Genomic DNA, 57671 nt, shown 5'->3' on the forward strand with positions numbered 1-57671 from the left:
GCTCTAGAACGCACATAAGAATCTTCATCTTCTAGGAGTTTAATTAACTGTGGAATTGCCGCTTCTGATTTGATTTGTCCTAGGGCATCTGCCGCTCTAGAACGCACATGAGAGTCTTGATGTTCTGTCGCTTTTTGAAGAAAAGGAATTGCTTTTTCACTTTTGCTGATTTCAAAAAGTTTAACTTTAGGTAATTGAGGAAGTTTTAAATCAGCAATTAAATCAACTGTTTTTTCCTGCAATTCTTGTTTTACCGCTCCTGCCAACCTCGCCCCTAGTTGCCAATCCACTTCTAAACCTAGTTTCACCACTCGCACTGCCTGCGCCTCATTATCCAGTAACTCCACCATCAGTGCTAGGGGTTCTGTCCATTTGAGATAATTGAGATACTCTCGTTTCAGGCTGTCATCGCTTAAGTTGCTTAACCGCGTTAGCAGATATTCTGCGGTGTAGTATTCCTGAATCAGTTGGTGGCGAAATTCAATTTTATTGTCTGCGCTTAGTTGAATGAGGTGATGGTTGAGTAAATCTTGCAGCCACTTTAAAGCACAATTCTCTGAATGAGCCACCTTATCTCGTAAAAATTCCGTTAGCACAGCTTCAGCTTGCTGTCTGGGAATGGCGACTTGCAAATCTGTCAACGCTTCCCCTTGAGTCATCACCCAAGCTAAATGTTGCAACAGCTTGTGACACCAACGGCGAAAATCTCCAGTGGTTGGGATATCTTGTTTGAGTTTTTGATCATAAGTCTGGGTAAACAGACGAAACACGGAACCCAGATTTGACGGGACTCTGTTCTGGTTTTGAACAAAAACAGAACACAGCATCCACAACAGCAGTGGCGTTTGCCCAAATTCCTTCAACCGATCGCCCAACTGTCTCAGCATCTCCTCACCCTGTTCTGGGAGATAGGCGCGGACAAACTGCTGCATCTGTTCTTCTGTCAGGGGTTGCATTTCCAGTTTTTTGGCAATATCCAAGTCACCACCTACCCCTAAATCTCGTGTGGTGAATATCATTGGTGTTTGGGGGTGGTTCTGGCGGAATGCTTTTAAGTCTCGCCTTGCGTCTTCTGATGGTAATTCGTTGACACCATCGACTAGCAGAAAGAATTGCCCATCAAACAGCAACTTTTCAATTTCGGTAATCTCTAAGAACAATTTATGCCGTTTGAAAAAATTCTGGATCAACTCCAGTACTGATTTCTGGTAATACCTCAACTCTACCAGTACGGGAATAGGAGACGCGCCATTTATAGACGCGCCATTTATAGACACGCCATTTATAGACACGCCATTTATAGACGCGCCATGGCGCGTCTCTACATTATTATTTGATTGTTCTAGCAATAACCGCGCTAATGCTGTGGATTTTCCTGATCCTGGTCGTCCTACTAATAGCACATGGTCTGGTGCATATTTCCGCAAACCTTCCAAAACACTGAAGCGCTCAATTTTCTCCTGCTTCTCACGTTGCTGTTCATGCTCAAGTGTTTGTACCATCAAACCCAAGTCCAACAGGGGAATGTGCGATCGCGGTTCTGCTTTCTTGCGTCCAAGGACATCTGTGAAGGTGTAGACTTGCCACCATTGGGCGTAAGCTTGGCAAACTGAGTTGAGATAGCCACTCCAATCGACCATGTTGAGCTTGAGGTAAGGGGGGTGTTATTTTAGCTGTGAGAGACTTTTCTCTATCTTAATCTCGCTAATTTGCTCGTGGGTGAGAATTGACAACTCGGCGTCGAGTGTTTGTATGTCGTTGGCGAGTGTTTCAGACTCAGCGTCGAGTGTTTATATGTCGTTGGCGAGTATTAAAAGCTCATCGTTAAGTATCACAACATTGTCAGCGAGTTGTATTCACGCGTATCACCTCACCCCGCCCTTACGGGCACCCCTCTCCTTGCTAAGGAGAGGGGAAGGGGGTGAGGTTTTTTTCTGTAGTGTGGGCATTGCCTACTATAGTGGTTCTCAATTGGAAAGAACATAGTTCTTGATTCTTGTGGGATGGGCATCTTGCCCGTCCTATATCCGGGGGGACTAGAAGTCATTGGTGTCAACAATCACGTTGAAACGTTTATCCCACGTTGATTTACCCTACCCTTTAATCCCCTCCCCAAGGCATCGGGGAGGGGAGGTTTTGGCGCTCTTACAAACCGGGGTGGGGTTTTCCAGGATTTGTTGGTAATTGAGCGGACATGATATCAAACCTTTATCCCACGTTGATTTACCCCACCCCTTACCCCTCCCCGCAAGCGGGGAGGGGAGGTTTTGGCGCTCTTACAAACCGGGGTGGGGTGAAGCGACAATCGCGGGTAAATATAAGGGCATGAGGCAACAACAAACGCAGCAATGCACCAATCAATGCGATGCGTTACGGCAAGTTCTCACTTTCTCAAAGTTTCCAATCCTTACATAGCCGTAACACATCCTACTTATTCCTTAACAAATGCACCAATCAATGCGATGCGTTACGGCAAGTTCTCACTTTCTCAAAGTTTCCAATCCTTACGTAGCCGTAACACATCCTACTTATACAATCATCCCCTGAGCTGACTCTGCTGCACTTGCTGCAACAACTTATCCAAACTTTCTGCTGGTGCAAGACACTTCAACCCTTGGCAAACTAAGCCAACACTTCCCTCTGGTAATTTAGCTACCGCAACCAAGGCAGTACTCGGTAAATACTTCGGGATCAGAGAATGTACCTGGTCTGTGGTGGTGCGGATTAAGGTACAGTTACGATACCAATCCAAGGCTATAAACAAACTAGGACAAGCTTGGGGAGCGCGGCTCATCACACTTCTAAATGCTTTTAACCCTTGCTCGGCTAAATCCAAATAATGCAGATTGTCGGTGAGGAGAGCGAGACGGACAAGATTGGCGATCGCTACTCCATTAGCCGAAGGTGTGGCATTATCTGCATAGCTCCGCTCTCGCACAATTAAATCTTGACTTGCGTCACTCGATGTGTTGTAGTACCCACCTAGTTCAACGCTCCAAAGATATTCGTGGAATTCCTCTTGGATGGCGATCGCTCTTTCCAGCCACAAGGAAGATGAGTTGTGAGTCAGTGAAACTTGGTGTAAATCGAGTAGCGCTTTGATAAAAAAGGCGTAATCTTCAGACTGAGCGAGTACCGTAGCTTCACCTTCGTAATTCAATCGATGGAAACGCCCATCCACAAACTGATGATCCAAGATAAAGTTCGCTGCTGTTGCTGCTAGTTCGAGATACTCTGGTTGTTGAAAGACTCCATACGCCCTTGCTAAACCGGAAATCATCAAGCTATTCCAGGCGACAATCATCTTTGTGTCTGTCACCGCGGGAATGCGTCCTTTCCAGTTTTCGGTTTTCGCTTCTTGATTGTTGCGGGCGGGGGGGAAAGTCTCTACTGACTCAGGTGTTGCACCATAGCGAATTGCAAACAGCTTGGCGAGTACTGTTTCCAGCGTTTCACTCAGCTTAAGCGCATTCCGTCTTTGCAACACATTCTTACCCTCAAAGTTACCATTAGGCGTAACTGTAAACTGCTGTTGCAATTCTGTTAGTTCTTCAGGAGTCAGCAGTTGCTGCAATTCGCTGTAACTCCAGACGTAAAACGCGCCTTCCTCTGGTTCTGCTTCTGTGGGAGTGGTGAAACTATCTGCATCTTGGGCTGCATAAAAGTAGCCAGTTGGCGCAGTCATTTCTCGCTTCAGCCATTCGACTGTTTTGGCGATCGCCCGTTCAAAAGCTGGCTCTTGGACTCCTGCGTTCCACAAATTAGCGAGATACTCTACAATCTGACCGTTGTCGTAGAGCATCTTTTCAAAGTGCGGCACTGTCCAGGTATGGTCTACAGTGTAGCGGTGAAAGCCACCTGCTACATGATCATAAATCCCGCCCAGTGCGAGGTCTAGTCCCCGCTGGGTACAAACTTGCTTGCCATCATACCGCGATTCAAAATCAAACCTGGTTCCCCTTAATGCAAGTTCTGCGTAAGGAATCATCGGGAAGCTGTTACCGGTTTGATTGGGTGTGATGATACCTGTAGAAGTTTCCCAACCTTTGTGCAATAATTCTCTATCTTGAGATTCTGTGACTCCATCGGCTTGCAACACTGCGGAGGTGAGGAGTGACTCAAGAATGACTGCTTTGCGATCGCGTAAATCTTCTTTTTCTGTATCGTAGTAGTGACGAATTGCTTGCAGGACTTGCAAAAAGCCAGGACGACCGTAGCGCGGTTCAACTGGGAAGTAGGTACCAGCGTAGAATGGTACTAAATCATCTGGGGTGAGAAAAACGTTCAAAGGCCAACCCCCTTGACCGCTCATCATTTGCAAAGCTTGCATATAAATGCTATCAAGGTCTGGTCTTTCTTCCCTATCTACTTTTATAGGAAGAAAGTTGCCGTTCATGTACTGGGCAATAGCCGCATCGGAAAAAGCTTCACCTTCCATAACAGTACACCAGTGGCAACTGGAGTAGCCAATGGAAAGAAATATTGGTTTATTCTGTGCCTTTGCCGTTGCAAGTGCTTCATCACACCAAGACCACCAATCAATAGGGTTTTCGGCGTGTTTGCGGAGGTAGAGACTTTGAGCTTGAGCCAGACGATTAGTCATGATAAGATGCCTGTGGACAGACTTCTTTGCTTAGTCTAGCTCGTTACAGAGATATTGATTCAAACGCCTTTCACAACTTTATCGTTGGGCGAATTACATAAGCAGGCTGATGATTTCCAAACCCTATCGCTTTGGTAAGGTAATTTTATCACCCTACGCGATAGGCGCAAAACTCCTTATCTTTGAGATAGGAGATGTAGCCCCAACGGCAATTTTAATTGCCGTCAACATGATTAAGATACCTGTAGTGGAAGGGTAATCAACCACTTAAAAAACCCAATTGCTGCCTAATATGCAGACGCGCTCACCTTGACAATTGAAGATATGCAGTTCTATTCCATAGTTCTAGTTCTTACCCAGGAATAGGTAAAATCTACCCTTCGGGAAGCCGCTTCGCGTCTACATGGGAACTAGACGAACAGCATTAAACTCAAACAAATTTTGGGGCAATCCAACTACCGCTCTTGCCTCCGAAAGTTAACGCTTGGGGAGAGAACCACCTCTGGGGCGCGATACCGCAAGGAGTTTAATCTAAGTGGACTCGTGGAACCAAGAATCTCCCGACTTTTTACCGAAATGAGCAAGCGCGATATTTCGGTAGTAGGGATGTCAATCAACTGAGTTAAGCACTGCTCTTGCAATTGGAGCTGACATCGTACCTGAAGTTGGTGTTGCCTCTGTGTTAATTGTCGTTGGGCTAAGACCTGCTATCAGGTGGAGTAAGAAGGTGATGATGGCGGCTTGCACAAGTTTTTCGATCATGGCAACTTCCTCTAACTTTAGGTGGGTGACATTTTGAGTACAATTTGTTATATCGATTGCTCCCTGTATTATTTATCTACCCAACAAAGCATTTCTATTCCGGAAAAGACCTAGTAAAAATGCTGACAAATTTACACAAACGTAACAAGACGAAAGCTTTGTGACAAAAGTAGTCAACTCCCGTAGAAATAACTAGTACCGCTTTGGCGAATTCAGGCATTCAAAAACCCATGTGTTTTATGGCTTTTGACATTTTGTTAAATGGTATGTTTGTTTCCGGCATAACCTACTACACAGGTATGAAAAAACTTTACTAAAAATCTAGTCTAATATAGCCTTATATTTACAAAAAAATGCTACTCTAATACTGAGCATTCAATCTTGAGCTACCTCAAAAAAGATTAAGCAGACCTTAATCTAAAACTAAAAGTAATCCCAAATTAACTAACTAGTTCTAGAGGGATAGGGGATGTCTGGTAGTACATCCAAGGCGAAAAACAACTATGTTCTGCCGTGCCAACGGTAAAATAGTTGTTGCTTAAACCCGTGTGTAGTAGTCTGCCTATATTTGACTACGTAAAGCGGAACTATAAACAGACAAAAAAGTAAATTTTCTGAGATCTTGCACCTGTTGCAACAGTGAGTAGTCAGAGGCTCCAAACCCTCGTTACCAGGTTCAACCTGGTAACGAAATATTAGAGCCTCTGGCTCTTGTTGGGTGCAAGATCTGAGTTTTCTAAGCATTAAAGCCTTCAGTTCGCGGTGACTTCAGATACTGCTAGTGGTTTGTTTGATTAGTTTTGATATGTCCTAGGGGTGAGATCCCCGACTTCTTAAAGAAATCGGGGATCTTGTAACCCATCAGAATTAGTGCGATGAACCACTACTGCTTCTTGCACGAATTTTTTTTCAAAATTAGGTTCGGGGTTCAGGAAAACAATCAGCCGTTGCAATCGATAAAATGTATGTAAATTAGTTACAAACAATCTGCATGATTCCTATCGTTATTGAACAATCAGGTCGTGGCGAACGCGCCTTTGATATTTACTCACGGCTGTTGCGTGAGCGCATCCTTTTTTTGGGACAGCCGATTGATAACAACGTAGCTAACTTGATTGTTGCCCAACTGCTGTTCTTGGATGCAGAAGACTCGGAGAAAGACATTTATATGTATATAAACTCTCCTGGTGGTTCGGTAACGGCAGGTATGGGGATATTCGACACTATGAGGCACATCCGCCCAAACATCTGTACAATATGTACCGGTTTGGCAGCGAGTATGGGTGCTTTTCTCCTCACTGCTGGTACCAAGGGTAAGCGGATGAGTTTACCCCATTCTCGGATTATGATTCACCAACCTTTGGGTGGCGCTCAAGGACAAGCGACTGATATCGAAATTCAGGCACGCGAAATCCTTTACCATAAGCAGCAGCTCAATCAATATTTAGCCGAGAACACTGGTCAGCCATATGAAAAAATTGCTGAGGATACAGAAAGAGACTTCTTTATGTCGCCAGAGGAAGCAAAGGATTATGGCTTAATTGATCTTGTAATTGACCGTCACGCTGCTGGTAGCCGTCCAATGGCTGTGGTGTAGTCAGTTATCAGTTATCAGTTATTAGTGAACAGTTATCAGTTATCAATTATTCATTGTTGACTGATGACTGTTCACTGTTTCAAAATCCTGCTAATGGATCTAGGGGCGTAGGTTGAGATTCTAAGTATCTGAGGAAATCGTGCAATTCGTCGTCACTCAGTAAATGACGCGATCGCTTGCCATAAGTTTTAATCAGATAATCTCGCCCCTGGTCTGTTGTCCAACCTAGGCGCTGCATTTCCACACCGATTTTAGCGATATCATCCGACTGATCAACAGGTTCGCTCTTCTTCTTTTTCTTCGCTGTTGCTGTTTGGGTTCCAAGATCTTCTGACAAACTGCTGTAACTGCGTGACCCAAAGGGTGTCACATTACTTGGAGAAATCTCAGGTATCGTGTTATTTTCTTGGTTACCAGAGATCATTCCCAAGTTTTCCAATGGGGTGTCGAATTGAGTTTCCTGCTTGTCATCAGTAGGAAAGCGTTCAATGAACTCTTGGTTTTTAGTATCGTTTTTCCCGATGACAGATGAAACTGCTGGGGGGGTTGGAGTTCCTTCTGTTTTAGGAAAACTGTTGACAGATGAAACTGCTGGGGGGGTTGGAGTTACTTCTGTTTGAGGAAAACTGTTGACAGGGGAATATGTATCGTTGACTTGGTTTATTGTAAAAGTTGGGGTTGGCTTTACCTGGTTAGCAGGTTCTGCTGAAACAACTACTGACTCCTGTGGCGAACTGGTGATTCCTAAAACTACCAGCGCCCGATTTCTAGCTTGGTCTTCTGCTTCTTCGAGTGTTTCTGCTGCAGCCATTCCAGTGGCGCGGGTAACACCATCAATTTGTACACTTGCCCGAACAATATATTTACCGTGATAAATTTGCACTAATTCAGAAATCAGATTGCCTTCGGGATATTTGCTCCGAAATTGAGCCAACATAATACTGCCACCAATCGAAAGTCTGTTGAATAAAGGGTTTGCTGCTAAAAGCTGTGTCCAAGCTTGGACTCGTTGTTGGGTTATGTACAACATAGTCTCACTTGATGAGTGCCAACGAAGAACGCTTGAACAATTAGCAGTTACCAATGACCAGTTATCAGTTTCATCCGCCTGTTCACTGATAATTGATGACTGATCACTGATGACTGATGACTGATTTAATCCGTGTCCTGATTGTAGCACGAGGTTTTTCGAGCAAATTTTTGGCTACTGCTTGTTGACCAAAGGTGATTTCGTTGTCCTTGCTATACTAATTACCTAATTAGTAATGTAGAAGTATTTTCTGTAAGTGCGCTCTGTATCTACAATAATGAAGGAATGGTTCTTCCTCACAGCTTGTTTGCTGCTGATCTAATTGTTTCCGATCCTACATATGGGTCAATTGGATTTGTCGGCAGTTTCTCCTAGTTAAAAATCAGAGTCACATGGCGTAAAAGTACCTTCAAACCAGACAATCCAACACCTGCGATTTCCCTAAAGAGTGCTTTTGGGCAGCGTGGAGACTTCTCCAACGTACGTAACTCAAACACCCGTTGCGTAATTACCGAGGGGGCAAAATCTCAAACGGGCGTACTTTGAAAGATTGTCTAAGAGAAGGAACTTGAACGTATTGACGCTCTGAGATGTTCGTGCAGTGCCCAAAGATTGTTGGGCAATTCGTTTCCCGAAGAGTGTCTGTAGTCGTGAGGGTACACAGCACAGAACCAGATTCAAAAAAAAATGATGTTTTGACCAAAGGCCGGTTCACTGCATGGAATTTTCAATCGCTACACTTCTGGCAAATTTCACTGATGATAAATTAGTGGCTCGTAAACTTTTGGAAAAGAAACTTGGTTGCGAAGATGAAGCTAGTTTACAAAAACTTCATATTGCTTTGGAAATACTGGAAAGAATCGGGGTTTTAGTCAAAGAACGTGGCAAGTATCGTCGAGTCACAGAAGAAGGGCTGATTGAAGCAAAACTCCGTTGTTCCAGTAAAGGCTTTTGCTTTGCAATTCAAGATGTGGAAGGAGCCGAAGATATTTATATCCGGGAAAGCCATCTGAGTAATGCTTGGAATGGCGATCGCGTTTTGGTTAGAGTTCTTAAAGAAGGTAGTCGTCGTCGCTCCCCAGAAGGAGAAGTCAAGTTAATCTTAGAACGCTCAAATCACACCTTACTAGCGCGGATTAAGCAGGTAGAAAGTGGATATCGTGCCGTTCCCTTAGACGATAGGCTCCTGTTTGAACTTAAAGTGCAAGCAGAAGGCATTAAGTTGGAACAAGCAATTGACCACCTCGCTCATGTGGAAATTTTGCGTTACCCATTAGCACAATATCCACCATTGGGTCGGGTTGTGCAAATCCTTGGGAGCGATGCAGAAGCGGCGGCGGATATAGATTTAGTCACCTGCAAGCACGACCTTTCGCGGACTTTTCCAGAAGCCGTACAAGAAGCAGCCTCAAAATTGCCCAAAAAGCTGCTCAAGGCAGATTTGAAAAATCGGCTGGATTTGCGGCACTCATTAACCTTGGCAATTATTGGCAACAGCAATGACTCGAAGGTGATAGAAAATGCTTTCACCTTAGAGAAAACAAGCGCGGGAAATTGGCGGTTGGGTTTTCATATTGCTGATATTTGTCACCTGATTCAACCAGACGAAGCCCTTGATCGAGAAGCACTCAAGCGCGGGCGCTCAGTGTATCTGGGAGAATTGGTGTTGTCGATGTTGCCAGAAGTGGTTGCGGAACGCTGTGGTTTATTGCCCGGAAGCGATCGCTTGGCTCTATCTTTTTTAATAACAGTTGATTCAAAATCGGGAGTTGTGCTGGAGTGGGAAATTCAACCCAGCGTTGTCAAAGTAGACGTCGCATTGAGCGAACAACAAACAGAGGCAATTCTGAGTAATCAATCTGCCGACCACTCAGCGCAAATCCTAGAGATAATTCAACAACTCGGTAGTTTACAGCAGTTATTAAAACAGGTACGCTTGGGTCGTGGCTGCTTGCAGTTAAATCTGCCACCAAACCAAAATCCATACTATGATGAGGGCGCTTTGGGGTGTGTGGTGACCAATGATTTACCTGTACACTCGCTATTAACTGAGTTTGTGCTACTGGTTAACCAACTTACGGCGACCCATTTGAATGCCCTGGGTATCCCTGCCATTTGGCGAATCCAAGGCGCACCCGATAGCGAAGATGTCCAAGAGATGCTGAAATTAGCAATCAATCTCGGCATTGAACTGACTTTAGAGCCGGAAATAGATATTCAACCTCTAGATTATCAACAGTTGACCAGAGTTTTTGCAGAATCAGCATCCGAGCAAGTACTAACGTATTTGTTGCAAGATACACTAAAGCCAGCTACGTACGGTATAAACAAAGGACCTCACTTTGGCTTGGCATTACCAGAATATACCCATTTCACCGCCCCCTTGCGGCGTTACCCAGATTTGCTGATGCAAAGGGTATTTTATACGTTACTTGAACACGGACGCGATCGCCGCAACACCCGTGTCAAAGAACGTGTCAACCTGCGCCACTCCTCCAGCCACGGTGAAATAAACTGGAACGTCCTGCCGCCAGAATTGCAACAAGAACTTCAAAGCGATTTAATGAGGGTGATTGTCCAGCTCAATGATAGAGAAAAAGAAGTTCAAGAAGCAGAAGCGGACTTGGCAGGATTGCAAAGAGCCTCACTGATGAAACAGCGTATCGGCGAGGTTTTCACTGGTGTGATCACAGGAGTCCAATCCTACGGGTTCTTTGTAGAAATCGAAGTTCCACCAGCCGAGTCAAACACAGTTGGCAATCCTCGCGTACCACTGCGGGTGGAAGGACTGGTACACGTCAGTTCTCTCAAAGACGATTGGTATGAGTATCGCGCCAGACAACAAGCATTGTTTGGTCGCAAAAATCGCGCTTCCTACAGACTAGGCGATCGCGTCGCTGTGCAGGTTAAGAGTGTTGATTATTACCGCCAGCAAATCGATTTAGTCACTGTTGGTAGCGATGGCGCTGTTTTTGGCAAGGATGTCAGCATTTCCAATCGCAATGACTCAGACTTGTACTTAGCACACGAGGATATGGAACCGGATGACTTAGAACAGTATGGTGAGGATGAATAAAGCAATGAAAAACTGGGGATTGAGCAAAGAGGATACACCAGACACCCCAGACGCGCTTATGCGGGGAAATCTTTTCTCTCCGCATAAGCGCATCTCCCCACCCTAGTCCCCACGCTTGAGGAAGCAGCTTCTGTCCCTTGTCTTCCTCGCAATTTTTCATCTCCAATTCCTGGTAATTTCCACATTTAACAGCGTGTCCGATAACACAAAACCGCTCATTTTAGGCGTATCAGGTGCCTCTGGTCTGATTTACGCCGTTCGCGCTCTCAAATTTCTGCTAGAAGCCAACTATGAAATTGAATTGGTTGCTTCCAAGTCAACTTACATGGTTTGGCAATCTGAGCAGAATATCCGTATGCCAGTAGAACCTACTCAACAAGAGCAATTTTGGCGACAGCAAGCAGTCGTTGAAGAAGCGGGTAAGCTACGCTGTCATCCTTGGAGTGATGTCGGGGCAAATATTGCCAGTGGTTCCTTTCGCACCCTAGGGATGATTGTTATTCCATGCAGTATGAGTACTGTAGCCAAGTTAGCAGCTGGTTTAAGTTCCGACTTACTCGAACGCGCAGCGGATGTCCAACTTAAAGAAGGGCGAAAGCTGGTTGTGGTTCCCCGTGAAACTCCCTTTAGCTTGATTCACCTTCGCAACTTAACCACCCTAGCCGAAGCCGGAGTCAGAGTTGTTCCCGCCATTACCGCTTGGTATCACAATCCCAAAACCATTGAGGACTTAGTTGATTTTGTGGTTGCCCGTGCGTTGGATCAACTCGATATTGATTGTATACCAATTCAAAGATGGCAAGGTCGTCGAGATTAGTCACAATAGGGGTGATGGGGATGAGGGAGTGAGGGAGTGAGGGAGTGAGGGAGTGAGGGAGATGAGGGGGATGAGTGAGGTGAGGGGGATGAGGGAGATGAGGGAGATGAGGGAGAAGCAATGACCAATGACCAATGACTAATGACTAATGACTAATGACTAATGACCAATGACCAATGACTAATGACCAATGACTAATGACTAATTGACTAATGACTAATGACTAATTGACTAATGACTAATTGACTAATGACTAACAACTATGGCTGTATTTCGCTTAATTTTGTTAGTGGCAGTGCTGGGAGGACTAACGCTTTTACTAGTGCAGAACTGGTCCCCTGTCCTCTCGCTGGTATTTTTGGGGATGAAATCCAAACCAATTCCAGTGGCGATTTGGATTTTGTTCAGTACTGCTGCTGGTGGTTTGACAACTGTATTCGTCACAAGCTTATTCAATTTGTCTAATTATTTTGCCGTACAACGTCGAACCCCGCCTAGGGAGCGTCCAAGTACAAGGCGTACAAGCCAAAGCCAAACTCGTAGGGAAGAACCAACCCCCCCTCCTTCTGGCTCACCGTCAGGTAGCAAAACTGAGTCAACGCGAAGCAGTGATACTTCTGATGATGATTGGGAAACAGATAACAGCACAGATGATTGGGACTTTGAAGAAAAAAAAGAAGCGCCCATACCACCTAATGCTCAAAATACAGAAGTCAGAGACTCTAACATTTACGAACGTCAACAACAACCCAAAAGCAGCTCTAAATCAGATTCAGTTTACTCCTACAGCTACCGCGAACCGAAAAATTCTGGAGTGGGGAAAACTGAATCAGTTTACGACGCTGATTATCGAGTGATTATCCCCCCTTATCAACCACCGACGACTCATCAATCCGAAACCAATCAAGCTGAAAATGATGATTGGGGGTTTCTCGATGACGATTTTGAGGATGAGGATAAACGCCCTCGCCGTTGAGTCTTTTCTACTAAATTCCACAACGTTCACGCGACTCCTGCTTGACTTTTCCAGTCATGGCAGCTTCCTGCAAGTTCATGAAAGCATTTAAGTCCTCCATATCATACCGGGTTGTCAGCAACACTCGCAGTTGATTTTCTGCTTCAACAGTTAAATAGCCAGTTGCTAAAGCTTTTTGCACAACATCTCGAATCCGAGTCATGGTTGAAACCTCAAACGACCACACTTAGAGCACACTTATATTTATTTAATCGGGCTTTTTTAGATAAAATATGCATTGGCTTTGTGCCTCAACCGCTTAGTTGGCAAAGCTTTTTTGCACCTTTCCTGATAACGAGTCATCTTTTACACCTTGAACGAAAACACTGACTTGTTGACTACAGCTTACTGGAACTCATTACTGGGGCACCAACATAGTGCTGGTAGAAACACAGTGTTGTCTAATAAATAGAATTGCCCCAGCAAATAGTAAGTTACGCTTGTTTATGTTGACCGATATCGTCAGGATAAAGTTTCAATCAACTTTTATTAAGTTTCTGTTAAGCCTAAAGATACCTAACCCAGAACAGATAAGTCACCTAACAAATGTTATGAAATTCGTTAGAAATTCATAGTGTATTTAATTTGACTTTATATAAAAATAGGTATGATATTGCCTTGGGTTATTCTAAATAAATAATGGTAATGACGGCATCTGATTCAAATAAGGTAGAAGAGGAATTTACAGAAGCTAAAAATAATTGGGAGCTAGAAAAATTATACGTTGATTTAAGTTCTACAAAAGGAAAAGGTCTTACACCTGTTGAAAAAAAATTCCTGCGAGGTTTACTTTGCGGGTTTAGTCCAGCGGAAATCGCCAATCTAGTCTATCAAAGTCGTAGTAGCAGTACGGTCAGAGTTTATCTTTCTAATGGGTTGTATAAATATATAGAAGAAATGTTGAGTAACCAAGCAGGATACTCAATTAAAGTGAAAAATTGGAGTCGGGTGACTCATTTACTAGAAAAAGCAGGTTATAAAAAAGTTTTGCTCCAAATAGAGCCAACCAGCAACCAAATCAACCAAATAAAGACAAATAATATCAAAGAGACCGATTTTACTGCTATGAAATCAGTCCAAACACAAGATTGGGGTGAAGCCGTTGATGTTAGTATTTTTCACGGAAGGACGACAGAATTAGCTCAGATAACAGAATGGATTGTCCAAGAACACTGTCGGCTTGTTGTCCTTTTGGGTATGGGAGGAATTGGAAAAACCGCTTTATCAGTCAAGCTAGCAGAACAAATTAAGGATAAGTTTGAGTATGTGATTTGGCGTTCGCTATACTTTGCTCCTCCTCCAGATCTCTTCTTGAATCAACTCATAAAAATTTTGTCACCTACACAACAGACAAAAGATTTAGAAGTTGTAGATGGTAGTATTTCGCAACTCATTGATTGTTTACGTTCTTCACGTTGTCTCATCGTATTAGATAATTTTGATGCGATTTTAAGCAGCGAGTATACTAGCGAGTCAGACATATATCCTCTCTCTAGTGCCTCTCACTCAAACATGAACAATTGTTCTGTATTCTATCTCCCTCAAATTCGTTATCGTCCAGGATATGAAGGTTATGGAGAATTGATGAGACGAGTGGGCGACTCTCAACATCAAAGCTGCTTAGTTTTAACGAGTCGAGAAAAACCTCCAGGAATCTCTGCTTTTCAAGGAGAAAAGCTACCTGTTCGTTGTTTAAAATTAACTGGGTTAAGCAATGCCGAAAGCATGGAAATTTTGAAAATTAAAGGATTTCCTTATTTCAAAGAAGAGGAATGCAAATTATTAATTGATTGGTATGCAGGTAATCCCTTATTTATGAAATTAATTGCTACCGCTATTCAAGAATTATTTGGAGGCAATATTTATGAATTTTTAGAGCAAGGTACTAGGGTTTTTGGCGACATTCGAGCGATTTTAGACCAACAGTTTAATCGATTGTCTAGCTTAGAAAAGCTTATTATGTACTGGCTGTCTCTAAATCAAGATTTGGGTTCAATGCGTAAATTACAGACGGAGATTATACCACGAGTGCCGCAAAGATTAATATTAGAAGCAATAGAGTTATTGCACAGGCGCTCTCTAATTGAGCGACAAGGATCTCGCTTTTCCCAAACCCCTGTCTTGATAGAGTACGTTGCGGAACGATTGATTGAGGATAATTTTAAATTAATGCAAGAAAAACCAAGCTCATTACTGATGAGCTATTCAATTTTTGAAGCACAAATGAAAAATTACATCAGAGATTTGCGTCTGGGTACCGAAATTTGAAGTAAATTGGTTATTGGTTCGTAGTGGTGCTTAAACCTGACTACAAGCTTAATGACCAATAACTAATGACAAATGACTAATGACTTGTTGAAAGGAGTCAACCTGTACTTAATTGGCATGATGGGCGTTGGCAAGACGACTGTAGGGCGCTTGTTAGCAGAACATTTGGGCTACGGGTTTGTTGATACTGATACCGTAATTGAGAAAGCTGCGGGTGATAAACCGATAACCCAACTCTTTAGCGAACAAGGGGAAGCAGCGTTTCGCCAGTTGGAAAGTCAGGTACTGTCACAAGTGTGTGCTTTCACTAAACTTGTCATTGCAACCGGTGGGGGTATTGTCGTACGGCGAGAAAACTGGAGTTACCTGCACCACGGCTTGATTGTCTGGCTGGATGTACCCGTGGAAATACTTTGCGCCCGATTAGCAGAGGATACAACAAGACCACTGCTGCAAGATACTGATCTCGAAGCCAAGCTGCGATCGCTCCTCGATGTGCGACAACCTCTTTATGCACAAGCGGATCTGCGAATCACCATCAGTGAAGGAGAAACACCAGAACAAGTTGCCACACGGATTATTGAGGAGATTCCCAGCGTCCTCAAACCAAAAGTTTCTCATCCTGAACTTTCTTAACAAAAGATTAACAATCGAGAGTAAAAACTAAAAATTTCCAGTTTGTACGTGGAAGAGATTTGGACTGCCTTTGAAGATTTTATGAGTTTTTAGTTCCTTAAAAGGATTATTAATATAGATATCCACTTTTTTGCCCTAAGGTTAAGTCCTTCTAGGCACTTGTTACATAATACACTTTTTCTTTTCCGTAATTGTCATTGATCCAGACGAAAACTCAAGATATCTATCAATAGCTCCTCATGATGGTCAGCGAAACTGAGTACATAAGGCAAGATGCCGCCAGCCGCGTACAAGTGCTAAGCGAAGCACTACCGTACATTCAACAATTCACTGGTCGAACCATTGTTGTCAAATACGGTGGTGCGGCAATGAAAGATAGCAATCTCAAAGATAAAGTCATCCGCGATATCGTATTCTTATCATGCGTCGGCTTACGACCAATTGTGGTACATGGCGGTGGACCGGAAATTAATAGTTGGTTGGATAAACTGGGAATTGAACCGCAATTTAAAAATGGTTTACGAGTGACTGATGCCCCCACAATGGATGTGGTAGAAATGGTGTTAGTTGGTCGAGTGAATAAAGAAATAGTCGCCTTGATTAACCAAGCTGGTGGTTCAGCAGTGGGACTGTGCGGCATAGATGGTAACTTAATCACAGCTCGTCCTCAAGGTGAAGAAGGCATCGGCTTTGTGGGGGAAGTTAGCGGTGTTGATATCAAAATTTTGGAGACACTCGTCAACAATGGCTATATTCCCGTAGTTTCGAGCGTTGCAGCAGACGAGTCAGGACAATCGTACAACATTAACGCCGACACCGTAGCTGGAGAAATAGCAGCAGCAATCGGAGCAGAAAAATTGATTTTGCTGACTGACACCAGGGGAATTCTCAAAGATTATAAAGACCCTTCTACCCTGATTCCCAGAGTAGACATTCAACAAGCCCGCGAATTGATTACGACAGGTATCGTCAGTGGTGGGATGATCCCCAAAGTCAATTGTTGCGTGCGATCGCTTGCTCAAGGAGTTCGTGCAGCTCATATCGTCGATGGTCGCATCCCGCATGCACTGCTGTTGGAAATCTTTACTGACATTGGTATCGGTACAATGCTCGTTGGCTCCCAGTTTATAGCCTAGTGGCTAACCGTATTAGTTTTGATAAATTCGTAGTGAGCGCAAAGAGCGCTTACTACAAAACAGCTAAAGTAAAGGATTCCAAAAATATTGCTACCTTTGGTAGCTACTGTTGGCAAAATGAAGACAGTGCCGATTTTTGTGCAAAACGTGAGTACAGAAAGTCTAGAAATTGCCAAAGCTAAATACCAAAGTGGGAAAGTTGCTTTTGAAAACGGGCAGTACCGAGAAGCTGTTGAAGAACTGGAAAAGGCAAGCGCCCTCTTGGCTCGTAATTCTCGCCTTGGTGGGGAGGTACAAATTTGGTTGGTGACAGCTTATGAAGCAGCAGGGCGCACAGAAGATGCTCTTGCCCTGTGTGAACAACTTAAGCGCCATCCCCATCTAGAAGTTAGTAAGCAAGCAAGGGAGGTGCATTACATCCTCAAAGCACCCAGGTTGAACCGACCAAAGGAATGGATGACCGAAATTCCTGATTTAGGCGCAGTACCTGACAATGAAGCTAAAATTCGTTTGAGTGCAAATAATACCAAATCTTCCCAACAGCAGATGCGTCCTGATCCGGAATTTGTTGACCTCAACCAGGTAAATACCAGAGATAATCGCTTTATCTGGTTGGCGTTGATTGTCATTGGTTTAACGGTCGCTAGCTTGATTTGGTTTAGTTTTTAAACCGCAGAGGCGCTGAGGACGCAGAGAAGGAGAAAGCACAGATAAGTTGACTTTTTGGGGGTTTTGTTGTCATGAATTTGTATGCTTTAGGAAAGAGTTTTGTACTTGGGAAATTTAACCGCGTTTTTCCAATCCGAAATCCTATTTTGTGGGTTGTGCTGTTAACGTCTCTGCTGCTATCTGGTTGTGTCAACTATAATGTGGGCGTTAATTTTGGCAGTGGCAATGGCGGCGAGTTTGTGCAGCACATTAAGTTGGAAGAAAAACTAACCAGTTTTAGTGGCGATTCTGTGTATGAATGGTTGAATAGTATAGAACGTCGCGCCCGTAAATTGGAAGGTAAAACACGACGGCTTTCTCAACAAGAAGTTATTGTTTCGATTCCCTTCAGTAGCGGTCGAGAATTACAAACGAAGTTTAACGAATTTTTCCACCCTAATGGTACTCAAACATCTAAATCCGTTAAGAGTGAATCTAACTCAGAACTGCCGAGAATTGACTCTAACTTACTGGTGTTTCAGAATAATTTCTTACTTTTAGTGCGGAATCGATTGATTTATGACTTAGATTTGCGATCGCTTGCTCTAATTTCCAGCAATGGAAATGTTTTGGCTAATCCTGGTTCAATTCTCGATTTAGACTTTAGCTTGAACACTGCTTGGGGCGCACGGAGTGTGGAAAATACCGAAAATGCCATCCTTCCAGAAAAGAATGGACATCAGTTGATATGGAAGCTCAAGCCGGGAGAGTTAAACCATATAGAAGTGGTTTTCTGGCTTCCTAGTCCCCTCGGTATCGGTACTTTGTTGATTATTCTGTTTGTCTGGGCTGGGTTTTACCTGAGATACACTTTTATGCCTGATCCCAGGGTTCAGTTTGCTCCACAACCAGCAGTCATTGAGAATCAGTAGACTCTTCAGCTTGCCAGCGTTTGATTGCGTCTTTGAGCCGTTAGGGTAGATCCGTTATGGGCGGTATTGGCTGTGTTTGGTTGAATTCTTCTGCTTGTGCTTGCTGCTGCTGTAATGAGGGTACGTTCCACTGACTTCGTTCAGTATCAGTTGTTGTTGGATCAACATCCCATAGCCGATACCTGTTGCCATCTGAGACAAACTGAGTGCCATACTTTTGCGGTTTCCCTTGATACATGAGCCATCGGTCTAACGCAGCAGTCAGCAGTCCTGAAGAAAACAAGATAATCCTGGCGTTCTTTGTGATCGGCTGCAAACAGGGAAAGCAGTTCAAGATTCATGGTAATTTGTTGTCCTTTATCGCACCCGTACATTAAGCTGTTGATCCCAACGCAGTGGTTTATTTGCTTTTTGCAAAGGAGATTCCGGGATTTGACCCACCGACACACCATATTTCCAGTCGGGCGGGCAAATAGCGATATAGCGTGCATAACCTCCTAAGCCACCTTTGAATTTAGGATAACCAATTGCCACCAGTGCGCCTGTCTCTGGTACTTGATCTAAATTCGCGACACCTTCTGCTTGGGCATATCCGTTGTTCAAGAGCCAAGCTTCTCCTTCCAAAGTTGGGGTGCTATCTGTATCAAGGGGTTCGTGTCCGTGGAACAGAATCTGGCGCTGCAAGTGCAAAAACTGGAGGGCTTGCAGCGACACCCCAGGAAACTTCTTCCTTTTAGCGAGTTCGGGGTTGGGCCATTCCTTAGACCAGTCCGAGCGCACAAACACAACTGAGCCTTGAGGAATTCTACCATGCTGACTTTCCCAATCCTGGATATCTTGAACACTAAGGTGATAGTTGGGATCACGAGCGACTTTGTCTTGGATCGGAATGACTACCAAGGGACGAACAGCAAAGGTTGCAGGTAACTCATCAATTGCTGGATAATCAGGGTTCCAGTGAGCAGGTGGATCTAACTGAGTTCCAAACTGATCAGTAGACAGGTCGTAATGAGTCGCTTCAAAGCCATCCTTTTGGTAGGTGTATGGCTTCCCCGTTTTTGGGTTGACGGTAGGTTCAAACTTGGACGGACCAAACCCTGACCAGACAGGGATTGAAGGAGTGATGGTATGCGTGAGGTCAACGTATTTAGCTTTTTTGAGTGACTGCTGATAAACTTCCCACAGGGGAGGGACAGGGCGCGGCTGTGCTGCATTTATCGACAGGCAAACAACAACGCTCAAGAAGGTGACTAAACACAAAAGCCCAAATTTTTTCATTTCCTATTTACTAAGGGGACAAACGCACAATTTTCCAACTACCGTCATCTAAGCGAGTGTAAAGCAAGCGATCGTGCAGGCGGTTAGAACGCCCTTGCCAAAATTCGATTTCTGTCGGGATCACGCGTAAACCGCCCCAGTGTGGCGGTCGCTGAACATCTTGGTTTTGATATTTAATTTGGAGTTCCTGCATCCGTTGCTCAAGCACTTCTCGGCTTTCGATCACCTCGCTTTGGTTAGAAGCCCATGCACCCAGGCGACTGTTTAGAGGACGGCTATAAAAATACTCATCAGACTCGCTTTCGGAAGCTTTTTCTGTTCGCCCACAAATGCGGACTTGGCGTTCTAGTTCCGCCCACCAAAAAACCAGGGACGCTTGGGGATTTTGTGCTAACTCTTGTCCTTTGTGACTGTTATAGTTGGTGTAGAATACAAAGCCCCGCTCGTCGAAACCTTTGAGCAGCACCATTCTTGCCCTTGGCTTACCATCTGGTGTGACCGTGGCAATAGTCATGGCATTCGGTTCAGGAAGTTGGGCGGATAATGCCTGGTCGAACCATTGTTTAAACTGTATAAAAGGATTGGGGTTAACATCCGAGACGCTAAGACCCTGCAAGGTGTAGTCTTTGCGAAGGTCGGCTATAGTTTTGTCCATTGTCGTTTGCTTCCTTGTTATCAAGTACATCTATGGGTGTCTTTGTTAAAAATATTTATTTATTATGGTGTCATCAGCCCCAACCAAGTTGTACTTCATGCGTCAAGGCGCTTCTAAAAGAGATAACATAAGATGCACCGTTCAGCGTCAGTTCAACGTCTGTTAATATACGGTCTGGGCGGTCCGATTATCGCTCTCAATCTCTGGTTGCTGTATCTGCTTTTTCGCTTATTCCTGCACCCAATCACTATTGTGAGCATTGCAGCAATTCTGGCTTTTTTACTCAACTACCCAGTGAAGTTCTTTGAACGTGTTACCTTGACGCGTCCTCGGGCAGTTATCATCGTTTTGTTAGTGACTCTGACGCTTTTGGTCATTCTTGGCGTGACGCTAGTGCCAATAGTGATTGACCAAACGATACAACTTTTGAATAAAATTCCGGATTGGCTAGCCACCAGTCAAGCAAATTTGGAACATATTGAAGCTTTAGCTCAGAAGCGGCGTTTACCCTTAGATTTGAGGGTGGTGAGCAATCAAATCAATGCCAACATTCAAAGTTTGGTGCAACAGCTGGCTTCTGCTGCTGTGGGATTTGCAGGGACGGTGCTGTCAGGCGTACTTGATGTGATATTAGTGGTTGTGCTGGCATTTTATATGCTTTTGTATGGCGATCGCGTATGGTCTGGCATATTTAACCTCCTCCCACCTCATATTCGATTCCCTTTGAGCACCTCTTTGCGGCTCAATTTCCATTACTTTTTCCTCAGCCAGATTTTGCTGGCGTTGTTCATGGTGGTCAGCCTCACCCCTGTTTTCTTAATTCTTAAGGTGCCTTTTGCCCTGTTATTTGCCATACTCATAGGCATATCCCAACTTATTCCCTTCATCGGGGCAACTCTAGGTATTGGTTTGGTGACTTTTTTGATTTTGCTGCAAAATTGGTGGTTGGCAACTCAAGTAGCTGTTGCTGCCATTATCATCCAGCAAATCAAAGATAACCTTTTAGGTCCCAAGTTACTTGGCGATTTTATTGGCGTTAATCCCATCTGGATTTTTGTGGCTATTCTCATGGGATTCGAGATTGCTGGTTTGTTAGGAACACTGGTTGCTGTCCCAATTGCAGGTACTATAAAGGGTACCTTTGATGCTATCAAAAGCGGTAAGGAGGCAAACAATGTCACTTAGTAGGAGTATGCTTGAATGATTGAGCAAAAATTCAATACATAAACATTATTTATTTAGCTAATTTTGATATTATAAGTGTATCAAATATTATTTAGCACTGTACAAAATACATTTATTTTTATACCATTTTATTCTAGATGTGTAACTTGATTGTTTTCAAAATTCCTGAAATCAAAAGTTGCATAATCCCGAAATACCATTCACAATGGTATGAGTTATGATTTTCAGGGAAGCATTGGGCAAAAACAATTACGTAGTATTTGGTTTCCAATGAGACAAATCAACTTTGTAATAATTTTTATCTTTTCTTTAGCACTAGCTTTATTTACCCTTGAGAACACCCAACCGGGAACAATAAATGTTGTTCCAGACGTGCAGGTGCAAGCACCAATTGCAGTTGAGTTGGTTTTGGCAAGCGGTATAGGAGCGGTTTTTGCTTGGTTATATAGCATTTGGACACATTGGCAGAGACTACTCGTTTCTGGTCAACAAGTGCGACAGAAAAATGTCAAGATTAAGGAACTAGAAAGCAAGGTTGAACAGTACCAAGCAGAAGTTCAATCATTAAAACTTGCTCTTCCACCAGCAAATGATTCTTTAGCAAAAGAAGCACAAGCAATTACCCAATAAAGGAATTGGTTAGTGGTTAATTGGTAGTCGTTAGTGAACAACTAACAATCAACAACTAACCAATAACAACGCTCCAAATGTACAGACGCGCTCTCATGAAAGCGTCTCTAACAATTCCCAATCCAAAATCCAAAGAATTAATGGATGCTTCCGAGCTATTAGAAAAAATTACACTCCTTATTCATCAGGCGGAACTGGGGGAAATAGACCCTTGGGATGTGAAGGTGATTGAGGTGATTGACCGTTATTTAGAACTAATGGCACCGGAGGCAACCACGAGGGGCTATGAAGCCGATTTATCTCAATCAGGGCAGGCTTTTTTGTCGGCATCCAAGCTTGTGTTATTTAAAGCAAACACTTTGATGCAATTGCAATTATCAGCAGAACAAGAAGCGGTCGTTGATGATGCATTGCCAGAGAGTGAAGACGGGGTGATCTCTCATGCTCAACGCTTACCATTAGAGCGGCACTTGCGTCGTCGTCTAGCAGCAATGCCACCACCAAAGCGTCGCGTGACTCTGCAAGAGCTGATTGAGCAATTGCAAGTCATGGCGCAACAATTGAAACTGGTAGAAAAAGTCAATAAACCTGCCCGTCCTAGACGCCAACCTAGTTTGCAAAGTATGCGTGCTGCATTAGAGTTGGCTCACCAGGAAAATCTTACAGAGGTGGCAATTGAGCTGGAGCAGGTGTTGCAAAGTGTAGCAACAGATCTGAGTTTACAGAAAAATTGGCTGAATCTGGAACAGCTAGTGGAGTTGTGGACTCAAACAAAGCAACCAGAACATAATGGTACACACACATCAAGGCACAGCCATCTAGTTGTTAGCGTTTTCTGGGCGCTCCTACTGCTTTGTGCTCAATCAAAGGTAGAGCTATTTCAAGAGGAGTTTTACCAAGACATCAAAATTAGGTTACTTACAGATTCAGCCAACAACAACAAATCCATAGATAGTCCTGTGAATCAAGAGTGTACAACATAGGAATATTCATGATTTTCAGACTTTGGCTTCAGTAAACTCCAAAATCCGATTAAATTGAGAACATAACCAATCAAAAAATCTAGATGCGCTCTGGGCGGTGAGACAGCGCTATGCAGGAGGGTTAGCTCGAACTCACAGCGACTGCGTGCCTCTTACAGAGGAGCTACGCTAACGCCGAAGCCGTGTCGAAGACATACCCCGTTCGCGCAGCGTCTCCGACAGGAGAAGGGCTTCCCATTTCCCATAGGGTTAGGGGCGCACCCGTTGGGTACGGTAGGATAAAGGATGATGCAAAGCATAAAGTATCAAAGCTAAAGTACCAAAATTTCATACTTTACGCTTCCTATTTTATACTTTCTTCATAATTTGTCCTTCACATTTTACACTGGCTATGCCTATGGTTGCACCAAGTCCTCTTAATTTCTGTTATCCGTGCTTTTAGGGATGACTTACAGCGGAAATAAACTGATGATGAAGTACCAATTGATAACAGTAAACTGGCTTGTGGTTGAGGAATAAAGACATATGAAGGCGATGATTCTCGCGGCTGGTAAAGGTACTCGCGTACGTCCGATTACCTACACAACGCCCAAACCGATGATGCCCATCCTGCAAAAGCCAGTAATGGAATTTTTACTAGAGCTTTTACGCCAGCATGGGTTTGACCAAATTATGGTCAATGTTAGCCATTTAGCAGAGGAAATTGAAAGTTATTTCCGTGATGGTCAACGGTTTGGTGTGCAGATTGCCTATTCTTTTGAAGGTCGCATTGTTGATGGTACCCTCGTGGGAGAAGCCGTTGGCTCTGCGGGAGGAATGCGGAAAATCCAAGACTTTTATCCGTTCTTTGACGATACCTTTGTGGTGTTGTGCGGTGATGCCTTGATTGACCTAGATTTGACAGCAGCTGTGAAGTGGCATAAATCTAAGGGATCTATTGCCACTATTATCATGAAATCTGTTCCCTTAGAAGAAGTCTCGAGCTATGGTGTAGTCGTTACTGATGAAAACGGTCGTGTTAAGGCTTTCCAAGAAAAACCCAAGGTAGAGGAAGCGCTCAGCACCAATATCAACACAGGTATTTATATTTTTGAACCAGAAGTTTTTAATTACATCCCCTCTGGGGTAGAGTATGACATTGGTAGTCAGCTGTTCCCCAAACTGGTGGAAATTGGTGCGCCCTTTTACGCTATCCCAATGGACTTTGAATGGGTGGATATTGGTAAAGTCCCAGACTACTGGCGGGCAATTCGCGGTGTCCTTTCAGGGGAAATAAAAAATGTGCAAATCCCAGGTCAACAAGTCGCGCCTGGTATTTACACTGGCATGAACGTTGCCGTCAATTGGGACAAAGTCGATATCACAGGTCCAGTTTACATCGGTGGCATGACCAAGATTGAAGACGGAGCCAAAATCGTTGGTCCCACGATGATAGGTCCAAATTGTTGGGTATGCAGTGGCGCAACTGTAGAAAACAGCGTGATTTTTGAATGGTCACGACTGGGTCCGGGAGTACGACTCGTTGACAAGTTAGTATTTGGTCGTCACTGCGTAGACAAGACAGGAGCAACAATAGATGTCCAAGCCGCTGCTTTAGACTGGCTGATTACTGATGCTCGTCAAGATCCACCCTCTCATACGCCAGTTGAACGACAAGCCATTGCCGAATTGCTGGGAACAAACGCGAGTTAGTCAAAAGTCATTAGTCATGAGTCATTAGTCATTAGTTATTAATTAATGACTAATGACTTTTAACTATTCTTTTAACTATTTAGATAAGTGTAGCGCCGCAAACTCTGTTCGTAGGTTTGCATCAGTCTTTGAGATTCCGCTAACGTAATGCGATTTTCTGCTAAAGCATGTTCGCAGCGCTGGCGGATGCTTTCCACCATGTCCTCAGAGTCATACTGCACATAGCTCACCACTTCGCTCATGGTGTCGCCTTTGACGACATGTTCGATTTGGTAACCTTTTGGTGTCAATTGGATGTGAACCGCGTTAGTGTCGCCAAAAAGGTTGTGCAAATTGCCCATGATTTCTTGGTAAGCCCCATTCAGGAACATCCCTAGATAATAGGGTTCTCCTGGTTTTAAGGTGTGCAGTTCCAAAACTGACTTCACATCCCGCAGGTCGATAAATCGATCAATTTTACCATCACTATCACACGTTAAGTCTGCTAAAATCCCTCGCCGTGTTGGTTCTTCTCCCAAACGGTGGATTGGCATAATGGGGAAGAGTTGGTCAATAGCCCAACAATCAGGTGCGGATTGAAACACAGAAAGATTGACGTAGTAGATGGAAGCCATGATTTTTTCTAGGTCTTCCAGTTCGTCGGGTACGTATTCCTGCTTTCTGGTGATCTCAACAATTTTTTGACAACAAGCCCAGTAAAGCCTTTCCGCTTTAGCGCGTTCTGTGAGACTTAAAATCCCTAAGTTAAAGCGACTGATGGCTTCTTCTTTAAATTGAGTCGCGTCGTGGTAGAACTCTTGGTAATTCTCTTGGTTAATACATTGGTAAGTTTCCCACAGATAAGTAATAATTGGGGATTCTCCCTCTTGTGGCAGATCTGGTGGGTCAAGAGGGACACTGCTGGTACTAAGTACATCAAAAATCAACACCGACTGATGGGAGGCGATCGCCCGCCCGCTTTCGCTTATCAGTGTTGGTACGGGGATATTTCGCTCAGTACAGGTATCTCTTAACTCTGCCACGATGTCGTTGGCATAGTTCTGCATATTGTAGTTTTTCGAGGCGTAGAAGTTGGTTTGCGAACCGTCATAATCTACACCCAAGCCGCCACCAACATCGAGATACTTCATGTTTGCCCCCAACGCCGCTAACTCTACGTAGATACGGCTGGCTTCTTGGATGGCATCTTTAATCACATTGATTGCAGAGATTTGCGAACCGATGTGGAAGTGTAACAGCTGTAACGAACCCAAAAGGTCAGCTTCGCGTAACTTGTCAACTGCGTGAATAATTTCGGGGATAGTCAGACCAAATTTGGCGCGATCGCCTGTTGAGGTTCCCCAGCGTCCCATTCCTTGGGTACTGAGTTTCGCTCTCACACCGACAATTGGATCGATCCCCAATTGTTGGCTGACTTCGATCACCAAATCGACTTCTTCAATTTGTTCTAAAACGATCACCGGCTTTTGCCCCAGTCTTTGTGCCAGCATCGCCGTTTCGATGTATTCTCGGTCTTTGTAGCCGTTGCAAATGAGCATTGCTCCTGGTGTATCTAGCAATGCCAGGGCAATCATTAATTCTGGCTTGGAACCCGCTTCTAAGCCAAATTGATGGGGTTTGCCGAACCGCACCAAGTCCTCAATTAAGTGCCGCTGCTGGTTGCATTTGACAGGGAAGACACCACGGTACGTGCCAGGGTAGTTGTAGCGGGCGATCGCTTTGGCAAAACAAGCGTTTAACCGCTCAATCCTGTCTTCTAAAATATCCGAGAAACGAATTAACATCGGTAGCCCCAAGTTACGCTGCTTCAGGGCGTTGACAAGTTCATACAAATCCAAAGAACCACCGCGATCGCCTCTGGGAGAGACAGTGATATGCCCAGCAGCATTTATCGAAAAGTAAGGCTGTCCCCAACCTTCGATCCGGTAAAGTTCTTCGCTATCCTCTATTTTCCACAGGCGCGACATATCTGGAGACGACGCTGGTGGTAGCAGCTTTTTTTGTTTGTGATTTTTCAATTCAGTTTTGTGTCCGTTAGACGGCGGTTTCACCACCTCTTCTGATGCATCTGTTGACTCAGCACGCATTTCTTCCTGACCTCTATGTTACACCCACGAAATAACAATTTAGCGCATTCATCTTTCAGCGCGTATGCATCTTAGAGATACTTTCTTTTGATATTCTCAGATTGGTCATTTGTGATTGCTCATTTGTCATTGACTCTTGACAAAAGACAAAAGACACTTGACAAAGGACAAAGTTGTTAAATTTGAGGAGATAGCTTTGGAACGCACATTCTTAGCAATTAAGCCTGATGGCGTGCAGCGTGGATTGGTTGGAGAAATTATCCGTCGCTATGAAGAAAAAGGCTTTACCCTCGTTGGTTTGAAATTTCTGAAAGTCAGTCGGGAATTGGCTGAACAGCACTATGATGTTCACCGGGAAAGACCTTTTTTTAGTGGGCTGGTAGAGTTTATCACTTCTGGTCCAGTGGTAGCGATGGTTTGGGAAGGCGAAGGCGTTGTCGCCGCCGCCAGAAAAATCATTGGTGCAACGAACCCGCTTTCCGCAGAACCCGGAACAATTCGAGGCGATTTTGGCATCAATATTGGTCGTAACCTGATCCACGGTTCCGATGCTATCGAAACAGCGCAACGGGAAATATCCCTGTGGTTTAAGGAAGAAGAATTGGTTTCTTGGCAACCAACCTTAACACCTTGGTTGCACGAGTAACTTAGGGAGTGGCTAGCTCCAAATGTAGAGACGCGCCATGGCGCGTCTCTACAACAGTCCCACTAACAATTCCTACTCCCTACTTCCTTCTACAACTTCAGTCTTTTCTGGTTCTTCTATGATTTTTTCGCTTTCAGTGCGCTTAGAAAATCCCCATGCCAGAATGAGGGCGATCGAAGTAATCATGAACCATTGTGGTGGTACCAAAGAATCGTTCACCACTTTGAGAAGCAAGCGCAAGCCCACTAACGCCACAGTGATATAGCCTGCGTCTTCCAAGTAGACATATTCATCTAACCATTGGATAAACAAACCCGCCATAAAGCGCAGGGTGACAACACCAATAGTCGTACCCGTAATCACCAGCCACGTTTCATTAGAAACGGCTATTGCAGTGGTGACGCTATCCAGAGAAAATGCTAAATCTGTGAAGGCAAGAACAGGTATGGCTTGCAACACAGAGTTAAAACGAGGACCGTGGTGTTGATTGTCTTCGCCTTCTTCGGAAGTAAAATGTTGGAATACTAACCACAGTAGGTAAGCTGCACCTAGTAACTCAAACTGCCAGAACTGTTGCACCCAAGTAGCTGTCAGAAGTAAGGTAATTCGCAGAACGTAAGCAACCACCAAACCAATGTTAAGCGCCTTACGTTCGAGCTCCTTGTCTTCCAGTCCTTGAGCGATCGCAGCGAGGGCGATCGCGTTGTCAGCAGACAGCACCGCCTCTAGAAAAATCAGAATGAGCAGGACTATGGAGGTTTCAATGCTGAAGTGAAAGTGAAGATAATCAAAAATTTGGTCTAGCATTCCAGGTTTCTCAAGCTGCAAAACTTAAAAATGAACAGTATTAGCGAATTTATTATAGAAGGCGCAATAAAAAGCTACTTTTATCAAGCTTAACCTGTCAGGGCTAATTTCTGAAGACTGGCAAATTGCTAGGATATGGACACGGTAGCAGAGCAAGCCACAATATAAGACTTTTCACCTGATACAGACACCAGCAGAAACAGCGACAACGCTGTGTGATCATAAACGCCTAGCAGAGGGAAAAACCATGACAACGACTACAACTGGGAAAAAGCTGACCTTTGAGCAATTCCTTGAGCAATGCCCTGAGGATGGTCGTTATGAACTGGTGAATGGAGAAATAGTGAGAATACTGGCAACTAGGCTGCACGAAGATGTAGCAGATTTCATTGCCAAACAACTGGATAAAGAGGTTGACCGACTCAGCTTAAATTATAAGGTCTCCGGTAGGATTATGATCGCAACCGTGACCCAAGACGGGCAGGAGCAGGGACGAAACCCTGATGTCAGCGTTGTTAGCTTAGATGTTTGGCGAAAAAACCGCTCAGCAAGTTCTGCACTGCGTGAACCTCTGCAACTGGCTGTAGAGGTGATATCAAGCAACTGGGAGGATGACTACATCGATAAACTAGACGAATATCAACGTCTGGGCATTCCCGAGTATTGGATTGTAGACTACTTGGCTCTTGGTAGCAGAAATTACTTGGGTAATCCCAAGGTTCCTACTGTTTTTGTGTATCAGTTAAATGCTAATGGCGTCTATCAGCCAACTGCTTACAGAAGCTCTGATCGCATCGTATCTCCCACATTTCCAGAATTGCAATTAACTGTTGACGATATTTTGAAAGTTTAAGAGTGCAAGCACAAAGCGTCATTGAGCGATCGCATTACCCTTCCTTGTCCAATAATTAGCAGGCGCGTGTATGTTGTCATGATGAATGGAGCCGATAGCGCAATGTAGACACGAAGTGGCTTCCCGTTCGCCGTTAGGCGTTCCGAAGGAAAGGGTAGCATCTCGCAGCAGAGTGGGACACAAACTCAGATTCTTCGCTCCGCTGGCGTTCCGTTCAGAATGACACTTTGGACAGCAACTGGCTATCAGCTTCGTCGCCAAAGCACCAAGCTAGTGGCGACATCGGGATGTTCTTCTCCGAGCAGGCGTTTGCACAGTGCCAAAGCTTGCACCAACAGCGGTTCGGCTTCGCTGTAGCGTCCTTGTGAGTTGTAGATATATGCCTAGTTGACTCCAAATTGTGGTTCAATTACCTGAAAATTGCTGTAGTTCCTACGTAAAAACCTAGGCTATCTGGTAACGATTATTTCCATGCATAAAGCGAACGCTCACGATTGCGACAATAAAACAGCGTTGCTGTGCACTCCTAATCATCAAACTACCCTAGGGAAAATTTTCCCTAGGGTAGGCGCGATTGCATTAGAGCAAATGTACTATGATTGGCGCAGAGACTTAGCGCGTTGCCCTATTTAGCCAGCAAAATGATCAAAAAAATAGTTAACAGTTGGAAAACTTATGCTTTTATGAATAATGCTGTCTTCGTGGAGCGTACAATCGTACTAACAAAGTTTATATGAGACTTAATTGTAACCCTTACTACGAAACAAAATTTGGTGCTGCTTATTTGGGCAACAGCCTAGAATTAATGGCAGGTATTCCCGACGAAAGTATCGACCTGATTTGCACGTCTCCACCGTTTGCACTGGTTCGTAAAAAAGAATACGGAAACGTTGATGCCGAGGAATATGTTGAATGGTTTAAAGATTATGCGGCACAGTTTTACCGTATTCTTAAACCGACAGGCTCACTGGTTATTGATATTGGTGGTAGTTGGATTAAGGGGATGCCAGTTCGTTCTCTTTACCATTTTGAATTAGTTGTTGATCTGTGCAAAGCAAAAGAAAAAGGCGGACTTGGGTTTTATCTGGCACAAGAATTATATTGGTATAATCCAGCAAAACTCCCCACGCCGGCTGAATGGGTGACAGTTCGTAGGGAAAGAGTTAAAGATTCGGTAAATACAATTTGGTGGTTGTCAAAAGAACCACATCCTAAAGCTAACAATAGAAGGGTTTTAAAGCCTTATAGCGATGCAATGAAGAACCTTCTCAAGAATGGGTACAAACCCAAAGTCAGACCATCAGGTCACGATATTTCCAATAAATTTGGAAACGACAGAGGAGGGGCTATCCCCCCAAATATTATTGATGGACGTTGTAGTACAGACAAAGAAGAAATAGGGCAACCTGCTCTTCCTCAAGAAATTTTATTTGAAGATTTAGTCCAGCCCGTAAATGTGATTTCTGCCTCAAATACTGCTTCCAACGATTATTATCAACGGCGTTGCAAAGAAGAAGGTTTTAAGCCACACCCAGCAAGATTCCCTCAAGCCTTACCAGAGTTTGTCATCAACCTTTGTACAGAACCAGGCGATATTGTTTTAGAACCATTCGCTGGTTCTAACATGACAGGTCGGGTTGCAGAAACCTTACAAAGACGTTGGTTAGCTTTTGAGATTGATGAAGATTACATCAGAAGCTCAAAGCTGAGATTTGAAGAAAATGCTCCTTTGGTTGTTGAACCTCCAGCCGATTTACCACCAGTAGTATCAGAAAATGCTGATAAAAACGACCAGGCTGTACAGTTAGGACTGTTTTAAAAAAGGCTTTCCAGCTAAATCAGATGTTTTACGGAAATTACACAATGGAGTCTAAAAAATTAAAAAGGTTTACTTATGGACATCAGTTTGAGCCAGCCAAATTCTCTTTAGTTGAAATTCTGGAATTATGTAAAGAGTGCCAACCAAGTCGGGACACACTGGAAGCTAATATTGCCCAACGCTACTTTTCCCAACATTCTAAACGGGCATCATCCAGGCTTGCTTCGTCAGACAATATCAGCAAGTTGGCAATGAACTGTTTCTTATCACTCAGAGCCTATCAGTTGATTGAGGATTTGGAACAGCAACGCCAATATAAAATCACTCCTATTACTGACGAAATTTTATCTAATGCCAACAATACTTCTTTTGTAAATCGACGGTTTGCGGCTCACATATTAAATAATCTGTCAGGCATGGCTCTATTGAAAGCTATCGACGCAATTAATGCCAGAGGAGAAGAACCACAGTTGGAGTCGATAGCATATGAATTACAGGAAAGGAGATATACTATATCGCCCAATGCCATTTACACAAGCACCATGAGAAGTTGGTTGTCCCAGGCAGGTGTTTTTGAACGGGAATACGAAATAAACTGGGATGTCGTTTCCGAGATTCTAGGTATCAATAAAGATTTTATCGATGAGCTTTATACCTTGACTCCTGGACAAAAACATTTTCTGCTGAGTCTACTTAACCTTGATCTAAAAGAATTTACACCAGCCAATAAAGTTGCCCAACATACCAGGAGTATTTATAAACTTAGGCTCACAACGAAAAATTTGGTCAAGGACGTTATTGAGCCTCTTGCAAATCTCGATTTGATAGAAACAGAAAAAACCACAGGTGGTAGAGGGGCTAAACCGAATAACGTCAGATTAACCAGCAAAGCCCAGTCTGAACTATTAGCACCCCTTCTAAAATCCATTGCTAATGAAACCCGGCTTTCTGAGATTGAACTCAACCGCAACTTTGATGATGTTGTAAATGACTTAAATCATCCAGATAAACACATCAAAGGCAAAGCTTTAGAGCTTCTGGCAGTCTGGATGATCCGCCTGACCAGTCTACGTTTTACAAAATGGCGTAGTAGAGAAAATGGCAAAGGAGAAGTAGATGTCCTAGCGGCTTCAGACAGGTTTGTTTATAGCCGATGGCAGATTCAATGCAAAAACACAAACAAGGTTGATATTGATGTCTTAGCCAAAGAAATCGGGCTGACATTTGTTACAGGGGCAGACGTGGTAATGGTTGTAACAACTGGTGAGTTTACAAGAGATGCTTACCAATATGCATACAGAATGATGGAAATATCCCGCTACTATATGATTTTGTTACAAAAAGATGATATTGAAGCAATTAAAACAGATAAGACGAATATTGTTGAAATTCTGGACAGAAAGGCTAGGCGAGTGTTTGCGAAGAAAGAACTCAACGTGTCTGACGAAGAGTTGAATGAAATTGAACAGGAAGAAGATTTGATGGCTGAAGCTATCGAAGATGAAATAGATGATAACAGTTGAGATATTTATTCAGCTATATCGGTATTGCTATCAATGAGTGATATCAACGCAAGGGCTATACTAAGCGTGAAAATTTTCACGCTTAGTATACTCAATAAGTATTTGGATTTAATACCTACAGGGCTAGATATTTCATTAACCAAATATGTAAATGTAACGGTTTATGCAAGAAATGATGATACTACTTAAATTTCGAGTAACAAATTTTCGTTCTGTAGATGATAGTGGCTGGATTGAAGTAGATAACGTAACTTCACTAATTGGTACTAACGAATCTGGTAAAACAAACCTTTTGTTGCCTCTTTGGAAGTTAAATCCCGCCAAAGATGGAGAAATTAAACCAACAGCAGATTATCCTCGCAAGCGGTACAACGAAATTAGATCGATGGATGAGAAGCCCGTGTTTATTGAGGCTCACTTTGAATTGCCAGAGACCCTCGCTAAAAAAGTAGCTAATCTGACAGGCTCTACCATAGATGATGTAAGAATTGCTCTTGTTGAAAAAAGGTTTGATGGTACGTACATAATAGGCTTTTACCGCGATTACGTTTACGCTATAAAAAAAACCCTGTACGCTAGTGAGCAAGAAAGTCCACGGGTGCAGGAGTTACGGCATGAGCATCGCGCCCTAGCTGGATAAATTGTGGCTATGTATCAATTAAGTTTGTAATACTGGCACATCTTAACGAAAATCAAAACACTTTCTGGTAAATCTGCGTACACAATAGTGTTCAGTCACATCGCCAATTGCACAAACAATCATGTCTCAACCCACGATAGAATCAATCCTTCAAGAAAAGCGTTTATTCCACCCAAGCCAAGAATTCTCCCAAAAAGCCCAGATCAAAAGTTTGGAAGAATACCAGCGCCTCTACGACAAAGCTAAAGCTGATCCCCAAAAATTCTGGGCGGAATTGGCAGAACAAGAGTTGCACTGGTTCCAAAAGTGGGACACAATTCTAGACTGGCAACCGCCTTTTGTTAAGTGGTTTGTCAACGGTAAGATTAATATTTCTTACAACTGTCTTGACAGACATCTCACCACTTGGCGCAAGAATAAAGCTGCCATTATTTGGGAAGGGGAACCAGGCGACTCGCGCACCCTCACCTACGCCCAACTACATCGGGAAGTTTGCCAGTTCGCTAATGTGCTGAAGCAACTGGGTGTGAAAAAGGGCGATCGCGTCGGCATTTATATGCCAATGATTCCCGAAGCGGCGATCGCCATGCTAGCCTGTGCGAGAATTGGCGCACCCCATAGCGTTGTTTTTGGTGGTTTTAGTGCAGAAGCTTTGCGCGACAGGCTAATCGATGCGCAAGCAAAACTGGTCGTAACAGCTGATGGTGGTTGGCGTAAGGATGCAATTGTACCTCTCAAGGAACAAGTAGACAAAGCTTTAGCCGACGGCGCTGTTCCCAGTGTAGAAAATGTTGTGGTTGTCAAACGTACCGGACAAGATACCAATATGACATCGGGACGCGACCAATGGTGGCATGATTTGCAAAAAGGTGTCTCTGCAGATTGTCCCGCTGAACCAATGGACAGTGAAGATATGCTGTTCATCCTCTACACTTCTGGTAGCACTGGCAAACCGAAAGGCGTTGTACATACAACGGGTGGTTATAACTTATATACCCACATGACCACCAAATGGATTTTTGACTTACAAGAAACAGATGTATACTGGTGTACTGCTGATGTAGGTTGGATTACGGGTCATAGCTACATCGTTTACGGTCCTCTTTCCAACGGCGCAACAACGGTGATGTACGAAGGTGCGCCTCGTGCCTCTAACCCTGGCTGTACGTGGGACATTATCGAGAAACTCGGCGTTACCGTTTTTTATACCGCACCTACTGCCATTCGTGCCTTTATCAAGATGGGCGAACACTTACCCAACGCACGAAACCTGTCTTCCCTACGCTTGCTGGGAACCGTGGGTGAACCAATTAACCCAGAAGCCTGGATGTGGTATCAGAAAGTGATTGGGGGCGATCGCTGCCCAATTGTCGATACTTGGTGGCAAACAGAAACTGGCGGTATCATGATTACACCCTTACCTGGTGCAATTCCCACCAAACCTGGTTCCGCAACTCGTCCGTTCCCTGGCATCTTAGCCGATGTCGTGGATTTAGAAGGCAACCCTGTAGGCGACAACGAAGGCGGTTACTTGGTCGTACGGCATCCTTGGCCCGGTATGATGCGAACAGTATACGGCGATCCAGAACGCTTCCGTCGCACCTACTGGGAACACATCCCCCCGAAAGATGGGCAGTATGTCTACTTTGCCGGTGATGGGGCAAGACGCGATGAAGAAGGTTACTTCTGGGTGATGGGACGTGTGGATGATGTAATTAATGTTTCCGGGCATAGACTGGGAACAATGGAAATTGAATCAGCCTTAGTTTCGCACCCCACCGTAGCTGAAGCCGCAGTGGTAGGCAAGCCTGATGAACTCAAAGGGGAAGAGATAGTTGCCTTTGTCACTTTGGAAGGTGGTAATAACCCCAGTGAAGAACTGAGTAAAGAACTGAAAAAACACGTTGTACAGGAAATTGGGGCGATCGCCCGTCCGGGAGAAATTCGCTTTACGGACGCTTTGCCCAAAACTCGTTCTGGTAAGATTATGCGGCGATTGCTGCGGAATCTGGCAGCGGGGCAAGAAGTTTCCGGCGATACCTCCACCCTAGAAGATAGAGGCGTTTTGGATAAGCTGCGCGAAGGTGCTTAAGTAATTCAAAATTTAAAATTGAAAATGATTTAATCCTGCGTAGGGTGCGTTAATGCACCCTACTTTTCTACTTTACAGGTATGGCTAGTTTGCGAAATTTTTTCACCGTCTGCTTTACAGCTTCAAGTTTATTGGCTGGAAGCATTGCATTTTTACCAAAACCTGCATCTGCTGGTGAAGCCTTATTCGATAAGAATTGTCGTTATTACCCCAGAACAACAGAAAACTTCAAAGGTCCACCAGTCAATGATGCAACCTATATCTTCAAAACATTAGAGGTTATAACTAATCGTAAAAAATACTTTTTAACTGTCCTTCGTGCTAATAATGGAGCAGCAGTTTTTTGTATTTCTCAATCTAATTTTATGCAAATGAAATATTTAAACCATGCTCAACAAATACAAGATAAATACATTTATCAAATAGTAAAAGAACCTGACCACAATGCAACTTTTTTATTAACTCTTAGACAGGGTAATGGTCGCACTGCACGAACCAAATTTTATAAACTGAATTTGAATAACCCTGAACGCCCAGTACTAGTGCAAGTTAATCACCGCGCCTGAGAGATAATACTAAAAACAGAAAAGGGCGTAGAAAAGCTCACTCAGTATAAGGTGTGAATAGACAAAATACAACACTGAGAGAGCCAGATGCAAGAGTTCTATTAACTCAACAACTTCCTTCGCAGATTGTCCAACGCCGTACACGCACTTACATGACGAATTAAAGAACGACCCCGCGCAGCACCAAAGCGATATTCAAAACTTTCCACTTCCCCATTTGGTCCTGCTAAGCCAATGTAAACCAACCCTACAGGCTTAGTCTCCGTACCACCCCCTGGTCCAGCGATACCAGTGATACTCACTCCCCAACTGGTCGAAAGACGCGATCGCACTCCCGTAGCCATTTGTTCTGCTACAACAGAACTAACCGCCCCAAACTTTGCCAAATCTTCTGAGTTCACCCCCAAGAGCCTTTCTTTCACCGAGTTGTCGTAAGAAATCACCCCACCCCAAAAGTAATCAGAACTTCCAGAAATCTCCGTCAGCATTTGCCCTAGTCCGCCACCCGTGCAGGATTCTGCCACAGAAAGAGTTTCCCCTGCTGCACGCAACAATTCACCTACAACTGAGGCAAGGGTGTCATCATCGGCACCATAATAATCTAATCCAGCAATATCTTTAATTTGTTTTTCAACAGGTGCAATCAAATCCTGTGCTTGTGCTTCTGAAACGGCTTTCGCAGAAACTCGTAACTTGACTTCCCCTCTACTGGAATAAGGTGCGACTGTTGGGTTGGGTAAGTTGAGATAAGAAGCAACCTTTTCCGCCAAAGCAGATTCCGCAACACCCCAAAACTTTAACATCCGACTGTAAATAATTTCTTTGCCCCAACCTTGACTTTTGAGATAGGGGACAGCTGTTTCCTCCCACATCCGGTGCATTTCACTGGGGACACCAGGAAAGGTAAAAATCGTTAACTGCGGACGCGGTTGCCAAATAATACCAGGTGCTGTTCCTGTGGGGTTTGGTAAAATTTCTGCGCTTTGGGGTATCAAAGCTTGTTTACGATTGCTGGGGGTCATCACGCGATCGCGCTGGGTGTATTTCCTGGTAATATCTTCAATAATGTCTGGACGTTCTACCAAAGGAACGCCAAAAAAATCAGCAATGGTTTCACAAGTCAGGTCATCGGGTGTCGGACCAAGACCCCCTGTGAAAATCAGAATTTGTGCTCTTTGGCTGGCAATTTCTATAACTTGTTTTAATCTTGCTGAGTTATCTCCTACCACCGTTTGATAGTAGTGGGGGATGCCTAGCTTAGCTAACTGCTGTGCCAAATATTGAGCATTACTGTTGAGGATATCTCCTAATAGTAGTTCGGTACCAACACAAATAATTTCTGCACTCATAAAATATGGGATCGTTAGTTGTGAGCCGTCAAAATATATCATCCACCACTAACGATTAATCACTTTATTGAGAACAAAGTCGGCGAGACTCCTCGGTTGAAACCCCAGTAACACTTTGGGCAACTGTTGGATGATTTTTGAGATCATCCCGCACCCAATCGCAGCCCCGCTTCAAAAGAGCATCTAAATTGTCGAGATTCTCTAAATTCCATAAAATTACAGTATTGTCATAACTAGCAGAAGCTAGAGTCTTGTTATCGGGGCTAAAACTCACGTTATGAACCCATTCACCATGCCCCCGCAAAGTTGCAACGAAAGTACCACTATCCAGACTCCAGAGTCTGACAGTTTTGTCCTCTCCAGATGAGGCAATGATCTTACCATCGGGGCTGAAACTGACGCCCAAGACTTTATCACTATGACCAGTAATAGTATTTTGCAGTTCACCCTTAAGATTCCACAATTTCACAGTTGTGTCATGACTAGCAGAAGCAATTGTTTGACCATCGGGGCTGAAACTAACATCATGAATCCAATTGGTATGACCTTTTAAAGTTTCACGTAAACTTCCGTTGTCACTGTTCCAGAGTTTCACAGTTTTGTCATGACTGGCAGAAGCGATTATCTTACCATCAGGGCTGAACCTTGCATTATGAACCACATCAGTGTGCCCTGTCAGAGTTTTGAGTAAAGCCCCGTCACGACTCCAAAGTTTGAGAGTACCATCGCCACTGGCGCTGACAATCATCTTACCATCAGGGCTGAAATTGACGCCATAGACTCTACCACTATGCCCTGGCAGAGTTTTGAGTAAAGCCCCGTCGCGACTCCAAAGTTTGATGGTCTTATCCCAACTTGCGGTAGCGAGGGTCTGGCTATCAGGGCTGAAACTAACACCATGAACTAAATCAGTATGTCCCGGAAGTGTTTTGATAAAAGTTCCATCTCGCCGCCAAAGTTGCACGGTATCGTCAGCGCCAACCGAAGCAATGAGCTGATTATCTGGGCTGAAAGCCACACCGACGGCATCGTCGTTATGCTTTTGGAGGGTCTTTAATAAAATACTGTCGCGATGCCAGATTTTAATAGTGTGATCAGCACTAGCCGAAGCAATCTTTTGACCGTCGGGGCTGAAACTGACACCATAAACTCCATCTTTATGCCCGTAGAAGATTTGCAGTGTTGAACCGTCAGGATTCCAAAGTTTGACAGTGGTGTCACCACCGACTGAGACAATCGTTTTGCCATCAGGGCTGAAGATCACATGATGAACGACGCTACTCTCATACAGACGTTTGAGTAGCTTACCGTCCCGGTTCCAGAATTGAATTGTACCGTCCTCACCTGTAGCAGCAATTATTTGACCATCAGGACTGAAACTCACGCTTAAAACAGGTCTGTTATTTTTAGCTAAAGTTTTGGGCAAACCACCATCTAGATTCCAGAGTTTGATTGTGTTGTCTGCACTGGCGGAGGCTAAGGTTTTACCATCAGGACTGAAACTGACACCATAAACTGCACCAGTATGTCCTGGTAGGGTTTTGAGGAAAGTACCATCTTGATAATTCCAGAGTTTGATTGTATTGTCTTCGCTGCCAGAGGCTAAGGTTTTACCATCCGGGCTGAAACTCACGCTATGCACAGCACCTTTATGCTCTTCAAGGGTGTTGCGTAATCTGCCATCTTGATCCCAGAGTTTGATTGTATTGTCTGCACTGCCAGAGGCTAAGATTTTACCATCCGGGCTGAAACTCACGCTATAAACAATACCTTTATGGTCTTCAAGGGTGTTGCGTAAACTGCCATCTAGATTCCAGAGTTTGATTGTATTATCTGCACTGCCAGAGGCTAAGGTTTTACCGTCTGGGCTGAAACTTACGCTATGCACAGCATCTTCATGCTTTTGTAAGCGGTTGCGTTCTCTGACTCCGTACACTGCCTCCTGTAAGGCAGGTAAAACCTCGCTCTGAAGATAAGGATCATTTTTTATCGTCGATATCCCTTGTAGTTTTGCCCCGGCTTCTAGGCTTGCCATGAGAGCCTCAAATTCTCGATGTGAGCTAGAGAGCACTCCTGAGTATTTACTGGTAGCAATGATGCTCTGTTTTTCCGAATTTATCCTCTGTTTTACCGAATTGTCCCACTGAATACCCGCAAAGATACTAAATCCAATCACTAAGACTAAGGCTATCAGTGCAACTCGAATTGTTACCTGAGCCGCTTTACGAGCTTTTCTTTCCTGCTTGAGCTCTCGCTGTCTAGCAAATTCTTCTTGGCGTTTGGCTTCTTGAATTGCCCACTCACTGGTTTGTACTAATTCAGGGAGGACTTGATCTACACCCAGTTCGCTAGCATCAGCACTTTTGAGCCAACGTTGCGCTTCTGCAAGTTCCACTTCATCTAACAAACCACCATTGCCTTTGCCTAAACGAACCCATTCATGAGCTCTTGCTTCTAGTCGCCGACGAGTCTGTTCTGCCTCTCGACGCTTCATAATCCATTGCTGTAGAGTAGGCCAACCGCTAATCAGAGCTTCGTGAGCTATATCCACTTTTGTACTACTGCTCTCTTGCTCGCCGCTCAGTGTTAGGAGCCGAGAATTTGTCAAATGTTTTAATGTCTGGTCAAATAGGAATGGTGCTTCACCCGCAGCGCGTAAGGCATCAACCGACTGCTGACGACGAGTATCAGCGCGTCCTTCGCCAAACTGTACCAACCGCATAAAAATTCGCCGGGCAATAGCTTGTTGTTCTGCACTTATAGCTTGTTGTTCTGCACTTAAGTCTGCCAAAACTGCATCAGCACGACGAGCGATCGCCACTTGCAATCCTGTAAGCTTGTCGTCCGAATCACCATCAGCTTTACGAGATAGCACCAATGCCTCGTAAGCTCTCTGTGGTAAAAATCGCCGTTCTACCCTTTCCCACAACAAAACTAAAGTCTCTTGTATCAGAGGTAAAACTCCTGGTTCTCCTGCTGCATCTGTTACCAAGTGGTCTACTAAAGCTGGTTCTACAAACACGCCGACATTTTCGGCAGGTTGAATAATTGCTTGGCGTAACCCGTCTTGATCCAGAGGAACGACTTCCAACCGATGCGACTGAATCTTTTGCCAAAGTGGTGAACCGATTATATCAGAGTAAAAGTCAGCTCGCACTGTCAAAATTAAGTAACAGTTGGGAAGCATTGATAAACGGAGCAATATATTTTGAAAAGGTATGCTTTCTTGTCCAGCAAGGGTAAACACTTCCTCAAACTGATCAACAACAAGTAGCAGTCGTTGGGCGTCGGGTTGCGACGCTAAAACTTGTGTGACAGCTGGTGCTAGCTCTTTTAAATCATCACTCCCCAATACTGTTTTTAAAGCTGCAAGGGGTGTTTCTCCAGGACGCATAGTACGAATGATCCACGTTCCAGAACCAAACAATCCGCTGCGGCGTAGCTGAGGAATCAGCCCTGCAAATACCAAGGAGGATTTTCCACTTGCTGAAGAACCAATCACCGCAATAAAAGGATGCTGACTTAGGCGTTCTAGAAGTTCCTGCACTTCTTGTTCCCGTCCAAAGAAGCGATCGCTCATCTCCTCGCTAAAAGACAAAATCCCTGGGTAAGGGCAGATCGGTTTCAAAGACGGTGCAGGTGCTGAATGCTTTAAGTCTGCACAAAGGCGACGGATAGCCTCTTCCTGTTCTTGTTGATTGGTAGCGTTGAGCCTTACCAACATATTCAACCGAGGCGGTAGTTGGATCGGCTGTAAAATGAGGGGAATGACTGGCCAAGTTTCTGTGTCTAAACCGTAACTCTGAGCTATTAAGTCAACAAACTGGTTAAAACCATTTGCCAAGTAAGCTGGAGAAAGGACAAGCAAAGTACGTTGGCTTTGCTGTATTGCTTTCTCAAATTCTAGTAGTTTTACTGTACCTAAAGCAAATGCTGCTTCACTATAGTAGTAAATACCTGCTTGTTTCAAACTCTCAAGTAAGTAACCTTCTACCCAAGCATGGTCAGCATTGGAATAAGAGATAAAAAGTTCATACTTCGCCATTTGCACCATGATCTCTCTCCGGGTGAAATGAACTGTGGTTGAGAAATTTATCTAAAAGCTATTGCGGACGCTACTTTAGCGCCGAGGTAATGGTTCTTGCAAAGATTTCACCAAACGGTCAAATTCTCGTTGCGCACGACGAGGATGCACAAGGTCTAATATTGTTAACATACTCAGGCGAGTGGGTAGGCAATTTTGATCAATTGCTCCCAATTTGACGGGTAGCAAGCGGTAACTATTTTCTTGAATACCCATTGTTTGTACTAAAACATTCTCAAATTCTGCCATCCCATCTGCCAGATAAGCTTCTGACAGGACAACTAAAGTCCGTTTGGACTGAGTAATACCTTGCTCAATGTTGACTACACGGGAAACACCAGGAGTTTCAACGTCACCAGAAACAGCAATGCGTAAACCAGCCTGTTCTAATCGCGGTAATAACGTATCCCACACCCAAGTTGCATCAGGTTCTTCGTCTATGTAACTGACATAAACATCATAGTGAAAGTCTTCTTCTACAGTTAGGATATTGTTTTGATTACGACTCGATAATGCAACAGAGGAATTTTTTTCTGATTTATTTTTTTCTGATTTATGAGGTTGAAAATTTGTCTGCTCTGAAACAATAGTTGGTCTTTTTTTCAGTACTGGAGTTTCGTGTTCTGCTAAACTGATTAATTGAGAACAACCCATCTTAAAGGCAGACTCTATATCTTTTCCAGCTCCTAGAGTATCGTAAAATGCCACTGCAAAATTGATGGCTGCTCGATCTCCAATTAACCGATTCATACCAATTACATAATTAATATGTTGGCTAATTGCTTGAGCTTGTACTTCCGAGTAACAAGCATTGAGCAATACACATTCTAGACCAGTTGTAGCAAAGACCTCAAACATACTAGAGAGTGTATCTCCATGTACAAATGCTGGCTGTCCTGTGTCATCTTCCAGAACAATTCCCTCTTGTCCCGCACCATGTCCAGAGAAATGAACAATTTGAGGTTGCTCATCTAAAATGGATCGATAAAAGTCACGCGATCGCACAGCCCACTTCTGCTCTAACTTAAACTGCTGTCGCATATTAGCTCGTCGCAATCCCTCATCAATTTCCCGCACTTCTTCATCCAGCCGGAGCTTATCAGTATCCGTAGGATTGGCTGCTAATACCAGAATTTTTTTGACATATGTGTTATGACTCATGATTTTGAGGAAGTGTTAGTATTAATACACTGGCTCAGAAAAAACCACATACAGTAACTATCAAGCAACTAACAAAAACTTGCCTGTATATTATTATAGGTGGAACCAAAACTAACTTATGCAGTTCTACAAAAGCAAGACCGAGAAGCTCATATCTTACCGCCACTAACAATTGAATTCCAAACCATTCATATTATTTTTAATAAAAACCCAAGCAACAAGAAAGCCAAGTAGGTTACTGATATCTTGCACCTAACCGTATAAACCACGATTCACTAAAAAGCGCCTAAATAAATATACATTTTAATTATGGATTTTTTATGGAAAATCAAGCACTGTATGTCTAATACTTAGTGCTTAAAGAACATTCAATTTTTCAGGTGCAAGATGTAAGGTTACAGACTCATCAAGAAACGAAAACATCAAAAAATTAAGAGTTAAGAATTATGACTTCATAACTCCTAACTCTTAATTCCTAACTATAATTTCACGCTAACACTGGTACCGGAATCTCTATGTGAGGGTACAAGGGGAAGCGATCGCACAACGCTTTGACCCGTCGCTGACAATCTTGGGCAATGTCTGCTGAATCTGGATTTAACAGGCGATCGGCAATAATATTGCCAATCTCCGTAAATTCTTCGACTCCCAAACCCCGCGTTGTCATTGCTGGGGAACCCAATCTTAAACCGCTCGTCACAAATGGTGACTCTGGATCGAAGGGAACTGTGTTCTTGTTGGCGGTAATATTGACACCACTTACCAACTGATCTGCTTGCTTCCCTGTCAAGCCGATAGACCGCAGATCAACTAGTATTAAATGGTTATCAGTGCCATTTGACACTAGTTTTAAACCTCGTTTTTGGAGTTGGGTAGCCAAAGCACGAGCATTTTCAATCACTTGAGCAGAATAGGCTTTAAACTCTGGCTTCAGGGCTTCGCCAAAAGCCACTGCTTTACCAGCGATCACGTGTTCCAAAGGTCCACCCTGAGTACCAGGGAAAACCGATTTATCCAGCTTTTTACCTAGTTCCGGGTCGCGGGTCAAGATTAAGCCACCCCGAGGACCGCGTAAAGTTTTGTGTGTCGTTGTGGTCACAACATCACAATAGGGAATAGGGTTGGGGTGATGACCAGTCGCAACCAAACCGGCAATATGGGCAATATCTGCCAGTAAGTATGCGCCAATTTCATCGGCGATACTGCGGAACTTTTCAAAGTCGATAATGCGGGGATATGCCGAATAACCACAAATCAAAAGCTTTGGACGCTCCCTAAGCGCCAGCTCTCGAATTTGCTCATAGTCGAGTTGTTCTGTTTCCTGATTGACACCGTAGTGGCAAGCACCGAACCACTTACCGGATACATTCACAGGCGAACCGTGGGTCAAATGTCCTCCATGAGACAAATCCATTCCGAGGAATTTATCTCCAGGTTCTAGCAGCGTCAAAAACACTGCAAAATTTGCCTGTGCGCCAGAATGGGGTTGGACATTGGCATGAGCAGCACCAAACAATTGTTTGGCACGGTCAATTGCCACCTGCTCTATTTTGTCGATAAACTCACAACCGCCATAGTAGCGTTTACCAGGTAATCCTTCTGCATATTTATTTGTCAGTACGGAACCCTGAGCTGCTAGTACAGCGGCAGAGGTAAAGTTTTCACTAGCAATCAACTCCAAGTGGTCGCGTTGGCGTTGCAGCTCTTGATTGATTAACTCCGCCACAGCAGGGTCGGAGGAGGCAAGAAAATCTGAGTTAGTCAGAGTCACTTCAGCTATCCTTATGGAAATTTGTAAAACAGTCGGTAAGTGTCCAAAGTCTATGGTCTATAGTCCAGGTAGAGTCGAGAGGAGCTATTATGCTCCGTCCCTCTCTGTTAGATCCGGACGTGCGATTTTCACCGCATCCGGCTCCCGATGTTCGAGCGCTTTCGCTTTTGCTCATGTGGTTGTAATCGTGGCAGCTTTCGTGTACAGCCAGTAGGTTTTTAACCTTCCAGTTGCTGTGATTTCCATCTACGTGATGTAAATGTACTCTTTCTTCACTTAGCATTTTTAAGCCACAGTGGCCGCATGAATGGTTTTGCCGTTTTAAGGCTTTAGAGGTTTTACCATCGTAGAGCTTACTGTTACGTTCACTCCAGTAGGCGATGTCTCCGTCGAAGGGTGATTTGTTGCCTTTGACGTTGACGTGTTTGTTTTCGGAGTAGGGAATCGCTGGGAATGCCTTGTCAAGCAGGTTTATGCTTGAGTAACGGTCATTCTTGGATTCCTTGTTGAATACCGTGAACGTCCTGTGATTGATGTGCCATAGTGAGAACCTTGACCCATCCATCTTGCAGTAGCGGTGGTAATTCCTCCAACCTCGCACCAAGGGGGCTAATTTCTCAGCTTTTATCTTGGAACCATAGTTCGAGTTGTTGACGATGGCTTTTACTTTCTGGCGGAAAGTCTTGAAATTGTCCACTGAAGGGACGCATCGGAACTTCCCGTTGCTTTGCACTTTGAAGTGCCAGCCAAGGAAATCAAAACCGTCTGTCGTAGCGGTTATCTTGGTCTTACGTTCGCTGACATTCATTCCTCTTTCAGCAAGGAACTGACTAATTTTTCCAAGTATCTCTTCTACGTCGTCGTTGGGTTTTAGGATAATCACCATATCGTCTGCATAGCGGACTGACGCGTGAATGTCTTCAACCCCATTGAGAGCAATGTTAGCTAAAAGTGGGCTTACCACTCCACCTTGAGGAGTTCCCTGTTCAGGAAACTCAGGATTTGTACCTGCCTTGAGGCAGCGGAAGATACCTTTCTTCATGCCTGCTGGGGCAATGAGGTTATCCATAATGGTGGTGTGATTTATCCTGTCGAAGCATTTTTCAATATCGAGTTCAATAACTCGCTTTTTGATTCCGTTCACTCTGGAGCTTAGATTTAGGAATAGGATTTTCTGGGCATCGTGTGCCGAACGCCCTGTTCTAAAACCGTAACTCCTTTCGTGGAAGGTTGCTTCGTGTGCTGGTTCCAGTGCATATTTTGCAAGACATTGCCATGCTCTATCCGCAATGGTAGGGACTTTAAGGATTCGAGTTTTGCCATCCTTTTTGGGGATAGGTATCTCTCGTAATCTGTTATGATGCCAATCATGAGAGTTGGTCTTGAGATTTTCCTCAAGCGCAAAGCGTTCTTCATAGTTGAGGGACGTTTTGCCATCAACACCCGCAGTCTTTTTCCCAGCATTTAGCTGAGTTACTTGTCTAATCGCCAGTAACCTTGCTGAGGTGGATTTCAGAATCAGTTTTTGTAGTGACCGCGCTTTGGGCTTGTCGTCAACTTGAACTGCTTTATACACTCGCTTTTGTAGGCGGAACAGATTCTTGCGAAATTGCTTCCACGGTAACTTGCTCCAAGATTCACTAGTTTTGATACTGTGCCTAATCATGCTCTGACTCCGGTTCGTGTATTCTGAACACCTCAACCCAATTACGGGTTGTCCTACCCGAATCAAAGGGTTTCCGTCGCTCGTCTGACCTACTTGAGGTTCGACCTCCTCAAGACCTTTGATTCGTTTTTCTTCGTTCCCCAGATGAGATTATTTGTACCGTTAGGTGGAACCATTTCAACCGCCAGAACCCCTTGCTCTCTGCCGCTTGTGGACTAAACATCGGCGGGATTATCTCTGACAAATTCAGGGGGTTTGTGTTATGCCCTGTCTCTATGTAGGTTGCTTTTTTAGGTTCTGTTTCACCGTGGGTACTCCCTGTTAGCGCCAGTGTCAATCCATAACGGTTGTCTGGTTGCGCCCTGTTCCCAGCTTCGCTCTGTAGAATTCCGAGTCTACTCGGCGTGGGCAGATAAGGAGTCACCTCTGAGCTTGAGGGGAAGGGCTTTCACCTTCACCTTGTCTGGAGTTCAACCATTGCTGGTTGGATAACTTATGTACGGACTGATTACCGTGATTCAGTTATCAACGAATCGCACTAGTCCATATAGTTGTTGACTAATGACTAACAACTCATGACTTATGACATTTATTTACCGACTTACTTAATTATTGGATGCTAGACCAATAAATGCGTTAATAATCATAACGCTGCTCCGAAAAACTTATCTAAACCTAGTAAAACTTGATTTAGTGTTTTCTTCCCGCTTCAACCAAGGGAGTCGGCTCCTTCTTGTCAACGGGCGTAAATTCCGCTCAAGCCGAGCGTACTCTGTCCGTGGGGGCATTTTTAAGATTGATAGACGCGTTTTCGTCACGGTCTTGACAATGCCCACATTTAGAGCAATGAAATACACGGTCAGAAAGCTTTACGTCCTGAATATGTCCACAGCGAGAACAAGTTTTGGAACTGGGATACCAGCGATCCACTAGCTCTACTTTTGTTCCGTAGTGAGCCTGTTTATAGACAAGCTGACGGCGTATTTCATAAAAACAGTTGTTACTAACCGCAGCAGCCAGCTTGTGATTTGCAATTAAGCCAGAAACATTAAGATCTTCGATTCTAATGTTGTATACTTTGCGGCTTAAGTCAGTTGTCATTTTCTGCGTCGTGTCTTGACGGATGTTAGAAATCCGCAGGTGTTGACGAGATAATCTGACGTAGTACTTTTTAGCTTTGTTAGAAGCTGGGACTTGAAGTTTTTTGTTTCCTAGTACTTTATTACGATTATGCCACTGTAACTTACCAAGCGCTGTGTTCGCTTTCAAAGTGGTAATAGGCATATCGTACTTACTGCCATTACTAACAGTTGCTAAGCACTTTACCCCCAAATCTACTCCTGCTCTTTCTATAGCATGAATAGTTGGGGGTATTTTCTCTGCATCCAAAACAAAAGAAACAAACCATTTATCCGCAGACCTTGACACTGTAAAAGTCTGAGAACTGCAGATAAAACCAATTTGTTCTTTGAGTCTAAATGTTTTTAATCCAGGTAGTTTAATCCGTTTCCCAGACTCAATTGTGACCCGATTAGTGAAAGGCACAGGAGGTTTCCCTTTTTCTGGATACACCCCTGCTGTTTTATAAACAGTGAAGGAGTCTCCAATATTTTTTGATTTCTTTTTTGGGAATCCTCCCAATCCTTTTCGCCAGCGAGAAATGGCGTTCTTTAAGTCAATGAATGCGGACTGATAAACAGTTGATGGATACTTTTTCATCCAACTGTTTTCACGCTTGTGCATCGTAACCTGGGTGAACACTTTCTTGATAGCATCTATTCGCTTAGAGTCACTTGCCTTTACTCCTGGAAACTGCCAACTAGCGATTAACAAGTCTAGTCCAAGGTTGTAAACAACTCTCTTAAATCCAGCTATGCCGAGCATTTGAGAGGCTTCTTTGTTATTTAGTTTTAACTCTCGTTTGATTGCGTACATAGCCAAAGTTTTTTAAACCTTGTCAAACTTACTTAAGTATACCAGGTTCCTCGCACGGATCTATGCCATCAACAATTTTCTTTACTTTTGTTTTATATTTACGCAATCCGTACAACCGAGACGAAAAACAGTGGATAATTGAAAGCAAATCTTTTGTTAACTCTTCTTGGGGAGAAAGCGTTTCGGCGTTAGCAACTATAATTTCTCCGCCACTCCACTGGATAATCTGCTCAACTAATTCAAACCCAAAGCGACATAGACGGTCTTTGTGCGCTACGTACAAGAATCTAATCTCGCCAGCTATGGCGCTCTTAATGATTTTTAAGAACTTAGGTCGTTTGAAATTAAGTCCACCGCCTATCTCGCTTATTACCTCAGTTATAGATACGCCTTGAGACAAACAAAATTGTTCCATCGCTATGACTTGGCGAGACAGGTCTTCTTTTTGGCTACTGGACGAGACTCGGCAATAAATAATGGCATTAACAGGAACATTTGCTTGTTTCAGGTTCTTCACTAACGCTAGATGCTTTTCCGTGTAAATCCGTTGATTTCCCAGGGTTCTTTCCGGTATCACTCGATTTTCGCTTTCCCATCTTCGTAACGTAGATGGAGAAACGCCTATTAGTTTTGCAAATTCCCCTACCTTCCACATAAAAACTTACTTGCACCAAATAAGTATAAGTAAGTTTAGCAAAGTTTTTAGCTATTTAATTTTGCTCTTTCCTCTTATCTTGTATGAACCATAGCTGCTTGCCACTATGGTGCATAAATTAATTTATGTATTACTTTTTACTACAAACCCAAACAGCCAACATACAATCTAATTAAAGTCCATATAGCAATTTTAATTGATTTGTAGTTAGCGGCATTCTTCTTGCATTGAGCATGGAAGGTTCAGCAACGGATGATATACAAGGATGTAACATATTTGACAATCGATAAAATGACGCATATAACTGATAAGTTATTTTTGGGATTGACAGATAAACCATCCGCTACAACATCCACTGCTACCCTGACCAGCGTTCTCCCCCAAGGCATATATAGGTAATAATTCAGAATTGACAGGAGGGATTGGATGCTAGTGATTCTCATGGACGACCAAATTTTTGCTCCTCAACAGGTATGCCAATCTTGCTTACTCGCTGACGGAAGCGGTCAACCCCGGTGGCGTCAAGGTAAACTGTACTGCGGTCACGTTATTCGCAAACTTGCTGAACAGCAGCCAGACCAGTATGAGTGTCTAATGGGTTTTCGAGTTGCAAATATTGAATAATCTGATGTTCTACCAGCAATACCAAGTAACTGCGTTATTGTAGGGTCAAGTGACTATTAAATTGTAACTACAGGAGAACGCAAGATGGCTTGGCGCGGGTCTACCACGGTTTCTGATCGGATTTTTGCTTGTTTACCTTATTTGCTTCCTTTAGTCGAGGTTTTTAGATACGGCGAATTTTTGTTCACACAGTTTCCACCTCTGGGATTGCTGTTTCTACCCCTTCAGCCATTGATCACAATTTACTTTGGCGTCCCTTTTGCTGGACTAATTATTTTCTTTGCTTTATTTCTTTTGGTAGTTAGGAAAGAAAATATTAGTCACTTTATTCGTTTCAATACCTTGCAGGCAATTCTTTTGGACATTGTCATCTTTTTGTTTAGCATCTTAACTCAACTTATCGGGATAATTCCAGCTGGTGGTTTTGCAATTCAAACTCTATATACGACGATTTTTCTGGGCACGCTCGCAGCAGTTGTATTTTCTGTTATACAGTCGCTGATGGGACGTTACGCAGAAATTCCTGCCATTTCCGAAGCAGCCTACATGCAATTGCGCTAGTGGTTAACGGGCGCTCACGGTGTTTTCTAGGCGACCAATACCTTCAATTTCCACACGGACGCGATCGCCTGGGTGCAAAGGACCGACCCCCAACGGGGTACCCGTCAGAACCACGTCCCCAGGTAGCAGCGTCATCACTTGACTAATATAGGAGACAAGAAAATCTGGGGGAAATACCATCTGGTCGATACAGGCAGATTGTACAGGAGTTGCCTCCTCATTCAAAAAAGTCTGCAATTTGGCTCCTGGGCTGACTTCTCGAACAATCCACGGTCCTAAGGGGCAAAACGTATCAAAACCCTTAGCTCGTGTCCATTGACTATCTCGTTTTTGTAAATCCCGGGCTGTCACATCATTGGCAATGGTGTAACCCCAAATCTTTGTTTGAGCCTCCTCAGGGGTACACAAGAAAGTGCGATCGCCAATGATCAGCGCCAATTCTCCTTCGTAGTCCACCCGCTGTGACTGTGGGGGATACTCAATTTCTGTACCAGAGGCGACAATAGACGTAGATGGCTTGAGAAACAACAGAGGCTCACTGGGTACTTCTGTTCCCATTTCTGCTGCATGATCTGCATAATTCTTGCCAACTGCCACAATTTTTGAAGGAGCGCAGGGAGCCAAAATTTGATAATTTTCTGGTTCCAAAATTATATCAGTAGGTTGTCCTTGTAGCCAGGGTGGAGCATCCAGTACATGCACCTTGAGAGAAAGCTGTAGCAAGCCATAGTAAATTTGTCCTTTTGGATTTTGAACTCGCACATACCGCTGCGCCATAACCTTTATGAGTATCCTCTTGTGCAATCAAACCGTCATTATTATGTAATACTAGATGAGCAATTTGGCTAAGCATTAAAATTAAAAACTGGTAAGATTATAAAACCTGACGGGAAAGTGCAAAAAACAATATTTTTTCACCGAGACGTAGTCAGCATGCATACTTAGAAAAGCGTGATACAATCGTAACGGTAAAAATATCTAAAATCTGCTGAAAAAATTTTTGCAGAAAAACTGCCTAAGCCTGGAACCCCGAAAGACGACTAAAGTTAGTTCTAACAACGACTTTAAGAGTAGCTAGCCACTCCTAACGGATTGTGAACACTAAAAGATTTTTGGGAACCACCAACCGTAGGATAACTAGACAAAGGAAGTTCAGCCCAAGAATTTCCCGATTGATAATTCAAAGAACTGACAAAGTTCCTTGTTGCTTGAGATGTTGATTGGTGTAGGGGTAGTCAATGACGATACCTATGCATTCTTGACCTCAGCAGCCATGTAGTCCATAAGGAAAGAAAACAAAATGCAAATCGTTTACGAAACAATGTACATCCTCCGTCCCGACCTGAATGATGAACAGGTAGAGCAAGCGATCGCCAAATACGAGAACTTGGTACGGGAACAGGGAGGCGAGAATATCCAGATTCAAAATCGAGGAAAGCGGCGTCTGGCTTATGAAATTAATAGGCAAAGAGATGGCATCTACATACAGCTAAATTACACTGGACCTGGCAATATCATTGCTCCCTTAGAACGCGCTATGCGTTTGAGCGAGGAAGTGATTCGCTACATGACGATTAAGCAAGAAGTCAAAGAGGTACAAGCTGAGGAAACATCAAGCGCTGCCTAAAGGCTATTGGTGAATTGATGATTGGCGCGGCTCTGTTGCCTTTAACTTTTATTAAGTTGTAGGCATGAGCCGCAAAAATGTATAGAACCTGTATAAAATATTTTGTTAAACATAAGATAGAATAGGGAGCGCCAAAGACACCGTACAGGCAAATCATCTCCCTAGTTTTACTGACAGGGATATGTCAATTGACAAAAGCATGACTGCCGCAGTAGTACATCACAAAGGAAAAGATTCTTAATCGGAGCTGTAAGCCACTGTGAGCCAAACTGATACCTCTACTATCCAAGCTCTCTCCGCAGAAGTCTCGAAGCTACGCCAAGAGTTGCAGCTTCGAGATCAACTCGTGCAACAGCTGTCTCAAGAACTCTTCCGACTGGTTAAGGGCAACAGTAATTTTATGTCCCAACCAGAAGTGTCTGAGCGTCATCTGACTCAGTTGCAAGAACTACGAGAACAACTGCAAGCTGTGGAACAGCAGGTGACGTTTTACCAAGAGCAAATTTCAGCGCGCGACGCTGAGATTTATCAATCGCGTCAGTCAGTGCAAGAACTCACAGACCGCAGCCGAATGCTCGAGCAAGTTGTACAGGAGTTGCCTCAAATCTATCGTCGCAAATTTGAGGAGCGCATGACTCCAGTCAGAGAAAAAGTAGCAATGCTACAACGCGAAAATCGCCAACTCCAGGCAGAACTCCAAAGTGTAAGTTACCGTCTAGCGCTAAGAACTCGTACTTCGTCTCACAGTGGTATAGATTTGCCGAATTTCCCGCGCGTCGCATCCCCCCCAAATAATATTTCCACACAAAATGCCTAAAGTGTTCATTGTGGTTGAGTCAGATGAGAGAGAAATTATAGACTCTCCCACCGTCAAAAGGATGTTATCAGCAATAGAGAAGGGAATTGCTGAAGATGCCACGCCAGCAAGCTCTGTAGAAGTAGTTGCCGCAAATTATTTAACATCTAAAGAAGAAATTTTGGGATTTCAACCCTCAAATGGGCAAAATTTGTCCCAATTGCCGGAGATGCTTTTTTGCCCCTTAACCCTCTCATTGCCTGAGCATTTGGGACTGTCACTTCAAGCAATCATTAAAGCTTGCGCAGATGTTCCTGGGTTACGTCAACAATTGGCACAGCAGATGCAAGTCGCCATTGGTGATGGTTGCTTTTGGTTACCAGTGGTACTCACTGTTAAAGGACCCCTCTACGGTGAGGTCATTGCTCTAGCTGAGGAATTCTATGAAAAAAAGTCACCACAGAATTTATTGCTCTGTGACTTAAGTTATTATCAGCCTTTTCATTTGTCAGATGCCTTGCGTCAACCTCTGTATCACATGGCATACAATCTCTTGCAATCTTTATCGGCACCACCAGCCACATACCTGGTGCAGTTTGGATTGCAAAAAAGTGAAATTTGTTTTGACCGTCTTTGGCCATTTCCAACTGCACCAGCTTTGGCTAGCGTCGGTATCCAACAGCCAGATTTATTTACTTGCCATTGGTACTGCTTAACAGCAAAGCCAATACTCGACTTGACTATCATTCCCGTTGTCTAATACGATGTCAGTCTACTGTGACTAAGGTTCTTTCTTCAACAACGGTGAAAATGTCTTCGTAAGCGTTGAATATTTCAAACACTGAATCTAGTTGGGTAAGCTCTAAAACTAACCTGACTGGAGCTTGAACGTTGCAAAGAACCAAGCGGCAACCACTTTGACGCGCCGACTTCAAGCCTTTGACAAGGGAAACCAACCCAGAACTATCCATGAAATCAACTTTTGCTAGGTCAATAACCCACAGTTGATTACGTTCAGGAACTACGGCAGCCATCCTTTCGCTCAGAACTGCACCACCCGCTAAATCAATGCGTCCTTCGGGTTTAAACAAAACTACTTGACATTTTGGTGTGATAGTCATGAATCTAACTGAGTAATTGAAACACTTTACAAAAATGCAGAAAACAGACACAGATACTGATTCGCTTTCAACCATAAAAAATGCTGCTTCACCCAGTTATCTGGGAACTGGCAGCAATGCGGTTAAGACTAATAATGTCAGTATCCATGCCGTATAATATGTCCTAACTTTCACCAATATAGGCATAAGCATAGGGTAATTTCGGTATCAAGCGTATCTTTTACGAAAAATTTACAATGTCAGGACTATTTCATAAAATTTTTATAAAAAAAATATATTTTGTTTCGGTAGGCGCACTGATGTGGTAATTGGAGAAGAAATAGTCAAAAGTCAATAGTTACGATGACTTTTTCCTATGAATTTTGGACTTTGGCAAACGACTCAATTGACACTTGGCTCAAAAAAGAGTCAACATAGAGTAAAAGTAAAAATTTGTGAAGAGGGCGGTGCTGGATGTCTCTTGAGTTTATATCACTAGAAAACATCCAGAAAGTTGCTCATGAATATGGATATTGGGCAATTTTTTTGGGAATATTGTTGGAGAATCTAGGCATTCCTCTTCCAGGTGAAACCGTTACCTTAGTAGGCGGGTTTCTAGCAGGTAGCAAAGAGCTAAATTACTGGCTGGTTCTCACTGATGCGATCGCAGGTGCTGTTATTGGAGGTATCTGCGGTTATTGGATTGGTAGAATTGGCGGTTGGTCTTTGCTTGTGCGCCTGGGTAACTTGTTTAGAATTTCAGAAGCCAGACTTTTGAGTATCAAAGAACAGTTTAGTGAAAATGCCGGAAAAGCCGTGTTTTTTGGGCGCTTTTTTGCTTTGCTGCGAATTTTTTCCGCGCCACTTGCTGGCATAGTTGAAATGTCCTTCGGAAAATTCCTCATATACAATGTCGTAGGAGCAATTACCTGGGGGAGTGTCATGGTGACACTTGCTTTTTTTGCTGGAAGACTTGTTTCCCTGGAACAATTGGTTGCTTGGGTGAGCCAGTTTGCACTCTTGGCGCTGGTGATTCTAGTTGCGGTGATTGCTATCCCCATATGGTTGGAGTCCCGGGGAAAGGGAGGGGAGGAGATAGGGAGATGAGGGAGTGAGGGAGTGAGGGAGATGAGGGAGATAGGGAGATGAGGGAGAGCAAGTTTGGCTGTGTGTAGTCAACGCTTCTTCTACTTCTCATCCCACAAGGCTAGTGCAGCCGACGCAGAAATAACTGGACAGTTAGGAATAAGTAAAATTCCTAGTTGTGTAAGTATTTTTTAGTTCTGATTCCTGAGTTCTGATTCCTGAGTTCTGATTTCTGACTCCTTGCAGTAGAGCTTTAAAATTGTCGAATTTCTGGTTTTTGATTAAGTAAAATCCAATATAAATTCAGTGCTTGTACTACCTCTACCAAAGCGGTAAGACCGACAGGTTTAAGGAGATAGGAATTAGCCCCCAAGTCGTAAGCCTGATTGATATCAGATCTGTGGTTAGAGGAAGTCAAGATAACCACCAGTAACCGCTTGAGTTCGGCTTGCTGTCGCAGCCATGCTAAGATTTCATGACCGGAACGGCGCGGGAGTTTTAAATCTAACAATACTACCACGGGTAAGGGATAGCGATCGCGGTCTGCATATTCTCCTTCACCACTCAGGTAGGCAACAGCAGTATCTCCATCAGTCACAGTTTGCAATACAGCATTCGTGAGATTCGCTTTGCGAAAAGCACGTTGTGTAAGCAGAATGTCATTAGGATCATCTTCTACTAGCAATATTGTGTGTGCTGCTGTCATCCGGACTCCTTAACTCAATCCAAAACCTGCTTCCCTGTCCCAACTGCGATTCTAGCCCTACTTGTCCCTGCATACGCTCAACACCTTTACGCACAATTGCTAATCCTATACCAGTGCCAGGGTAAGTTTCCTGCCCATGCAAACGTTCAAAAACGGCAAAAATACGTTGTTGGTGTTCGTGGGCAATGCCAATGCCATTATCAGCCACCCACAAGCGTACCCAATTGTCATGTTTTTCGGCACACACCTGTACCTGCGGTCGTACACCGACTTTCACAAATTTCATCGCATTTAGTAACAAATTAGTGATAACTTGAACCAACGTTGAGTGATGACCAATAACTTGTGGGAGCGGTGATTGAATTTTAATTTCTGCTTTCTTTTCTTGTATCTCAGGTTGGATTTCGTTGATCACATCTGAGAGAAGCTGTGTCAAATCTATTACTTTTAGTGACAATTCACTGCGGTTGAGGTGACTGTAAGCAAGTAAGTCCTGTATTAAATCTTCTAACCGCAGGGCAGAAAGGATGATACGTCGAGTATACTCTTTACCAAGTTCATCAAGTAAAGCGCCGTAGTCTTCTAGCAAAGCTTCCGCAAACCCATGCATTGCCCGTAAAGGAGCTTGCAAATCGTGAGAAACTGTATAACCAAAGGCTTCGAGGTCGTCGTTGGCTGCTTGCAATTTCTGCGTACGTTCAAAGACTCGGTTTTCTAAGGTTGCCTTTTCCTGCTGACTTTGAAGCTGGTTACGCCTAAATAAGTAGTAAACTAAAGCTAGCAGTGCCAAATTCACGGCAGTAGCGAGAGAAAATGTGACTAGGGTTTGCTGAGTGCTTGCTCGTGACTCTTTTGCCCGTTGCTGCAAAAGACTGTTTTCTAAAGCTTTCATGTCAGCAATTTGCTGACGAATGTTATCCATGAGCTGCTTACCGCGATTCGTGCGGACAACTGCGACAGCAGCATCAAACCCCTGTTCGCGACGTAATTTGATGGTTAGTTCGAGTTCCGCTAGTTTAGCTGTAATTCTCTGTTGTAAGATATAAAGCGGTTGTTCGTATTTGGGATTATCTGCTGTTAGTTTTGTCAAAGAGTCAATTGCAGTTGAAATTTGAGCGATCGCCCGTTGATACGGTTGCAGATAATTTTCATTGCCAGTGAGCAAATAACCGCGCTGTCCAGTTTCTGCGTCCTTTAAGGTTGAAAGTGTTTGTTCGAGTTCAGTTAACACCTCGTGGGTATGAGTGACCGAACGCTGATTTTCAATCAGCCTGCGGATATTGCGGTAAGATACTAGCGAATTGATAAATAACAACACCAACGCTAACAACAGCCCGGCTTTAACTTGTTGTGCAAGCGGTCCTCTCATTTTACGTCGGCAAGGCAAACTTCTACCGATAAGCTCATAAATAGCACCTACACTGTAGGCTCAAAATTTAGCACTGTACAACCATTTTAAGTGACGTTGAAAAATCTTTGTGTCAGGGGAATTGCTTAATCTTTCACAAAGAGTTCTTTAAAATCAGTATAGGGTCAATTAGGTGTTATGCATGAGGAGTCAAAGTTACGTCTCATTGAAACTCTCTGATGACCAAAAGCATAGTCTCGTTTACCGATAAGTTTGAGATAGGTTCACTCAAACTCATCGGAATAAGATAGGTAAAATTTAACATGGATATCAAAAACGGCTTTGTAGGTAGCGTAGGTCATACACCACTGATTCGTTTAAACAGCTTTAGTGAAGAAACTGGATGCGAAATCCTTGCTAAAGCAGAATTTCTCAACCCTGGTGGTTCCGTCAAAGATCGGGCAGCACTTTACATTATCCAAGATGCCGAAGAAAAAGGCTTACTTAAACCTGGTGGTACTGTCGTAGAAGGAACAGCCGGGAATACTGGTATTGGGCTGGCACATATTTGCAACGCCAAAGGCTATAAATGCCTGATTATTATTCCCAACACTCAGTCTCAAGAAAAGATGGATGCCTTGAGGGCATTAGGCGCAGAAGTTCGCCCTGTCCCTGCTGTACCTTATAAAGACCCCAACAACTACGTCAAACTCTCTGGCAGAATTGCTAGCGAGATGGAAAATGCCATTTGGGCAAATCAGTTTGATAACTTAGCAAACCGTCGCGCCCATTACGAAACCACTGGACCAGAGATTTGGACACAGACAGATGGTAAAGTTGATGCTTGGGTCACTTCAACAGGAACTGGTGGCACCTTTGCAGGCGTCGCAATGTACTTAAAAGAGAAAAATCCAGCCATCAAATGCGTTGTAGCCGACCCAATGGGCAGCGGGCTTTACAGCTATGTAAAAACAGGCGAAATCAAGACCGAAGGCAATTCTATTACCGAAGGCATCGGCAACACTCGCATCACTGCCAATATGGAAGGCGCACCTGCTGATGACGCCATCCAGATTGATGACACAGAAGCTATACGGGTCGTGTATCAGTTACTGCGGAAAGATGGCTTATTCATGGGTGGTTCCACAGGTATAAATGTTGCCGCAGCCGTTGCTTTAGCAAAACAAATGGGACCAGGACACACCATCGTCACCATTTTATGTGAT

The 57671-nt window shown here is 43.8% G+C and carries 54 protein-coding genes and 1 pseudogene (1 of these 55 running past the window's edge); 29 read left to right on the forward strand and 26 right to left on the reverse strand.

Going from position 1 to position 57671, the window contains the following annotated elements; translation table 11 throughout:
• Together ACM0OZ_RS30110 and ACM0OZ_RS30115 are read right to left on the reverse strand one after the other, a co-directional pair.
• Nucleotides 1-1640, reverse strand: a 1640-nt coding sequence (locus ACM0OZ_RS30110; protein ID WP_414586513.1) for a HEAT repeat domain-containing protein, incomplete at its 3' end; no start/stop codon positions are given.
• An 896-nt stretch (nucleotides 1641-2536) separates the two neighbouring features.
• Nucleotides 2537-4603 (reverse strand): thioredoxin domain-containing protein, encoded by a 2067-nt coding sequence (locus ACM0OZ_RS30115; protein WP_414586514.1) that lies wholly within the window; start codon nucleotides 4601-4603, stop codon nucleotides 2537-2539.
• A 109-nt stretch (nucleotides 4604-4712) separates the two neighbouring features.
• On the opposite strand from ACM0OZ_RS30115, the gene ACM0OZ_RS30120 reads away from it, so the two are divergent.
• Nucleotides 4713-4862, forward strand: coding sequence for a hypothetical protein (locus tag ACM0OZ_RS30120; RefSeq protein ID WP_414586515.1), 150 nt, complete (start codon nucleotides 4713-4715; stop codon nucleotides 4860-4862).
• Between the two features lie 350 nt (nucleotides 4863-5212).
• Here the strand turns inward: ACM0OZ_RS30120 and ACM0OZ_RS30125 are convergent, their stop codons facing one another.
• On the reverse strand, nucleotides 5213-5365 hold the full coding sequence (locus ACM0OZ_RS30125) for a hypothetical protein (protein WP_414586516.1): 153 nt from the start codon (nucleotides 5363-5365) through the stop codon (nucleotides 5213-5215).
• 991 nt (nucleotides 5366-6356) lie between these two features.
• Between ACM0OZ_RS30125 and clpP the strand changes: the two genes are divergently transcribed.
• Nucleotides 6357-6962, forward strand: a complete 606-nt coding sequence (gene clpP / locus ACM0OZ_RS30130; RefSeq protein ID WP_073629776.1) for an ATP-dependent Clp endopeptidase proteolytic subunit ClpP — start codon at nucleotides 6357-6359, stop codon at nucleotides 6960-6962.
• A gap of 79 nt (nucleotides 6963-7041) precedes the next feature.
• Here clpP and ACM0OZ_RS30135 read toward each other — a convergent pair whose 3' ends face one another.
• Nucleotides 7042-7899: a hypothetical protein gene (locus ACM0OZ_RS30135; RefSeq protein WP_414586570.1), complete on the reverse strand. Its 858-nt coding sequence runs from the start codon at nucleotides 7897-7899 to the stop codon at nucleotides 7042-7044.
• Between the two features lie 811 nt (nucleotides 7900-8710).
• Here ACM0OZ_RS30135 and ACM0OZ_RS30140 point away from each other — a divergent pair.
• Both ACM0OZ_RS30140 and ACM0OZ_RS30145 read left to right on the forward strand, forming a co-directional pair.
• A complete protein-coding gene (locus ACM0OZ_RS30140) occupies nucleotides 8711-11068 on the forward strand; it encodes a ribonuclease R family protein (protein ID WP_414586517.1) in 2358 nt (785 codons plus the stop codon).
• Between the two features lie 193 nt (nucleotides 11069-11261).
• Entirely contained in the window at nucleotides 11262-11885 is a 624-nt protein-coding gene (locus tag ACM0OZ_RS30145) for a flavin prenyltransferase UbiX (RefSeq protein WP_414586518.1), read from the forward strand.
• On the opposite strand, the gene ACM0OZ_RS30150 is transcribed toward ACM0OZ_RS30145, so the two are convergent.
• Entirely contained in the window at nucleotides 11882-12013 is a 132-nt protein-coding gene (locus tag ACM0OZ_RS30150) for a hypothetical protein (RefSeq protein WP_414586519.1), read from the reverse strand. The genes ACM0OZ_RS30145 and ACM0OZ_RS30150 overlap by 4 nt on opposite strands.
• Nucleotides 12014-12147: 134 nt before the next feature.
• Here ACM0OZ_RS30150 and ACM0OZ_RS30155 point away from each other — a divergent pair, with 134 nt between their 5' ends.
• Nucleotides 12148-12861, forward strand: a complete 714-nt coding sequence (locus ACM0OZ_RS30155) for a LapA family protein (protein WP_414586520.1) — start codon at nucleotides 12148-12150, stop codon at nucleotides 12859-12861.
• 10 nt (nucleotides 12862-12871) lie between these two features.
• On the opposite strand, the gene ACM0OZ_RS30160 is transcribed toward ACM0OZ_RS30155, so the two are convergent.
• Complete coding sequence (locus ACM0OZ_RS30160) at nucleotides 12872-13063, reverse strand: hypothetical protein (protein ID WP_041040868.1); 192 nt, start codon at nucleotides 13061-13063, stop codon at nucleotides 12872-12874.
• Nucleotides 13064-13545: 482 nt separating this feature from the next.
• Here ACM0OZ_RS30160 and ACM0OZ_RS30165 point away from each other — a divergent pair, with 482 nt between their 5' ends.
• The 5 genes from ACM0OZ_RS30165 to ACM0OZ_RS30185 all read left to right on the forward strand — a co-directional run bounded on the left by ACM0OZ_RS30165 (nucleotide 13546) and on the right by ACM0OZ_RS30185 (nucleotide 18520).
• A complete protein-coding gene (locus tag ACM0OZ_RS30165; RefSeq protein WP_414586521.1) occupies nucleotides 13546-15168 on the forward strand; it encodes an NB-ARC domain-containing protein in 1623 nt (540 codons plus the stop codon).
• A gap of 72 nt (nucleotides 15169-15240) precedes the next feature.
• Nucleotides 15241-15804, forward strand: coding sequence for a shikimate kinase (locus ACM0OZ_RS30170; protein ID WP_414586522.1), 564 nt, complete (start codon nucleotides 15241-15243; stop codon nucleotides 15802-15804).
• A 239-nt stretch (nucleotides 15805-16043) separates the two neighbouring features.
• Entirely contained in the window at nucleotides 16044-16940 is an 897-nt protein-coding gene (gene argB / locus ACM0OZ_RS30175; protein ID WP_414586523.1) for an acetylglutamate kinase, read from the forward strand.
• 117 nt (nucleotides 16941-17057) lie between these two features.
• On the forward strand, nucleotides 17058-17609 hold the full coding sequence (locus tag ACM0OZ_RS30180) for a tetratricopeptide repeat protein (protein WP_414586571.1): 552 nt from the start codon (nucleotides 17058-17060) through the stop codon (nucleotides 17607-17609).
• A gap of 71 nt (nucleotides 17610-17680) precedes the next feature.
• The gene (locus ACM0OZ_RS30185; protein WP_414586524.1) at nucleotides 17681-18520 is read left to right on the forward strand and encodes a DUF3153 domain-containing protein; all 840 of its coding nucleotides are present in this window, start codon (nucleotides 17681-17683) and stop codon (nucleotides 18518-18520) included.
• 40 nt (nucleotides 18521-18560) lie between these two features.
• On the opposite strand, the gene ACM0OZ_RS30190 is transcribed toward ACM0OZ_RS30185, so the two are convergent.
• The 3 genes from ACM0OZ_RS30190 to pdxH all read right to left on the reverse strand — a co-directional run bounded on the left by ACM0OZ_RS30190 (nucleotide 18561) and on the right by pdxH (nucleotide 20453).
• Nucleotides 18561-18803: a hypothetical protein gene (locus tag ACM0OZ_RS30190; RefSeq protein ID WP_414586525.1), complete on the reverse strand. Its 243-nt coding sequence runs from the start codon at nucleotides 18801-18803 to the stop codon at nucleotides 18561-18563.
• 74 nt (nucleotides 18804-18877) lie between these two features.
• Entirely contained in the window at nucleotides 18878-19798 is a 921-nt protein-coding gene (locus ACM0OZ_RS30195; protein ID WP_414586526.1) for a cyclase family protein, read from the reverse strand.
• A 10-nt stretch (nucleotides 19799-19808) separates the two neighbouring features.
• Nucleotides 19809-20453 carry a pyridoxamine 5'-phosphate oxidase gene (pdxH, locus tag ACM0OZ_RS30200; protein ID WP_414586527.1) on the reverse strand — a complete coding sequence of 215 codons (645 nt, stop codon included), beginning with the start codon at nucleotides 20451-20453 and terminating at the stop codon, nucleotides 19809-19811.
• A 132-nt stretch (nucleotides 20454-20585) separates the two neighbouring features.
• On the opposite strand from pdxH, the gene ACM0OZ_RS30205 reads away from it, so the two are divergent.
• The 3 genes from ACM0OZ_RS30205 to ACM0OZ_RS30215 all read left to right on the forward strand — a co-directional run bounded on the left by ACM0OZ_RS30205 (nucleotide 20586) and on the right by ACM0OZ_RS30215 (nucleotide 23251).
• Nucleotides 20586-21638, forward strand: a complete 1053-nt coding sequence (locus ACM0OZ_RS30205) for an AI-2E family transporter (RefSeq protein ID WP_414586528.1) — start codon at nucleotides 20586-20588, stop codon at nucleotides 21636-21638.
• A gap of 210 nt (nucleotides 21639-21848) precedes the next feature.
• The gene (locus ACM0OZ_RS30210; RefSeq protein WP_414586529.1) at nucleotides 21849-22268 is read left to right on the forward strand and encodes a lipopolysaccharide assembly protein LapA domain-containing protein; all 420 of its coding nucleotides are present in this window, start codon (nucleotides 21849-21851) and stop codon (nucleotides 22266-22268) included.
• 140 nt (nucleotides 22269-22408) lie between these two features.
• Nucleotides 22409-23251 carry a segregation/condensation protein A gene (locus ACM0OZ_RS30215; protein WP_414586572.1) on the forward strand — a complete coding sequence of 281 codons (843 nt, stop codon included), beginning with the start codon at nucleotides 22409-22411 and terminating at the stop codon, nucleotides 23249-23251.
• Between the two features lie 163 nt (nucleotides 23252-23414).
• Here ACM0OZ_RS30215 and ACM0OZ_RS30220 read toward each other — a convergent pair whose 3' ends face one another.
• Nucleotides 23415-23582, reverse strand: coding sequence for a hypothetical protein (locus ACM0OZ_RS30220; RefSeq protein WP_414586530.1), 168 nt, complete (start codon nucleotides 23580-23582; stop codon nucleotides 23415-23417).
• Nucleotides 23583-23776: 194 nt separating this feature from the next.
• On the opposite strand from ACM0OZ_RS30220, the gene ACM0OZ_RS30225 reads away from it, so the two are divergent.
• Complete coding sequence (locus ACM0OZ_RS30225) at nucleotides 23777-24943, forward strand: sugar phosphate nucleotidyltransferase (RefSeq protein ID WP_414586531.1); 1167 nt, start codon at nucleotides 23777-23779, stop codon at nucleotides 24941-24943.
• Nucleotides 24944-25014: 71 nt separating this feature from the next.
• On the opposite strand, the gene speA is transcribed toward ACM0OZ_RS30225, so the two are convergent.
• Nucleotides 25015-27030, reverse strand: coding sequence for a biosynthetic arginine decarboxylase (gene speA / locus ACM0OZ_RS30230; protein WP_414586532.1), 2016 nt, complete (start codon nucleotides 27028-27030; stop codon nucleotides 25015-25017).
• Between the two features lie 196 nt (nucleotides 27031-27226).
• On the opposite strand from speA, the gene ndk reads away from it, so the two are divergent.
• Nucleotides 27227-27676 (forward strand): nucleoside-diphosphate kinase, encoded by a 450-nt coding sequence (ndk, locus tag ACM0OZ_RS30235; protein ID WP_041041794.1) that lies wholly within the window; start codon nucleotides 27227-27229, stop codon nucleotides 27674-27676.
• 72 nt (nucleotides 27677-27748) lie between these two features.
• Here the strand turns inward: ndk and ACM0OZ_RS30240 are convergent, their stop codons facing one another.
• The gene (locus ACM0OZ_RS30240; RefSeq protein WP_414586533.1) at nucleotides 27749-28483 is read right to left on the reverse strand and encodes a TerC family protein; all 735 of its coding nucleotides are present in this window, start codon (nucleotides 28481-28483) and stop codon (nucleotides 27749-27751) included.
• Between the two features lie 247 nt (nucleotides 28484-28730).
• Here ACM0OZ_RS30240 and ACM0OZ_RS30245 point away from each other — a divergent pair, with 247 nt between their 5' ends.
• Entirely contained in the window at nucleotides 28731-29336 is a 606-nt protein-coding gene (locus ACM0OZ_RS30245) for a Uma2 family endonuclease (protein WP_414586534.1), read from the forward strand.
• Between the two features lie 18 nt (nucleotides 29337-29354).
• On the opposite strand, the gene ACM0OZ_RS30250 is transcribed toward ACM0OZ_RS30245, so the two are convergent.
• Together ACM0OZ_RS30250 and ACM0OZ_RS30255 are read right to left on the reverse strand one after the other, a co-directional pair.
• Nucleotides 29355-29597 carry a hypothetical protein gene (locus ACM0OZ_RS30250; RefSeq protein ID WP_414586535.1) on the reverse strand — a complete coding sequence of 81 codons (243 nt, stop codon included), beginning with the start codon at nucleotides 29595-29597 and terminating at the stop codon, nucleotides 29355-29357.
• A 5-nt stretch (nucleotides 29598-29602) separates the two neighbouring features.
• Nucleotides 29603-29719: pseudogene (locus ACM0OZ_RS30255) on the reverse strand (tetratricopeptide repeat protein); the annotation flags it as partial.
• A 350-nt stretch (nucleotides 29720-30069) separates the two neighbouring features.
• Here ACM0OZ_RS30255 and ACM0OZ_RS30260 point away from each other — a divergent pair.
• From ACM0OZ_RS30260 to ACM0OZ_RS30280, 5 genes are all read left to right on the forward strand, one after another.
• On the forward strand, nucleotides 30070-31155 hold the full coding sequence (locus ACM0OZ_RS30260) for a DNA-methyltransferase (RefSeq protein ID WP_414586537.1): 1086 nt from the start codon (nucleotides 30070-30072) through the stop codon (nucleotides 31153-31155).
• Between the two features lie 44 nt (nucleotides 31156-31199).
• A complete protein-coding gene (locus ACM0OZ_RS30265; RefSeq protein WP_414586538.1) occupies nucleotides 31200-32678 on the forward strand; it encodes a restriction endonuclease in 1479 nt (492 codons plus the stop codon).
• 172 nt (nucleotides 32679-32850) lie between these two features.
• Nucleotides 32851-33318, forward strand: coding sequence for an AAA family ATPase (locus ACM0OZ_RS30270; protein ID WP_414586539.1), 468 nt, complete (start codon nucleotides 32851-32853; stop codon nucleotides 33316-33318).
• Nucleotides 33319-33439: 121 nt separating this feature from the next.
• Nucleotides 33440-35410, forward strand: coding sequence for an acetate--CoA ligase (gene acs / locus ACM0OZ_RS30275; RefSeq protein WP_414586540.1), 1971 nt, complete (start codon nucleotides 33440-33442; stop codon nucleotides 35408-35410).
• Between the two features lie 80 nt (nucleotides 35411-35490).
• The gene (locus ACM0OZ_RS30280; protein ID WP_414586541.1) at nucleotides 35491-35976 is read left to right on the forward strand and encodes a hypothetical protein; all 486 of its coding nucleotides are present in this window, start codon (nucleotides 35491-35493) and stop codon (nucleotides 35974-35976) included.
• Nucleotides 35977-36077: 101 nt separating this feature from the next.
• On the opposite strand, the gene ACM0OZ_RS30285 is transcribed toward ACM0OZ_RS30280, so the two are convergent.
• The 8 genes from ACM0OZ_RS30285 to ACM0OZ_RS30320 form a co-directional block, all read right to left on the reverse strand.
• On the reverse strand, nucleotides 36078-37325 hold the full coding sequence (locus ACM0OZ_RS30285) for a competence/damage-inducible protein A (RefSeq protein ID WP_414586542.1): 1248 nt from the start codon (nucleotides 37323-37325) through the stop codon (nucleotides 36078-36080).
• A 64-nt stretch (nucleotides 37326-37389) separates the two neighbouring features.
• Nucleotides 37390-41379, reverse strand: coding sequence for an eIF2A-related protein (locus ACM0OZ_RS30290; RefSeq protein ID WP_414586543.1), 3990 nt, complete (start codon nucleotides 41377-41379; stop codon nucleotides 37390-37392).
• A gap of 66 nt (nucleotides 41380-41445) precedes the next feature.
• The gene (locus ACM0OZ_RS30295) at nucleotides 41446-42570 is read right to left on the reverse strand and encodes a TIR domain-containing protein (RefSeq protein WP_414586544.1); all 1125 of its coding nucleotides are present in this window, start codon (nucleotides 42568-42570) and stop codon (nucleotides 41446-41448) included.
• Between the two features lie 487 nt (nucleotides 42571-43057).
• A complete protein-coding gene (gene glyA / locus ACM0OZ_RS30300) occupies nucleotides 43058-44341 on the reverse strand; it encodes a serine hydroxymethyltransferase (protein ID WP_414586545.1) in 1284 nt (427 codons plus the stop codon).
• A 1-nt stretch (nucleotide 44342) separates the two neighbouring features.
• Complete coding sequence (locus ACM0OZ_RS30305; RefSeq protein WP_414586546.1) at nucleotides 44343-46007, reverse strand: group II intron reverse transcriptase/maturase; 1665 nt, start codon at nucleotides 46005-46007, stop codon at nucleotides 44343-44345.
• 109 nt (nucleotides 46008-46116) lie between these two features.
• Complete coding sequence (locus ACM0OZ_RS30310) at nucleotides 46117-46431, reverse strand: hypothetical protein (protein WP_414586547.1); 315 nt, start codon at nucleotides 46429-46431, stop codon at nucleotides 46117-46119.
• A gap of 332 nt (nucleotides 46432-46763) precedes the next feature.
• Nucleotides 46764-47942 carry an RNA-guided endonuclease InsQ/TnpB family protein gene (locus ACM0OZ_RS30315; RefSeq protein WP_414586548.1) on the reverse strand — a complete coding sequence of 393 codons (1179 nt, stop codon included), beginning with the start codon at nucleotides 47940-47942 and terminating at the stop codon, nucleotides 46764-46766.
• Nucleotides 47943-47970: 28 nt separating this feature from the next.
• On the reverse strand, nucleotides 47971-48597 hold the full coding sequence (locus tag ACM0OZ_RS30320; RefSeq protein ID WP_414586549.1) for an IS607 family transposase: 627 nt from the start codon (nucleotides 48595-48597) through the stop codon (nucleotides 47971-47973).
• Between the two features lie 426 nt (nucleotides 48598-49023).
• Between ACM0OZ_RS30320 and ACM0OZ_RS30325 the strand changes: the two genes are divergently transcribed.
• Nucleotides 49024-49221, forward strand: a complete 198-nt coding sequence (locus ACM0OZ_RS30325) for a hypothetical protein (protein ID WP_073629826.1) — start codon at nucleotides 49024-49026, stop codon at nucleotides 49219-49221.
• An 84-nt stretch (nucleotides 49222-49305) separates the two neighbouring features.
• On the forward strand, nucleotides 49306-49782 hold the full coding sequence (locus ACM0OZ_RS30330) for a Tic20 family protein (protein ID WP_414586550.1): 477 nt from the start codon (nucleotides 49306-49308) through the stop codon (nucleotides 49780-49782).
• A gap of 3 nt (nucleotides 49783-49785) precedes the next feature.
• Here ACM0OZ_RS30330 and ACM0OZ_RS30335 read toward each other — a convergent pair whose 3' ends face one another.
• Entirely contained in the window at nucleotides 49786-50559 is a 774-nt protein-coding gene (locus ACM0OZ_RS30335) for a fumarylacetoacetate hydrolase family protein (RefSeq protein ID WP_414586551.1), read from the reverse strand.
• A 523-nt stretch (nucleotides 50560-51082) separates the two neighbouring features.
• On the opposite strand from ACM0OZ_RS30335, the gene rpsF reads away from it, so the two are divergent.
• The 3 genes from rpsF to ACM0OZ_RS30350 all read left to right on the forward strand — a co-directional run bounded on the left by rpsF (nucleotide 51083) and on the right by ACM0OZ_RS30350 (nucleotide 52965).
• On the forward strand, nucleotides 51083-51409 hold the full coding sequence (gene rpsF, locus ACM0OZ_RS30340) for a 30S ribosomal protein S6 (protein ID WP_414586552.1): 327 nt from the start codon (nucleotides 51083-51085) through the stop codon (nucleotides 51407-51409).
• 259 nt (nucleotides 51410-51668) lie between these two features.
• Complete coding sequence (locus tag ACM0OZ_RS30345) at nucleotides 51669-52226, forward strand: Npun_F5560 family protein (RefSeq protein WP_414586553.1); 558 nt, start codon at nucleotides 51669-51671, stop codon at nucleotides 52224-52226.
• Nucleotides 52219-52965: a hypothetical protein gene (locus ACM0OZ_RS30350; protein WP_414586554.1), complete on the forward strand. Its 747-nt coding sequence runs from the start codon at nucleotides 52219-52221 to the stop codon at nucleotides 52963-52965. The genes ACM0OZ_RS30345 and ACM0OZ_RS30350 overlap by 8 nt, the downstream gene beginning before the upstream one ends.
• 7 nt (nucleotides 52966-52972) lie before the next feature.
• Here the strand turns inward: ACM0OZ_RS30350 and ACM0OZ_RS30355 are convergent, their stop codons facing one another.
• The gene (locus ACM0OZ_RS30355) at nucleotides 52973-53326 is read right to left on the reverse strand and encodes an STAS domain-containing protein (protein WP_414586555.1); all 354 of its coding nucleotides are present in this window, start codon (nucleotides 53324-53326) and stop codon (nucleotides 52973-52975) included.
• Nucleotides 53327-53360: 34 nt separating this feature from the next.
• Between ACM0OZ_RS30355 and ACM0OZ_RS30360 the strand changes: the two genes are divergently transcribed.
• A complete protein-coding gene (locus ACM0OZ_RS30360) occupies nucleotides 53361-53483 on the forward strand; it encodes a hypothetical protein (RefSeq protein ID WP_414586556.1) in 123 nt (40 codons plus the stop codon).
• A gap of 296 nt (nucleotides 53484-53779) precedes the next feature.
• A complete protein-coding gene (locus tag ACM0OZ_RS30365; protein ID WP_414586557.1) occupies nucleotides 53780-54412 on the forward strand; it encodes a DedA family protein in 633 nt (210 codons plus the stop codon).
• 232 nt (nucleotides 54413-54644) lie between these two features.
• Here ACM0OZ_RS30365 and ACM0OZ_RS30370 read toward each other — a convergent pair whose 3' ends face one another.
• A complete protein-coding gene (locus ACM0OZ_RS30370) occupies nucleotides 54645-55097 on the reverse strand; it encodes a response regulator (RefSeq protein WP_414586558.1) in 453 nt (150 codons plus the stop codon).
• On the reverse strand, nucleotides 55060-56466 hold the full coding sequence (locus ACM0OZ_RS30375) for a sensor histidine kinase (RefSeq protein ID WP_414586559.1): 1407 nt from the start codon (nucleotides 56464-56466) through the stop codon (nucleotides 55060-55062). The genes ACM0OZ_RS30370 and ACM0OZ_RS30375 overlap by 38 nt, the downstream gene beginning before the upstream one ends.
• Nucleotides 56467-56768: 302 nt before the next feature.
• Here ACM0OZ_RS30375 and ACM0OZ_RS30380 point away from each other — a divergent pair, with 302 nt between their 5' ends.
• Nucleotides 56769-57671 carry the 5' portion of a cysteine synthase A gene (locus ACM0OZ_RS30380; RefSeq protein WP_414586560.1) on the forward strand. It continues 72 nt past the right edge of the window, so 903 of the gene's 975 nt are visible here — the first part of the coding sequence; its start codon is at nucleotides 56769-56771; the stop codon falls past the right edge of the window.

The sequence above is a fragment of the Scytonema sp. PCC 10023 genome (genome assembly GCF_963920835.1).
In the GTDB taxonomy this organism is placed as follows: domain Bacteria; phylum Cyanobacteriota; class Cyanobacteriia; order Cyanobacteriales; family Nostocaceae; genus Kalymmatonema.

Coding starts and splice junctions, on each gene's coding strand:
- ACM0OZ_RS30115 (WP_414586514.1), bottom strand. CDS start 4,603: ATGACTAATCGTCTGGCTCAAGCTCAAAGTCTCTACCTCCGCAAACAC.
- ACM0OZ_RS30120 (WP_414586515.1), top strand. CDS start 4,713: ATGATTTCCAAACCCTATCGCTTTGGTAAGGTAATTTTATCACCCTAC.
- ACM0OZ_RS30125 (WP_414586516.1), bottom strand. CDS start 5,365: ATGATCGAAAAACTTGTGCAAGCCGCCATCATCACCTTCTTACTCCAC.
- clpP (WP_073629776.1), top strand. CDS start 6,357: ATGATTCCTATCGTTATTGAACAATCAGGTCGTGGCGAACGCGCCTTT.
- ACM0OZ_RS30135 (WP_414586570.1), bottom strand. CDS start 7,899: ATGTTGGCTCAATTTCGGAGCAAATATCCCGAAGGCAATCTGATTTCT.
- ACM0OZ_RS30140 (WP_414586517.1), top strand. CDS start 8,711: ATGGAATTTTCAATCGCTACACTTCTGGCAAATTTCACTGATGATAAA.
- ACM0OZ_RS30155 (WP_414586520.1), top strand. CDS start 12,148: ATGGCTGTATTTCGCTTAATTTTGTTAGTGGCAGTGCTGGGAGGACTA.
- ACM0OZ_RS30160 (WP_041040868.1), bottom strand. CDS start 13,063: ATGACTCGGATTCGAGATGTTGTGCAAAAAGCTTTAGCAACTGGCTAT.
- ACM0OZ_RS30165 (WP_414586521.1), top strand. CDS start 13,546: ATGACGGCATCTGATTCAAATAAGGTAGAAGAGGAATTTACAGAAGCT.
- ACM0OZ_RS30170 (WP_414586522.1), top strand. CDS start 15,241: ATGACTAATGACTTGTTGAAAGGAGTCAACCTGTACTTAATTGGCATG.
- argB (WP_414586523.1), top strand. CDS start 16,044: ATGATGGTCAGCGAAACTGAGTACATAAGGCAAGATGCCGCCAGCCGC.
- ACM0OZ_RS30180 (WP_414586571.1), top strand. CDS start 17,058: ATGAAGACAGTGCCGATTTTTGTGCAAAACGTGAGTACAGAAAGTCTA.
- ACM0OZ_RS30185 (WP_414586524.1), top strand. CDS start 17,681: ATGAATTTGTATGCTTTAGGAAAGAGTTTTGTACTTGGGAAATTTAAC.
- ACM0OZ_RS30195 (WP_414586526.1), bottom strand. CDS start 19,798: ATGAAAAAATTTGGGCTTTTGTGTTTAGTCACCTTCTTGAGCGTTGTT.
- pdxH (WP_414586527.1), bottom strand. CDS start 20,453: ATGGACAAAACTATAGCCGACCTTCGCAAAGACTACACCTTGCAGGGT.
- ACM0OZ_RS30205 (WP_414586528.1), top strand. CDS start 20,586: ATGCACCGTTCAGCGTCAGTTCAACGTCTGTTAATATACGGTCTGGGC.
- ACM0OZ_RS30210 (WP_414586529.1), top strand. CDS start 21,849: ATGAGTTATGATTTTCAGGGAAGCATTGGGCAAAAACAATTACGTAGT.
- ACM0OZ_RS30215 (WP_414586572.1), top strand. CDS start 22,409: ATGGATGCTTCCGAGCTATTAGAAAAAATTACACTCCTTATTCATCAG.
- ACM0OZ_RS30220 (WP_414586530.1), bottom strand. CDS start 23,582: ATGAAATTTTGGTACTTTAGCTTTGATACTTTATGCTTTGCATCATCC.
- ACM0OZ_RS30225 (WP_414586531.1), top strand. CDS start 23,777: ATGAAGGCGATGATTCTCGCGGCTGGTAAAGGTACTCGCGTACGTCCG.
- speA (WP_414586532.1), bottom strand. CDS start 27,030: ATGCGTGCTGAGTCAACAGATGCATCAGAAGAGGTGGTGAAACCGCCG.
- ACM0OZ_RS30240 (WP_414586533.1), bottom strand. CDS start 28,483: ATGCTAGACCAAATTTTTGATTATCTTCACTTTCACTTCAGCATTGAA.
- ACM0OZ_RS30245 (WP_414586534.1), top strand. CDS start 28,731: ATGACAACGACTACAACTGGGAAAAAGCTGACCTTTGAGCAATTCCTT.
- ACM0OZ_RS30260 (WP_414586537.1), top strand. CDS start 30,070: ATGAGACTTAATTGTAACCCTTACTACGAAACAAAATTTGGTGCTGCT.
- ACM0OZ_RS30265 (WP_414586538.1), top strand. CDS start 31,200: ATGGAGTCTAAAAAATTAAAAAGGTTTACTTATGGACATCAGTTTGAG.
- ACM0OZ_RS30270 (WP_414586539.1), top strand. CDS start 32,851: ATGATGATACTACTTAAATTTCGAGTAACAAATTTTCGTTCTGTAGAT.
- acs (WP_414586540.1), top strand. CDS start 33,440: ATGTCTCAACCCACGATAGAATCAATCCTTCAAGAAAAGCGTTTATTC.
- ACM0OZ_RS30280 (WP_414586541.1), top strand. CDS start 35,491: ATGGCTAGTTTGCGAAATTTTTTCACCGTCTGCTTTACAGCTTCAAGT.
- ACM0OZ_RS30285 (WP_414586542.1), bottom strand. CDS start 37,325: ATGAGTGCAGAAATTATTTGTGTTGGTACCGAACTACTATTAGGAGAT.
- ACM0OZ_RS30290 (WP_414586543.1), bottom strand. CDS start 41,379: ATGGTGCAAATGGCGAAGTATGAACTTTTTATCTCTTATTCCAATGCT.
- ACM0OZ_RS30295 (WP_414586544.1), bottom strand. CDS start 42,570: ATGAGTCATAACACATATGTCAAAAAAATTCTGGTATTAGCAGCCAAT.
- ACM0OZ_RS30305 (WP_414586546.1), bottom strand. CDS start 46,007: ATGATTAGGCACAGTATCAAAACTAGTGAATCTTGGAGCAAGTTACCG.
- ACM0OZ_RS30315 (WP_414586548.1), bottom strand. CDS start 47,942: ATGTACGCAATCAAACGAGAGTTAAAACTAAATAACAAAGAAGCCTCT.
- ACM0OZ_RS30320 (WP_414586549.1), bottom strand. CDS start 48,597: ATGTGGAAGGTAGGGGAATTTGCAAAACTAATAGGCGTTTCTCCATCT.
- ACM0OZ_RS30325 (WP_073629826.1), top strand. CDS start 49,024: ATGCTAGTGATTCTCATGGACGACCAAATTTTTGCTCCTCAACAGGTA.
- ACM0OZ_RS30330 (WP_414586550.1), top strand. CDS start 49,306: ATGGCTTGGCGCGGGTCTACCACGGTTTCTGATCGGATTTTTGCTTGT.
- ACM0OZ_RS30335 (WP_414586551.1), bottom strand. CDS start 50,559: ATGGCGCAGCGGTATGTGCGAGTTCAAAATCCAAAAGGACAAATTTAC.
- rpsF (WP_414586552.1), top strand. CDS start 51,083: ATGCAAATCGTTTACGAAACAATGTACATCCTCCGTCCCGACCTGAAT.
- ACM0OZ_RS30350 (WP_414586554.1), top strand. CDS start 52,219: ATGCCTAAAGTGTTCATTGTGGTTGAGTCAGATGAGAGAGAAATTATA.
- ACM0OZ_RS30355 (WP_414586555.1), bottom strand. CDS start 53,326: ATGACTATCACACCAAAATGTCAAGTAGTTTTGTTTAAACCCGAAGGA.
- ACM0OZ_RS30360 (WP_414586556.1), top strand. CDS start 53,361: ATGCAGAAAACAGACACAGATACTGATTCGCTTTCAACCATAAAAAAT.
- ACM0OZ_RS30365 (WP_414586557.1), top strand. CDS start 53,780: ATGTCTCTTGAGTTTATATCACTAGAAAACATCCAGAAAGTTGCTCAT.
- ACM0OZ_RS30370 (WP_414586558.1), bottom strand. CDS start 55,097: ATGACAGCAGCACACACAATATTGCTAGTAGAAGATGATCCTAATGAC.
- ACM0OZ_RS30375 (WP_414586559.1), bottom strand. CDS start 56,466: ATGAGAGGACCGCTTGCACAACAAGTTAAAGCCGGGCTGTTGTTAGCG.